We start from the raw sequence: 56,137 nt of genomic DNA, 5'->3' as shown, positions 1-56,137 counted from the left end.
CCACGCTGCGGGGCAGGTCCTCCTCCGGCCACGCCGTGAGGCCCGAGCGCTCGAGGGACGCCGCGGGCTGCTCCGGGCGGGGCCGCCCGGCGGGGGCGGGCCGGCCGCTCCGGCCCGGCCGCCCCTCGGGCGCGGCGGGGGAGCCCGGTGCCGTGGGAGCCCCCGGGGCGGCCTCGGGCACCGCGCCGAGGGACTCGGCGAGCGCCGAGCGGATCTCCTCCCGCAGCTCGTTCCGGAGCAGCTCCAGGTCCTCGCCCTCGGCGAGCACCCGGTTGCGCCGGTCCCGCACCTGGAAGCGCATCCGAAGGTGCGCCGGGACCGCGTCCCAGTTCCAGGAGCCGGCCGGCACCACGTGCCCCTTGAGCCGGCGCAGCACGAGCTCGAGCGAGGGCTCGAGGGCGTCGACGGCCGGATCGAAATCGGCCTCGAGCGACCGGACCGCCTCGCGGGCGACGTCGGGGGCGGGCACGAAGTGGCGACGCACCGCCTTGGGCAGGGACTTGATGAGTGCGGTGACCAGCTCGGTGCGGAACCCGGGGATCTGCCACCGGAACTGCTCCGGGTCCAGCTGGTTGAGGAAGAGCACGGGCACGCGCACCGTGACGCCGTCGGCCCGGTCCGAGCCGGGGGCGAACTCGTAGGCGAGGTCGAGCACGAGCTCGCCGTCCCGGGTGCGCCGGACCCACTGGCGCGGGTAGCGGGACTCGTCGTAGTCGCGGGCCTCCTCGCTGATGAGGTCCTCGGGGTCGAGGTCGAGCAGGTGCTCGTCCTGCTGGCGGGCCTTCTTCCACCACGCGTCGAAGTGCCGTGCCGAGACCACGGAGTCCGGGACCCGGGCGTCGTAGAACGCGAACAGGGCCTCGTCGTCGACGCGCAGGTCCTTGCGGCGCAGCCTGTTCTCGAGCTCCTCCACCTCGGCCAGGCGCTTGCGGTTGCGGGCGAAGAACCGGTGGCGGGTCTGCCAGTCGCCCTCCACGAGGGCACGGCGGATGAACAGTTCCCGGGCCTCGGCGGGATCGACGCGCCAGAAGTTGATCCGGCGCTGCGCCACGAGCGGCACGCCGTAGAGGGTGACCTTCTCGTAGGCCATGACGGAGCCCTGGGCGCGGGACCAGTGCGGTTCGGAGACCTGCCGCTTGACCAGGTCCGGGGCCAGCTCCTCCGCCCACAGCGGGTCGATGGCCGCGTTGACGCGCGCCCACAGCCGGGAGGTCTCCACCAGCTCGGCGGACATGACCCAGTCGGGGGACTTCTTGAACAGGTTGGACCCGGGGAAGATCGCGAAGCGGGACCCGCGCGCCCCCTGGTACTCGCGCCGCCGCTCGTCCTTGAGGCCGATGTGGCTGAGCAGTCCCGCCAGGAGGGACTTGTGGATCTCCTGCTCCTTCCCGGAGGGGTCCACGTCCCGGCCCTTGCCCACACGGATGCCCACCTGCTGGCCCATCTGCCGCAGCTGCGCGTAGAGGTCCTGCCACTCGCGGATCCGCAGGAAGTTCAGGAACTCCTGCCGGCACTGCTTGCGGAACTGGGTGGAGGACAGCTCCTGCTGCTGCTCCTGGAGGTGGCGCCACAGCAGCAGCCAGCTCGTGAAGTCGGAGTTCTCGTCGAAGAACCGCTTGTGCTGCTCGTCCGCCTGGGGACGTTTCTCGAGGGGGCGCTCGCGCGGGTCCTGCACCGTGAGGGCGGCCGCGATGACCATGACCTCCCGGGCGCAGCCGCGCCGGTCGGCCTCCACGATCATCCGGCCCAGCCGGGGGTCCACCGGCAGCTGGGCCAGCTGCCGGCCCACCGGCGTCAGGGGCCCGCCGCCGTCGCGCCCCCGGCCCCCGTCCCGGCCGGCGCCGCGCGGGGGGGCCTCTCCGGGCTCGGCGAGGGCGCCCAGCTCACGCAGCAGGGCCACGCCGTCCTTCACCGCCCGTGACTCGGGGGGCTCCACGAACGGGAAGCGCTCGATGTCGCCCGGCTCCTTGACGACCCCCACCGAGGTCATCTGCAGGATCACGGCCGCCAGGGACGTGCGCAGGATCTCGGGATCGGTGAACTCCGGGCGGGAGAGGTAGTCCTCCTCGGAGTAGAGGCGGATGCAGATGCCGTCCGAGACGCGCCCGCAGCGGCCCGAGCGCTGGTTCGCGGAGGCCTGCGAGATCCGCTCGATGGGCAGGCGCTGGACCTTCGTGCGGGAGGAGTAGCGGGAGATCCGCGCCGTGCCCGGATCGACGACGTACTTGATCCCGGGCACGGTCAGGGAGGTCTCGGCGACGTTGGTGGCCAGCACGATCCGCCGCCGGCCCGACGGCGCGAACACCCGGTGCTGCTCCGCCATCGACAGCCGGCCGAAGAGCGGGAGGATCTCGGCGTCGGCCATGCGGGGGATCCGTTTGAGGGCGCCCTGGAGGGCCTCCTGGGCGTCCCGGATCTCGCGCTCACCGGCGAAGAACACCAGGATGTCCCCGGGCGGCTCCGCCGCGAGCTCCGCGACCGCCTCGCAGACCGCGTCGATCGGGTCGCGGTCCTCGTCCTCGAGCCCGTCGCCGGCGTCCTCGGCGTCCTGCCCGCCGTCCCCGGAGCGCGGCTGGGACAGGGGCCGCCACCGGACCTCGACCGGGTAGGTGCGGCCCGAGACCTCGATCACCGGGGCCGGCTCCGGCTCGCCGCCCGCCACCGGGGCGTGCGCGAAGTGCCGGGCGAAGCGCTCGGGGTCGATCGTGGCGGAGGTGATGACCACCTTGAGGTCGGGCCGCTGCGGCAGGATGTTCCGCAGATAGCCCAGGAGGAAGTCGATGTTCAGGGAGCGCTCGTGGGCCTCGTCGATGATGATGGCCGAGTACCGGCGCAGCAGCCGGTCGTGCTGGATCTCGGCGAGCAGGATGCCGTCGGTCATCAGCTTGACCCGGGAATCGGCGCCGACCTCGGAGGTGAAGCGCACCTGGTAGCCGACCGTGGCCCCGACCTTCTCGCCCAGCTCGGAGGCGATGCGCTCGGCCACGGAGCGTGCGGCGATCCGGCGGGGCTGGGTGTGGCCGATCAGCCCCCGCTCGCCGAGGCCCAGCTCGAGGCACATCTTCGGGATCTGTGTCGTCTTGCCCGAGCCCGTCTCGCCGGCGATCACCACCACCTGGTGTCCCGCGATCGCGCGCATGATGTCCTCGCGGCGCGCGGAGACCGGGAGGTGCTCGGGATAGGTGACGGTTCGGGGGCTGCTCGCGGATGCTGGCATGACTCCCCGATCCTACCGGGGGACGGGGCCGTCCCCGGAGCCCTCCCGGCGTGGACGATCGGCCTCCGGCGCCCCGCCGAGAGACCGTTCTGTCCTCGATGGTGATGCGCCTCTCATTTATCGACCGACCGGCAGGTAACATCCGGAGCACCACCCGTTCGAGAAAGGACCCACCACCATGAAGCGTCTTCTCCCCACGACGGCGGCCCTGGCCGCCTCCGCCCTCCTGCTCTCGGGCTGCGGCGGCTCCGGCACCGAGGGCGCCGAGGGCTCCGGGGGATCGGCGGGGACCGCGGAGGAGGCGACCGTCGGGATCAGCCAGTTCCTGGAGCACCCGTCGCTGGACGCCGCGCGCGAGGGCTTCCTCGCGGCGCTGGAGGAGGGCGGCTACACGGAGGGTGAGAACCTGACCGTCGACCTGCAGAACGCCTCGGGGGACCAGGCCACCTCCACCACCATCGCCTCCAACCTCGCCTCCTCCGACGCCGACCTGGTCCTGGCGATCGCCACGCCGTCGGCCCAGGGCGTGGTCCAGGCCGTCACCGACCGCCCGGTGCTGTTCACGGCCGTCACGGACCCGGTCGAGGCCGGTCTCGTGGACTCCCTGGAGAGCCCCGGCGGAAACGTCACGGGCACCACGGACATGAACCCGGTGGCCGAGCAGATCGCGCTGATCAAGCAGCTCGACCCGGAGGCCGGGTCCGTCGGGATCATCTACAGCTCCGGGGAGACCAACTCCCAGGTCCAGGTCGAGCTGGCCAAGGAGGCCGCCGCCGCGGAGGGCCTCGAGGTCGTCGAGAAGACCGTCACGAACACCTCGGAGGTCGCCCAGGCCGCGGAGTCCTTCGACACGGACGCGATCTACGTGCCCACGGACAACAAGGTCGTCGCCGGGCTCGAGGCCGTGATCTCCGCGGCCGAGACCAAGCAGATCCCGCTGATCGCCGGCGAGGGCGACTCCGTCGAGCGCGGCGCCCTCATCACCCAGGGCCTCGACTACGAGCAGCTCGGGCGCGAGACCGGTGAGATGGCCGTGCGCATCCTCGCGGAGGGCGCGGACCCCGCCTCCATGCCCGTGGAGTCGCAGAAGGACACGGAGCTGGTGATCAACCTGCAGGCCGCCGAGCGCATGGGCGTCGAGGTGCCGCAGGAGCTCCTGGACGCCGCGGACCGCGTCATCGAGTAGCCACGTCCGGACTCCGGCGGGGGCCGCAGAGGCCCCCGCCCCCGGAGGGGCCCGGCACCCGGTGACCCCGGGGACGAGCCCCTCCACCACCCGCCCGGACCGGGCCCGCCCGATCGGCGGCCCGTCCGGGACCCACCGACCAGAACGGATCCACCAGAAGTGATTGCAGGCATCGAACTCGGACTGCTCTACGCGGTCATGGCGCTGGGCGTCTACCTCACGTTCCGGGTGCTCGACTTCCCCGACCTGACGGTCGACCAGTCCTTCACCACGGGCGCCGCGACCACGGCCATGATCATCCTCGGCGGCGGCAGCCCGTGGCTCGCCACCGCCGCGGGCTTCGGAACCGGCGCGCTCGCGGGGCTCATCACGGGCCTGCTGCACACCAAGGCCCACATCAACGGCCTGCTCGCGGGCATCCTCACGATGACCGCCCTGTACTCCGTCAACCTGCGCGTGATGGACGGGCGGGCGAACCTGTCCCTGCTGCGGGAGGACACGATCTTCACCCCGCTGGCCGAGGCCGGCCTCCAGGGGACCTGGTTCGGGATCGCCCTCCTGCTGGCGGGGGTCGCGGTGGTCAAGGTCCTCCTCGACTGGTTCCTGTACACCGACGCCGGCCTCGCGATGCAGGCGACCGGCGACAACCCGGAGATGATCCGGTCCTTCGGCGTGAACACGGACCACCAGAAGATGCTGGGCCTGTGCCTGTCCAACGGGCTCGTCGGGCTGGCCGGCTCCCTCGTGGCGCAGTACCAGGGCTTCGCGGACATCGGCATGGGCATCGGCCTGATCGTCGTCGGGCTCGCGTCCGTCATCCTCGGCCAGGGCCTGTTCGGCTCGCGCACCGTCGTGCTCGCGACGCTCGCGGTGGTCCTCGGCTCCGTCGTCTACCGTCTCGTCATCACCGTGGCCCTGCAGGCCGGGCTCAACCCCTCGGACATGAAGCTGATCTCCGCGGTGCTCGTGGTCCTCGCGCTCGTGGTGCCCCAGCTGCAGTTCTTCCGGCGCCGGAGGGAACGGCACGCGGCGAGCGAGGCCGCGCGCCTCGTGGACGAGCTGACCGACACGCCCACGACCACGAAGGCAGGTGCCTGAGCCGTGCTGACCATCGACAACGTCCACAAGACCTTCTTCGCCGGGACCGTCAACGAGCGGCGCGCCCTCGCCGGGGTGTCGCTGACGCTGGCGGAGGGCGACTTCCTGACCGTCATCGGCTCCAACGGGGCCGGCAAGTCGACGATCCTCAACGCGATCTCCGGGTCCCTGATCCCCGACACCGGCACGGTGCGGGTCGACGACGCCGACGTCACCCGGCTGCCGGAGCACAAGCGGGCCCGCTACCTCTCCCGCGTGTTCCAGGACCCCATGAAGGGCTCCGCGCCGACCCTGACGGTCGAGCAGAACATGGCGATCGCCCTGCGGCGGGGCCGGGCCCGGGGGCTGGCGCAGGGGCTCACCGGCGCGCGCCGCCAGCTGTTCCGCGACAAGCTCGCCAGCCTCGAGCTGGGCCTGGAGAACCGGCTGGGCGCGAAGGTCGGGTTGCTCTCCGGCGGCCAGCGCCAGGCCCTGTCCCTGCTCATGGCGACCTTCTCGGAGCCCCGGATCCTGCTGCTCGACGAGCACACGGCGGCCCTCGACCCGCAGCGCGCCGACCTGGTCTCCCGTCTGACGGCGGACATCGTGGCCGAGCAGAGGCTCACCACGGTCATGGTCACGCACAACATGGAGCAGGCGCTGCGCCTGGGCAACCGGCTGATCATGATGCACGAGGGGCGGGTGCTCTTCGAGCTCGACGCCGATCGGAAGCGGTCGATGACCGTCACGGGGCTGCTCGACCAGTTCCGGCGGCTGCAGCCGGGGGCCGACAGGGACGCGTTCGACGACGCTACGCTGTTCGAGAGCGTCAAGACCGAGGAACGCCGCTGACCGCAGGCGCGGGACCGGGTGGGACGACGGGGCGGGACGGGCACGGCCCGCCCCGCCGTCCCGTCCCGGCGGCCGGTGACACGCCACCGGCGGGCACACCGACCGTGGCGGGCGAGGAGAGCAGAACCGTGAACGGGATCCCCGACCAGGCCCGCGAGCACCGCCGGCGCCGCGGCGCCCTGATGATGGCGGTGGGGATCGCGGCGCTGTTCGTCTCCACGTTCACGGTGCCGGAGGCCGTCATCCTCCTGGCCCGGTCCTCCGTGGACGGCGCCGCGCTGGGCACCCGGGGCGTGGTCGTCACCGCGGTGGGGACGGTGACGCTGATCACCGGCGGGGCCCTGGCGATCGCCGGGTTCAACTGGCGGCGCGCGGCGGGGGAGGGCCCGAACCCGGAAGACCTCCTGCTGGACGAGCAGTTCGGCGACGGCCCCGTGCGGCCCTACGGTCCGGAGCGCCGGCCGGGAGCACCGTTCGAGGACGAGGACGAGGACGAGGACGAGGACGAGGACGAGGACCGGGAGCGAGGCACGGACTGACGGTTCCGCCGGCGCGGAACGCCTCCGGGCGGGCCCGCCCGGGTACGACGAAGCCCCCGGATCCTGTGGATCCGGGGGCTTCGGGCGGTGCCCGCGGTAGGATTCGAACCTACGGCCTTCTGCTCCGGAGGCAGACGCTCTATCCCCTGAGCTACGCGGGCCTCTCACCGCCTCAGCGATGAACCTCGACGATACTAGCAGGTTTTCCGGGTGTGCTCGTCGACCCCCGGCACGGGGCCCGGGGAGCGCGCGGTTACACTGGTCCGGTGACTCCAGAACAACTTTCTCTCGCCGTATCCGCATGCCTGCAGGACGCCGTGGCCCGTGGCGAGCTCGCCCTCGCCGACGGTGCCCGGCTGCCGGAGGTGCGGATCGAGCGACCGAAGAACCGGGAGCACGGGGACTGGGCGACGAACATCGCCATGCAGCTGGCCAAGAAGGTCGGGCGTCCCCCGCGCGACGTCGCGGCGGTGGTCAAGGACCGGCTCGAGGACACCGCGGGCGTGGCGACCGTCGACGTGGCCGGGCCCGGGTTCCTCAACATCACCCTCGACGCCGCCGCCGCCGGCGGGATCGCGCGCACCGTCGTCGAGCAGGGGGCCGCCTTCGGCCGCACCACCGCGCTCGAGGGGACCCGCATCAACCTCGAGTTCGTCTCCGCGAACCCGACCGGCCCCGTCCACCTGGGCGGCACCCGCTGGGCCGCCGTCGGCGACTCCCTGGCCCGCGTGCTGGAGGCCCAGGGCGCCGAGGTGGTGCGCGAGTACTACTTCAACGACGCCGGGGCCCAGATCGACCGCTTCGCCCGCTCCCTGCTGGCCCGGGCCAAGGGCGAGCCCGCGCCCGAGGACGGCTACGGCGGGGACTACATCACCGAGATCGCGGACCGGATCGTCGCCGAGGACCCGGACGTGCTGGACTCCGGTGACCCCCAGGAGGCCTTCCGGGCGGCCGGCGTCGAGCTCATGTTCGCGGAGATCAAGTCCTCGCTGCACGAGTTCGGCGTGGACTTCGACGTCTACTTCCACGAGCAGTCGCTGTTCGACAACGGCGCGGTCGAGCAGCTGCTCGACCAGCTCAAGACCTCCGGTGCGCTCTACTTCGCCGAGGGGGCGTGGTGGCTGCGCTCGAGCGCCTACGGCGACGACAAGGACCGCGTGGTCGTCAAGTCGGACGGCCAGGCCGCCTACATCGCGGGCGACATCGCCTACTTCAAGGACAAGCGGGACCGCGGCGCGGAGCTGTGCATCTACATGCTCGGTGCCGACCACCACGGCTACGTGGCCCGCCTCAAGGCCGCCGCGGCCGCGCTGGGGGACGCCCCGGAGCGCGTCGAGGTGCTCATCGGCCAGATGGTCAACCTGGTGAAGGACGGCGTGCCCGTGCGGATGTCCAAGCGCGCCGGCAACGTCGTGACCATGGAGGACCTCGTCGAGGCCGTCGGGGTCGACGCCGCCCGGTACGCGCTGACCCGCTTCTCCGTCGACTCCAACATCGACGTCGACCTCGACCTGCTGACCCGCCGCTCCAACGAGAACCCCGTCTTCTACGTCCAGTACGCCCACGCCCGCACGTGCGCCGTCGGACGCAACGCCGAGGCCGCGGGGGTCACCCGCACGGACGCGCAGGGCGGGGCCGTGTTCGACGCCGGCCTGCTCGACCACCCCATGGAGGGGGAGCTGCTCGCCGCCCTCGGCCAGTACCCCTCGGTCCTCGCCCAGGCCGCCGAGTTCCGCGAGCCGCACCGCGTGGCCCGCCACCTCGAGGTGATCGCCGGGACCTACCACCGCTGGTACGACGTCTGCCGGGTGGCGCCGGTGGGCGACGACGAGGTCACCGACCTGCACCGGACCCGGCTGTGGCTCAACGACGCCGCGCGCCAGGTCCTGGCCAACGGCCTGGGCGTGCTGGGGGTCGGCGCCCCGGAGAGGATGTGACCGCATGAGCCGCACCGCACCCGCCTCGCCCCTGGCGCCGGAGTGGCTGGGGGTGCCCGAGGACCTCGACGCCCTCGACCCCCGGATCTGGCCCCCCGCGTTCCGCCGCGACGACCACGGCGTGCTCACCGTCGGCGGGATCCCCGTCCCGGAGCTCGCCGAGCGCTACGGCACGCCGTCCTACATCTACTCCGAGGACACCTTCCGGGCCCGCGCCCGGGAGTTCCGCACGGCCTTCACCGAGGCCTTCGCGCGGATCGGCGCCGAGGTCTCCGTCTACTACGCCGGGAAGTCCTTCCTCACCACCGAGGTCGTGCGCTGGGTCCGCGAGGAGGGCCTGAACGTGGACACCGCCTCCGGCGGGGAGCTGGCCGTGGCACTGCGCGGCGGCATGGAGCCGGAACGGATCGCGCTGCACGGCAACAACAAGTCGGCCGCCGAGATCACCCGCGCCCTCGACCACGGACTGGGCCGGATCGTGGTGGACTCCCTCGCGGAGATCGAGCTCGTCGCCCACCTGGCCCGCACCCTCGGCGTCGTCGCCCCGGTCATGGTCCGGGTGACCCCGGGCGTGCACGCGTCCACGCACGAGTTCATCGCGACCGCCCACGAGGACCAGAAGTTCGGCCTGTCCCTGGCCGTCCCCCAGGACGGCGGGGACAGCCCCGCGATGCAGGCCGTCGCCGCGTGCACGGTGGACCCGGATCTCGAGCTGCGCGGGATCCACTGCCACATCGGGTCCCAGATCTTCGACGCCGACGGCTTCGGGGTGGCGGCCGAGCGGGTGCTCGCGTTCATGGCCGGGGCCGGCGCCCGCCTCGGCACGGCCCTGCCGGAACTGGACCTCGGCGGCGGCTACGGCATCGCCTACACCGAGGCCGACACACCCCGGCCCGCCCGGGAGATCGCCGAAGCCCTGGCCGAACGGGTCGCCTCCGCCGCCGGGCGGCTGGGCATCGCCGTCCCGCACCTGTCCATCGAGCCCGGGCGCGCGATCTCGGGGCCCGCCGCGTGCACCCTGTACACGGTGGGCACCCTGAAGACCGTCGAGGTGGAGCCGGGGCTGCGGCGCCGGTACGTGTCCGTGGACGGCGGGATGAGCGACAACGCCCGTCCCGTGCTCTACGGCGCCGACTACACCGCGGTCCTCGCCGACCGCCGCGCCGGGGGCGGGCCCGTCCTCTCCCGCGTGGTCGGCAAGCACTGCGAGTCCGGTGACATCGTGGTCCGGGACGTGTACCTGCCCGAGGACCTCGCCCCCGGCGACGTCCTGGCGGTGCCCGCCACGGGCGCCTACTGCTGGGCCCTGTCCAGCAACTACAACTGGATCCCCCGACCCCCGGTCGTCGCCGTGCGCGCCGCCGGGGCACGCCCCGCCGCTCGCCTGATCGTGCGCGGGGAGACCGAAGAAGACCTGTTCGCCCGCGACCTGGGAGCCTGATGACCGACCCGACCCCTGAGACCACCCGCCCCGCCGCCGTGAAGGTGGCCCTGCTCGGCGCCGGCAACGTCGGCGCCGAGGTCGCCCGGATCCTGCTCGAGCACGGGGAGGACCTCGCCGCGCGCGTGGGGGCCCCGATCGAGCTCGCCGGCATCGCCGTGCGCGACCTCACGGCCCGGCGCACCGTCGACCTGCCCGAGCGCCTGCTCACGACGGACGCCGAGGCCCTCGTGGACGCGGCGGACGTGGTGATCGAGCTCACCGGCGGCATCGAGCCCGCCCGCAGCAGGATCCTGCGGGCCCTGCGCGCGGGCAAGCCCGTCATCTCCGGGAACAAGGCGCTCATCGCCCGCCACGGCCGCCAGCTGCAGGACGCCGCGGACGCCGCGGGGGTCACGCTGTCCTACGAGGCCGCCGTCGCCGGGGCCATCCCCATCGTGCGGCCCATGCACGACTCCCTGGCGGGGGACCGGGTCGACCGGGTGCTCGGCATCATGAACGGCACCACCAACTACATCCTCGACCAGATGGACACCACGGGCGCCGCGTTCGGCGACGCGCTCGCGGAGGCCCAGCACCTGGGCTACGCCGAGGCCGACCCCACGGCCGACGTCGAGGGCCACGACGCGGCGGCCAAGGCCGCCATCCTCGCGTCCCTGGCCTTCCACTCGACCTTCACCATCGACGACGTGTACTGCCGCGGCATCACCGGGGTCACCGCCGAGGACGTCACCGCCGCCCGCGACGCCGGCTACGTCATCAAGCTCCTGGCGATCTGCGAGCGGACCGCCGGCGGGGTGAACCTGCGGGTGGTCCCCACGATGATCCCCCGGGACCACCCGCTGGCCGGGGTCCACGGCGCCTACAACGCCGTCTTCGTCGAGGCGGCGAACGCAGGGTCCCTCATGTTCTACGGCGCCGGCGCCGGCGGGGCCCCCACGGCCTCGGCCGTGCTGGGCGACTTCGTCTCCGCGGCCCGCCGGCTCGTGCTCGGCGGCCCCGCCCAGGGGGCGGAGCCCCACGCCCAGCTGCCGGCCGTGCCGATGGACGACGTGCGCACGAGCTTCTCCATCACCCTGCTCGTCCAGGACCGGCTCGGCGTCCTGGCCCGGATCGCGCAGGTCTTCGCCGACCACGGCGTGTCCATCTACACGATGCAGCAGAAGGACCACCCCAGCGGCGCGCCGGACCTGGCCGAGATCCGGCTCGTGACCCACCGCGGTGCCAACAAGGACCTCGTGGCCACCGTCGACGAGCTGCGCGAGCTGCCCTTCGTCGAGGAGGTCACGGGCGTGATCCGCGTGGAGCACTCGGACTGACGTCACCGCGGCGGCCCCGCCGCACGACCATCCCCCCGCAGCACCCCGAGCAGGAAGAGAGCACATGGCACACGTCTGGCAGGGCGTCATCAACGAGTACCGCGACCGGCTGCCGGTCACGGAGTCCACCGAGGTCATCACGATGGGGGAGGGCGGCACCCCGCTCATCCGCGCCCGCGCCCTCTCGGAGCTGACCGGGAGCACCGTGTGGCTGAAGTTCGAGGGCATGAACCCGACCGGGTCGTTCAAGGACCGGGGCATGACCATGGCCATCACCAAGGCCAAGGAGGAGGGCGCCGAGGCCGTCGTGTGCGCCTCGACCGGCAACACCTCCGCGTCCGCCGCGGCCTACGCGAAGCAGGCCGGGCTGACCTGCGCGGTGCTCGTGCCCGAGGGGCGGATCGCGATGGGCAAGCTCTCCCAGGCCGTGGCGCACGGCGCGGACATCATCCAGGTGGACGGCAACTTCGACAACTGCCTCGAGGTGGCCCGGAAGCTCTCCGAGTCCTATCCCGTGTTCCTGGTCAACTCGGTGAACCCCTACCGCATCGAGGGACAGAAGACCGGGGCGTTCGAGGTCGTCGACACCCTCGGCGACGCCCCCGACTACCACGTGCTGCCCGTGGGCAACGCGGGCAACATCACCGCGTACTGGAAGGGCTACCAGGAGTACGCCCGCCCCTACACCTCGGAGACCGCCGGGGAGCTGCCCGCCGTCTCCACGAAGCTCCCGGTCATGTGGGGCTTCCAGGCCGAGGGCGCGGCCCCGCTCGTGCTCGGCCACCCCGTCACGGAGCCGGAGACCATCGCGACCGCCATCCGGATCGGCAACCCCGCCTCGTGGGACACCGCGATCGCCGCCCGCGACGAGTCCGGGGGGCTGATCGGGTCCGTCTCCGACGACGAGATCCTGGCCGCCCACCGGTGGCTCTCCGCCAAGGAGGGCGTGTTCGTGGAGCCCGGCTCGGCCGCCGGGGTGGCCGGGCTGCTCCGGAAGCACGCGGCGGGCGAGGCCCCCACCGGGGCCACGATCGTGGTCACCGTGACGGGGCACGGGCTCAAGGACCCGCAGTGGGCCGTGAAGGCCGCCGAGAAGGAGGACCCCTCGCTCGTGGAGCCCAAGCGCGTGCCGTTCGACGTGGTGGCCGTGGCCGCCGCGCTGGGTCTGGAGTAGGACCGCGTGATCGAGATCGGGCAACGGGTCGCCGTGAGCGTCCCCGGCTCCACGGGCAACGTGGGGCCGGGCTACGACAGCCTCGGCCTGGCACTGGGGCACTACGACGACCTCGCCGTGACCGTGACCGACGGGGGTCTGGAGTTCGAGCTCCACGGCGAGGGCTCCGGCACGGTGCCCCGCACCGCGGAGCACCTCGTGGTGCGCGCCATGCGCGCCACGCTGCGGGCGGCGGGGGTGGACCGGCTGCCCGGTCTGCGGCTCGAGGCGACCAACCGGATCCCGCACGGGCGGGGGATGGGCTCGAGCGCCTCCGCCGTGGTGGCCGGGGTGCTCGCCGCGAACGCGCTGCTCCCCGCGGACCGGGCCCTGGACGCCCGGCAGCTGCTGCAGGTGGCCGCCGCGATGGAGGGACACCCGGACAACGTGGCGCCGTCCCTCTACGGCGGGCTCGTGATCTCCTGGTCCGAGGACTCCGGCTACCGCAGCGCACCCGTGGCCGTCCACGAGGAGATCGTCCCGGTCGTCGCGATCCCCGACTACGAGGTCCCCACGCGACTGGCCCGGTCCCTGCTGCCGGCGAGCGTTCCGCACCACGACGCGTCGGTCAACGCCGGGCGCACGGCGCTGCTCGTGGAGGCCATGACCCGCAGCCCCGAGCTGCTGCTCCCCGCCACCGAGGACCGACTGCACCAGCCGTACCGCGCCTCGGCCATGGGCCCGAGCGCCCGGCTGATGGACGCCCTGCGGCGCCGAGGGCTGCCCGCGATGATCTCCGGCGCCGGGCCCACGGTGCTCGTGCTGGCCCACGGCGCGGACCGGGCCGCCGAGGCCGAGGCCTCCGTCGCGGAGCTCGTGGTGGACGACGACGGGGCCGCTCCGGTCTCGTGGCGTGTCCTCCGTCTGCGCGTCGACGGGCAGGGTGCTAAGCTGAAGAGGCACCCGCAGCAGATCCAGGGGTAGGAGACCGCGCCCGGCGCGGTGGGGACAGCGGGCATCATGAGGGGCCACGCCCCGGGCGGATGCCCCGGCACCCCGCCTCCGCCCCGATCTTCCGGTGATCCCCCGCCGGCACCGGTACCTTCGATGCCGACGGCGCACCGGCCCGCACTTCCACGGACCGGGGCGCACCACGATCTCCGGGTGACACCTTGTTCGCCCAGGCTGCCGCGCTTCGAAGCGCCCCTGCCGCCGGCGGCCCCTGCTCGAGGCCCGCCGGGAACCATCCACGGTCCTGGACTCTGAGATCCATGGACCCCCCACCGAGGGAGAAGGACACTTCGTGACCGAGACCACCGACCTTTCCACAGGTACGGAAGAGACCACCAGCGATCCCCGCAGCGCCGGCCTGTCGGCGCTCAAGCTCGCCCAGCTCCAGGCGCTCGCCTCGCAGCTCGGCATCACCGGCGCCCGCCGGATGCGCAAGAGCCTGCTGGTCGACGCGATCGCCGCCCACCAGCGAGGCGGTGCCGTGGCCGACCGGGACCGGGCGGTGGAGCAGAAGATCGCCGAGACCGTCGAGAAGACGGCGGACAGGACGGGCGAGAAGACCGCGGACCGCTCGGCGGAGCAGCCGGCCCCGGCCGCCGAGGAGAGCGACTCCGGGCAGCAGCCCGCCGAGGGCGGACGGCCGGCCCGGTCCACGGAGGACGGCCAGGCGCAGCGCCGCGGCCGCTCCCGCCGGGCCGAGGCGCCCGCGGAGCAGCAGGGCGCCGCCGAGTCCGCGCCCGCCGCGCGGACCACCTCCGCCGAGGAGCCCTCCGGCCAGGAGGGCGAGGGCGACCGCGGTCGCGGCCGTGGCCGACGCAATCGGGGTCGCGACGACGCCGCGCAGACCCAGCCGGCCGAGGACGAGCGCCCCTCGGCGGAGGAGCGCGATGACCGCGGCCGCAACCAGAACCGCGGGCAGGACAACAAGGGCCAGGGCGGCCGTGGCCAGGAGTCCAAGGGCCAGGGTGACCGCGGCCAGGACAACAAGGGCCAGGGTGATCGCGGCCAGGAGTCCAAGGGCCAGGGCGACCGCGGCCAGGAGTCCAAGGGCCAGGGTGACCGTGGCCAGGACAACAAGGGCCAGGGTGACCGCGGCCAGGACAACAAGGGCCAGGGCGACGGCCGCGGCAAGCGGGACAACCGCCCCGAGGGCGGCAAGGACCCCCGGAACCAGGACGGGGAGGGCGGCAGCCGCCGCAGCCGGCGCAACCGCAACCGCAACGACCGCGACCGGGACCGCACCGAGCGCAACGAACGGCGCAACCGCCGGGGGCGCACCAGCGGCCCCGAGGTGGACGACACGGAGTTCACCGAGGACGACGTCCTGCTGCCCGTCGCGGGCATCCTCGACGTGCTCGACAACTACGCGTTCGTGCGCACGTCCGGCTACCTGCCCGGACCGAACGACGTGTACGTCAGCCTCGCGCAGGTCAAGAAGCACAACCTGCGCAAGGGCGACGCCGTCGTCGGCGCCATCCGCGCCCCCCGCGACGGCGAGCAGCAGAACAGCTCCCGGCAGAAGTTCAACGCCCTGGTGCAGCTGACCACGGTCAACGGCCGGAAGACCGAGGAGAACCGGGACCGCGTCGACTTCGGCAAGCTGGTCCCGCTGTACCCGCAGGAGCGGCTGCGCCTGGAGACCGAGTCCAAGAAGATCGGGCCCCGCGTGGTCGACCTCGTGGCCCCCATCGGCAAGGGGCAGCGCGGGCTCATCGTCTCCCCGCCCAAGGCGGGCAAGACGCTGATGCTCCAGGCGATCGCCAACGCGATCACCACGAACAACCCCGAGGTCCACCTCATGATGGTGCTCGTCGACGAGCGCCCCGAGGAGGTCACGGACATGCAGCGCACCGTCAAGGGCGAGGTCATCGCCTCGACCTTCGACCGTCCGGCCGACGATCACACCACGGTCGCCGAGCTGGCCATCGAGCGGGCCAAGCGGCTCGTGGAGATGGGCATGGACGTGGTCGTGCTGCTGGACTCCATGACCCGTCTGGGCCGGGCGTACAACCTCTCCGCCCCGGCCTCCGGCCGGATCCTCTCGGGCGGCGTGGACTCGGCGGCGCTGTACCCCCCGAAGAAGTTCTTCGGCGCGGCCCGCAACATCGAGAACGGGGGCTCGCTCACGATCCTCGCGACCGCCCTGGTGGAGACCGGCTCCAAGATGGACGAGGTGATCTTCGAGGAGTTCAAGGGCACCGGCAACATGGAGCTGCGCCTGTCCCGGTCCCTGGCCGACAAGCGCATCTACCCGGCCGTGGACGTCAACTCCTCGGGCACCCGCCGCGAGGAGAACCTCCTGTCCCCGGACGAGATCAAGATCATGTGGAAGCTGCGCCGCGTCCTCTCCGGGCTCGACCAGCAGCAGGCGCTGGAGCTGCTCACGAACAAGCTGCGGGACACCCAGTCCAACACCGAGTTCCTGCTCCAGGTGCAGAAGACCACGCTGTCGGCCCGCGCCGAGAGCGACCGCTAGCACCCCGACGCCGCCGCGGCCCGCACCGGACCCCCGGTCCGGGCCGCGGCGGCGTCGTCGTGCCGGGCGCCGCCCGGCCCGGACCGCCGACCCCGCCCGACGAAGGAGCGTCCCATGCCGGACCCGATCCAGTCCCTGCTCGACGAGCACGCCGAGCTGCAGGAACAGCTGGCCGACCCCGCCGTGCACGCGGAGCAGGGCAGGGCCCGCAGGCTGGGACGCCGCTACGCCGAGCTCAACGGCATCGTCGAGGCCCACCGGCGCGTCCAGGGCCTCGAGGGCGACCTGGGCGCGGCGCGCGAGCTCGCCGTCGAGGAGCCCGAGTTCGCCGAGGAGCTCCCGGCGCTCGAGGAGCAGCTGGACGAGGCCCGTGAACGGCTGCGCCGGCTGCTGATCCCGCGCGACCCCGACGACGGGCGCAACGTGATCCTGGAGGTCAAGGCCGGCGAGGGCGGAGACGAGTCCGCGCTGTTCGCCGGGGACCTGCTGCGCATGTACCTCAAGTACGCCGAGTCCCGCGGCTGGAAGACCGAGTTCATCTCGGCGACCGAGTCCGACCTCGGCGGCTACAAGGACGTGCAGGTCGCGGTCAAGTCCTCCGCGACCGATCCGGCAGAGGGCGTCTGGGCGCGCCTGAAGTACGAGGGCGGGGTGCACCGCGTGCAACGGGTGCCGGTCACGGAGTCGCAGGGGCGCATCCACACCTCGGCCGCCGCGGTGCTCGTCTTCCCGGAGGTCGACGAGCCGGAGGAGGTCGAGATCAGCCAGAACGACCTGAAGATCGACGTCTACCGATCCTCGGGCCCCGGCGGGCAGTCCGTGAACACGACCGACTCCGCCGTGCGCATCACGCACCTGCCCACGGGGATCGTCGTGGCCATGCAGAACGAGAAGTCGCAGCTGCAGAACCGGGAGGCGGCCATGCGCGTGCTGCGCGCCCGCATCCTCGCGCACCAGCAGGAGCAGATCGACGCCGAGAACGCGGCGGCCCGCCGCTCCCAGGTCCGGACCATGGACCGCTCGGAGCGGATCCGCACCTACAACTTCCCCGAGAACCGGATCAACGACCACCGGACGGGGTACAAGGCCTACAACCTCGACCACGTGATGGCGGGCGAGCTCGAACCGGTGGTGCAGTCGGCCGTGGAGATGGACGAGCAGGCCCAGCTCGAGGCCCTGGGCCGGCAGGACGGCTGAGCGGGACCGTGGGGAACAGGTCGCTGGGCCAGGCGGTGCGCTGGGCGGAGCAGGTGCTCGCCGACGCGGGGATCGAGTCGGCGCGCACCGACGCGCTGCTGCTGGCGGGCCACCTCACGGGGCTGTCCCGGGGTGAGGTCGAGGCCCGGGCCATCATCGGGGGGGACGAGCCGGAGGGCTACGCCGAGCTCGTGGCCGAGCGTGCCCGCCGTGTGCCGCTGCAGCACCTCACCGGCGTGGCCCACTTCCGCTACCTCACCCTGGCGGTGGGCCCCGGCGTGTTCGTGCCCCGTCCCGAGACGGAGACGGTGGTGCAGACCGTGGTCGACGAGCTGCGCGAACAGCTGGCCGCGGGGGTGCACCGGCCACGTGTCGTCGACCTGGGCACCGGATCGGGGGCCATCGCGGCGTCGGTGGCCCACGAGGTGCCCCAGGCGCGCGTGCACGCGGTCGAGCTCTCGGAGTCCGCCCACGCCTGGGCCGCGGAGAACCTGCGCGGCACGCGCACCGAACTGGTGCGGGGCGACCTGCGCACCGCGTTCCCCGAGCTGGAGGGTCGCTGCGACGTGGTGGTCTCGAACCCTCCCTACGTCCCCGCGGACGCGGTGCCCCGGGACCCCGAGGCCCGCGAGCACGACCCGGGCGTTGCCCTGTACGGGGGCGGGGAGGACGGGCTCGAACTGCCCCGGGCCGCCCTCGCCTCGGCGGTGCGACTGCTGCGTCCCGGTGGGTTCTTCGTCATGGAGCACGCCGAGGTCCAGGCGCCGGCCGTCGCCCGCGCGTTCCGGGCCGCGGGCCTCGTCGCGGTCGTGGGCCACCGGGACCTCACCGGCCGGGACCGCGCGACGGCGGGGCGGCTGCCCGGCGGCGCGCCCGGCGCCGTGGACGGGACGCACCGAGGAGATGGGAGAATGACGCCGTGAGCCACACCGTCTACGACTGCAGCAGCATCGCCCAGCGGACCGCGGGGCTCAAGCACGCCGGCCGCGCCCTCGCGGCCGACGGGTGCGTGGTGCTGCCCACCGACACCGTCTACGGCATCGGCGCCAACGCGTTCTCCGGCCGTGGCGTCGCGACGCTCCTGGCGGCGAAGGGCCGCTCACGGGCGATGCCGCCGCCCGTGCTGATCGCCCACAGCGGGGTCCTCGACGGCCTGGCCGACGAGGTCTCCGACGACGCCCGCGCGCTCGCCCGCGCGTTCTGGCCGGGTGGGCTGACGCTGATCCTCCACGCCCACCCCTCGCTGGGCTGGGACCTCGGCGAGACCCACGGGACCGTGGCCCTGCGCGTGCCCGACGACGAGCTCGCCCAGGCCCTGCTCATCGAGACCGGGCCGCTGGCCGTGTCCTCGGCCAACCGCACGGGCCGGCCCGCCGCGGCGAGCGTGGCCGAGGCCGTGGAGATGCTGGGGGACGCCGTGGAGGTGTACCTCGACGACGGGCCCCGCCCCGCGGGGAGCACCGGCCGGGGGCCCGCGGCCTCCACGATCGTCGACTGCACCGGGGAGACCCCCGTGCTGGTCCGGCACGGGGCCGTGGCCCTGTCCCGGCTCCGGGAGGTCGTCGCCTCCGTGGTGCCGGCCGACGGGGACGAGGAGACGGACGCGGCGGCCGGGCCCGTGCCCTCGGGCTCGCACGCCGTGAGCGAGATTGACCCGGAGGCGGCCCCGCACGGGGCGGGGACCGGCGACCCGGGGGCCGCGCCGGCGGCCGCCGGACCGCCCGCCGCGCCGGGCCCCGCACGGGCCGCCGAGGCCCAGGGCGTCGCGGCCGCACTCGTGGCCCGCGCCGGGACCGCCCGGCCCGCCGTGGACCAGGACCGCACGCGCGTGCCGCACCGGGGCGCGCCCGGAGAGCAGCGGCCCCTGTCCGTGGACGAGGCCGCCCGTCTCGTGGCCCGCGGGCGCGGCGGCGCCTGACGCGCCGGGGCGCGGCCCGGTTGTGGACCGGCCGGTCAACCGCCCGCGGGAGACCGGCCGGAGCACCGTGTCTCCTCGGGCTCCGTGAGCGCCCCGAGGGGCTCAGCCGCGCCCGGCCGCCAGGTGGGCCTGACGCAGCACCTCGCTGATCCGCGGCTCGGGCACCGCGTCGTGCTCCTCGGCCCAGCCGCGGACCTGGCGCTGGCCGAACCACGTGACCTCGAGCCGGCGGAACAGCCCGTGCCAGCGGTGGCCGGCCAGTGCGGAGAGGGCGAAGCCGGTGTCCACCACGAGCCGGCACAGCGGCCCCGGCAGGTGGTGCGGCTCCCGCCGCCCCGCGTCCCGCAGGATCGAGGCGGTGGTGGCGCCCTCCCACGGCTGCAGCACGACCGGCGGCAACGGCTCGGGGTGCCGGCCGAGGCGGGAGACGAACTCGGCCAGGGCGTGCACGGACGTGACCGGGGTGTGGGCGGTGCCGTCCCCGGCCACGGAGCTCAGGGGGGAGGACGCGAAGCGGGCCAGGCGTGCGGTGGTCCGCCGGCCCGAGCCCTGGACGGAGGTGCCCCGCAGGACGGTCAGCGCCGGCACGCGCTGCTCGTCCGTCCAGTCGCGGCGCAGCTTCAGCAGGGCGCTCTCGCCGAGCGCCTTGGAGAAGGAGTAGGGGGAGAAGGGCCGGACCGTGGGCGTCTCGTCCAGGACGTCGACGTCCCCCTGGACGGCCGCGGAGCTGATGTGCACGACGCGCCGCACGCTCGTGCGCCGCGCGGCCAGGGCGACGAGCACCGGCAGCAGGGCGTTGGCCCCGATCAGCGACTCCTCGTGGGTCTGGTCCGGCGCCGCGAGCCCGGCGGCGTTGACGACCACGTGCGCGCCGGCGAAGGACTCGGCGAGGTAGTCGATCACGGACTCGAGCCGGCCGGCCTGCTGGAGCAGGTGGTGGACCGTGTGCGCCCCGGACGCCAGCCGCGGCGCGGAGACGGGAACCACCGTCTGCCCGTCCGCCTGGAGCCGGGCCACGGTCGCGGACCCCACGAATCCGGTCGCTCCCAGGACGGCCCACGTCGTCGATGTCACGGTGCTTCCTCTCTGCCGGGCTGTGCCGGTCGTCGTCCTCCGGACCGGGATCGTTGCGCTCATCGTACAGACCCGCCCCCGGCCGGGCCCGGGCGACGCGGCCCGGCCGGGGGCGGGCCCCTTGCTAGACTCGGCACGGCCCCGCGCCCGCCCCGGCGGCGCACCGGCCGCCCACCCCGACCGACCCGGAGGAGCCGCATGCCGTCCGACCCCACGCCCACGGTGGCGGTGGCCTGCGTGACCCAGGACCGGCACGAGGACGTCCTGACGCTGGTCTCCGCCCTGCGGGCGCAGACCGTGCCGGTGGCCTCGCTGTGCCTGGTCGACGCCGGCCGGGAGCCGCTGCCGCGGCAGCGGCTCGAGGAAGCGATCGGCGGCGCCTTCGCGCTCGAGTACGTCCGGTCGCTCGCGAACCTGGGCGGGGCGGGGGGCTTCTCCCTGGCCATCCTCACCGCCCTGGCGACCGGGGCGGGGCGCGTCTGGCTCATGGACGACGACGCGCACCCCGAGCACGCCGACTGCCTCGAGGTGCTCCTGGAGGAGGCGGCACGGCGGGAGCTCTCGGTGGTCTCTCCCCTCATCGTGGCCCCGCAGGACCACTCCGCGCTGGCCTTCTCGTACCGCCTCGACGGGCGGATCACGCACTCCCGGGCCGCACTGGAGCCCCTCGGCTTCCTGCCCGGACACGCCGCGTTCTTCAACGGCGCCCTCGTGGCCGAGGACGTGTTCTTCCGCGTCGGGCTGCCCGACCTCAAGCTGTTCCTGCGCGGGGACGAGGTGGACTTCCTCGTCCGGCTGCGCCGCTCCGGGCTGCCCTTCGGCACGACCACGCGGGCGGCCGTGGCGCACCCGCCGGGCTGGGGCGAGGAGCACGAGGTGATCCCCGGCCGGCTCAAGGTCGTGGTGCCCGAGACAGAGTTCAAGCGCGCGCACTTCTTCCGCAACCGGGGCTGGACCACGTGGCACTACAAGCGGGTCGTCCAGCTCGGGGCCGACCTCGTGGGCTACCCCCTCTACTACCTGCGCCGGCGGGACCCCCGGGGGCTCGCGCAGTGGGCGGGCCGCTACGTGGGCGGGATGCGCGGGCGCGGCTTCGGCGGCCCGCGGTGAGACCATGACGCCGTCCTCCTCCGGCCCCGGGACGCCCCTCCCGTTCTCCGTGCTCATGCCCGTCTACCGGGCCGACACGGTGGGGCGGGTGCGCCGCGCGGCCGAGTCCAGCACGGTCGACCAGCAGCGCCGCCCGGCCGAGCTCGTGATCGTGCGCGACGGACCCGTCCCCGAGGAGCTGGAGGAGGAGCTGGGCCGCTTGGCGCGGGAGCTTCCCGTGCCGGTCGTGCGCGTGGACCTCGAGCGCAACGCGGGGCTCACCGCCGCGCTCAACGCCGGCCTCGCCCGGTGCACGCACGACGTCGTGGCCCGCGCCGACGCCGACGACGTCTCCTACCCCCGGCGCTTCGCGGTGCAGCTGCCGGTCGTCGAGGCGGGCGCCGACCTGGTCGGCGCGTCGATGCACGAGATCGGCGACGACGAGCACCGCCCGCTGGCCCTGCGCCGGGCACCGGTGGGGGAGCGGGACATCCTGGCCGTCTCCCGGCGGCGCAACCCCGTGAGCCACCCCACCGTCGTGTTCCGGCGTCCGGCCGTGCTGGCCGTGGGCGGCTACGAGGACGTGCCCCTGGCGGAGGACTACTGGCTGTGGGTGCGGATGCTGCACGCGGGCGCCGACGTCCGCAACGTCGCCGAGCCCCTGGTGGGCTACCGGGTCTCCGCGGGCTCCTACGAACGCCGCGGCGGATGGCGGGTGTTCCGCGCCGAGCTCGCCCTGCAGGCCAGGCTGCGCGGGATCGGCCACGTGGGGTTCCTACAATGGGTGGGCAACGTGGTGGTGCGCGGAGGCTACCGCTTCGTCCCCACCCGGGTCCGGGAGCACGCGTACCGGGCCATGGTCGGCGCACCCCGGCGCTGACCGTCCGGCCCCCGCACCCGCCCCCCCCGGCACCGACCACGAGAGGAACGACCCGATGAGTGGTGAGCTCCAGCGCTCCACCGGCCGCACGGCGGTGCCCCGGGGCGCGGCCCCCCGCGGCGGCGGGCCGGAGAAGCCCGTGGCCTGGCTGTGGATCCAGATGCTGCTGGACTCCGCGGCCTGGGCGGTGGCCCTCCTGCTGGCGCTGGTGCTCCGCTACGAGATGGCCCTGCAGTTCATCAGCGTCCCCGGGCTGCTGCTCGTGTCCGCGGTGGCCGTGGCCGCCCAGCTCGTCGTCGGCTTCTCCTTCGCCCTCTACAAGGGGCGGTACTCCTTCGGCAGCTTCGACGAGGCCAAGCTGCTCGTGGTGGTGACGCTCATCGTCACGGCCGTGATCCAGGTGCTGCTCCTCGTGCTGGGCACCAGCATCGGCATCCCGCGCTCGACCGCCCTGATCGCCTTCCCCTTCGCGTGCCTGTTCATGGCGGCCTTCCGCTACCTCAAGCGGATGTACCAGGAGGCCTCCGCCCGGCCCGGCGCCTCCGCCCAGCACGTGGTGATCTACGGGGCCGGCTATCTCGGGACGTTCCTCGTCCACCGGATGATGCAGGACCCGAACTCGCAGTTCCTGCCCGTGGCGCTGATCGACGACGACCCCGCGAAGAAGCACCGACGGATCTCCTCCGTGCCCGTCCTCGGGACCCTCCACGACCTCCACGACGTCATGGCCCGCACGCGCGCGTCCGTGCTGATCGTCGCGGTCTCCGACCCCGAGCCCCGGCTGATGCACCGGGTCGCCGACGCCGTGGCGGGCACGGGGATCCGCGTCATGACCATGCCCCCGATCGGCGAGGTGCTCACCGCCAAGCACAAGTCCGTGGACTTCCGGGACATCAGCATGGAGGACCTCATCGGCCGGCGGCCGGTGGACATCGACGTCGACGAGATCGCGGGCTACGTGAAGGGCCGGCGCGTGCTGGTGACCGGTGCCGGCGGCTCGATCGGCTCGGAGCTGTGCCGCCAGCTCGTGTGCTTCGAACCGGCGGAGCTGATCATGGTGGACCGTGACGAGTCCGCGCTGCAGGCCACGCAGATCTCGATCACCGGGCGCGGGCTGCTGGACGGCCGCGACACCGTCCTGGCCGACATCCGGGACCCGGAGTCCGTCGGGGCGATCTTCCGGGACCGACGCCCCCAGGTGGTCTTCCACGCGGCCGCCCTCAAGCACGTGTCGCTGCTCGAGCAGTACCCGGACGAGGCGTGGAAGACGAACGTCCTGGGCACGCTCAACGTCCTGCAGGCCGCCCAGGCGGTCGACGTCGAGGTGTTCGTGAACATCTCCACGGACAAGGCCGCCAACCCCACCACCGCACTCGGTCACTCCAAGCGCGTCGCGGAGAAGCTTACCGCGTGGACGGCCGACCGGACGGGACGCCGCTACGTGTCCGTGCGCTTCGGCAACGTCTTCGGCTCCCGGGGGTCCATGCTCCCGCTGTTCACGGAGCAGATCCGCCAGGGCGGACCCATCACGGTGACCCACCCGGAGGCCACCCGGTACTTCATGACGATCCCCGAGGCCTGCCAGCTGGTCATCCAGGCCGGGGCCATCGCCCGCGGCGGAGAGGTCCTCATCCTGGACATGGGCGAGCCCGTGCGGATCATGGACATCGCCGAGCGGCTGCGGGTGATGAGCGGACGCGAGGACGTCGAGATCGAGATCACGGGCCTGCGGCCGGGGGAGAAGCTGCACGAGGACCTCATCGGCCTCGGCGAGACGGACGAACGTCCCTTCCACCCCAAGATCTCCCACGCGCGCGCCGAACGGCTCGACCCGCAGCAGCTGGACCGGCACACCTGGAAGGTGCGCGGCGGCATGGTCTACACGGGAAGGATCCCGGTCGTCCAGGCCTCCACGCAGCCCCCGCCCACCTCGGTGCAGCAGCCCCGCAGCTCCTCGGGGCGGGCGTCGTGAGCGCCGTGGTGCCCCGGCTGCCGGCCCCGGGTCCGGCCGGGCTGGAGCTCACGGACCCGGGCGCCGCCCCCGGTCCCGAGGAGCTGCGCCGGCTCGCAGAGCTCGCCCTGACCGTCGGGCTCCCCGCGCTCGTCCTGAGCCTGGTGCTGCCCCTGGTGGTCAAGCCCCTGCTGGCCCGCTGGGGGGTCGTGGACGTCCCCACGGAACGCTCCTCGCACCAGCGCACGGTCATCCGCGGCATGGGACTGGCCGTGGCCGCCGCCGTGCTCCTGGCCGACGGGCTGGCCCTGGCCACCGGGGCGATCGAGGTGGACCGTTCGGTGGCGCTCGTGGTCCTGGCCGTGGCCGGGCTGTGCGCGGGGCTGGGGTGGGCCGAGGACTACCGCGGCGTCTCCGTGCGGATCCGCCTGGCCGTCCAGCTGGCGATCGGGCTGGCGGCCACGTCGGTGCTCGTCACCGTCCTGGGCACCTCCGCGTGGTGGCTGCCCGTGGGCACCCTCGCCGTCGCGGCCTACGTCAACATGGCCAACTTCATGGACGGGATCAACGGGATCTCGGGCCTGCACGGACTCGCAGCCGGCCTGCTCTACGCCTGGGCGGGAGCCTCGAACGACCTCCCGTGGATGGTCGCCGCGGGCCTGGCCGTGGCGGGCGGCTTCGCGGGCTTCCTGCCCTGGAACCTCGGCCGCGGCACCGTCTTCCTCGGGGACGTCGGCTCCTACCTGCTGGGCGGGTCCCTCGCGGGCATCGCCGTCGCCGCGTTCCTCTCCGGCGTCTACGTGGAGTACCTGCTGCCGCCGCTGGCCGTCTACGTGGCCGACACCTCGGTGACCCTGCTGCGCCGGATCCGGGCGGGGGAGGCGTGGTACCGGCCGCACCGCCAGCACGTCTACCAGCGACTCACCGACGCGGGGCTGAGCCACCTCGGCTCGGCGCTCGTCGTCACCGCCGCGACCGTGCTGGTCAGCGTGGTCTCGGTCGCCGGGCTGCGCGCCGGTCCGGCCGCCACGGCCGCCGCCGGGGTCTTCGCGGTCGCGGTCCTGGCGCTCTACGTCGCCCTCCCGGCGCTGCTCGTCCGCCGTGCGGGCGTCCGCGGCCGGGAGGAGTCGCGCCGGTGAGCCCCGCGGCCGGCGCCCTGCTCAGCGCGGCGGTGGGAGCAGGGCTCGTGGGGGTGGTCCTGGGGATCAGCCTGCTCGTGGTCCGGGCCGTGACACCCGTCTCGCCCACGGCCGTGGCACCCGCCCTCGCCGTGACCTACCTGGTCAAGGCCTTTGTGCTGGGCTGGATCCTGCTCAACGTGCCGAGACCCCCGTGGCTCGAGCAGTGGTGGCTCGCCGGCGCGGTGCTGCTGAGCCTCGCCGGTTGGCTCACGGCCCAGGCCGTGTGGACGGCCCGGGCGAGCCGTGCCGCCGCGGCGGAGCCGGCCGGCCGGCAGGCCCGCGCAGCGCGTCACGAGACGGACGTGCCGGGCGACGCACCGGCGCCCGGCACCGGGCCGCACCAGGAGGACGGTCCGGGCGGCGGACCGGGGGAGGGGACACCACCATGAGCGCGCACGACGACGACAGGCCGCACGACGACAGGCCGCGCGACGACCGACCGGACGACGGCCGGCCGGCCCCCGGCGAGGACGGGCCGCGCGGGAACGGCGTGGCCGGGCGGGCCTCCAGAGGGCCGTCCCGGGGCTCCCGGCTGCGCACGGCGGGGGAGCTGGTCGAGGCCGGAGGATGGGCCGGAGGCCTCGCGACACTCCTCTACGTGGTGATCGGGATGGGGTTCTGGAGTTTGGTAGGGTGGGGTGCGGATCGCCTGCTGGGAACCCAGTGGATCGTGGTCCTGGGCGCGTGCATCGGCGCCGCCTCCGGGATCTACATCGTGTACCTCCACCTGCAGGACGGGCTCACCCGCGGCTCGTCCTCGGACGGACAGGACCCGGACGACACGCATCCGTCTGGACCGGACTCGGCGCCTCGACCGTGATTCTCGGCCAGGACACTGCAGAAAGGACCCGCATTGACCGCCGCCCTGAGGCTCCCTGCTGCCGGAGGCTTCCAAGCTCCGACCGTCGAGGACATGCATCTCCCCCCGCTCCTGGAGCTCGGTTCCTTCGCCCTCGGCAAGCAGATGCTTCTCGTGGCCCTCTCGGTGGTCCTGGTGGCCGGGTTCTTCATGTGGGCCGTGCGCCGGCAGGCCCTGGTCCCGTCCAAGGGGCAGTACCTGGGAGAGGTCGGCTACGGCTTCGTCCGCAACCACCTGGGCCGTGACATCATCGGCGAGCACGACTTCCGCCCCTACATCCCCCTGCTGTTCACCTTCTTCTTCTTCATCCTGGTGAACAACTTCTTCGGCTCCGTCCCGCTCCTGCAGCTGCCGAGCATCTCGCACCCCGGCGCCGCCTACGTGCTGGCCGGGATCGCCTACGTCACGTGGGTCGTGATGGGCATCAAGCGCCACGGCTTCGGCCACTTCATGGGCAAGATGACCATGCCGCCGGACGTGCCGAAGATCCTCTACGTCCTGCTCATCCCCATCGAGTTCCTCTCGAACCTCGTGATCCGCCCCGTCACGCACGCCCTGCGTGTGTTCGCGACCATGTTCGCCGGACACATCGCCATCATGGTGGCCGCGTCGATGACCGCGTTCCTGATCACCGAGATGGGCGGGCTGGGTGCCGCGACCTCCGTGCTCTCCGTGGTCCTGGGGCTGTTCATCTACTTCCTGGAGGTCCTGATCCAGGTCCTGCAGGCCTACATCTTCACCCTCCTCTTCGCCGTGTACGTCCAGGGCGCCCTCCAGGAGGGGCACTGACCCGGTGAGGACCCGGTCCGGCGCCGTCCGGACCCGACCGACCACCCCCAAGCTGTCCAGAGCCGATCACGGCTACGACGCCCGTCCCCCGGGCACCTAGAAAGGAAACATCCACAATGGAAGGTTCGCTCAGCGTTATCGGTTACGGTCTGGCCGCCATCGGCGGTGGCATCGGCGTGGGCCTGATCTTCGCCGCGTACATGCAGGCCGTGGCCCGCCAGCCCGAGGCCCAGCGCGTGATCCAGCCGATCCTGTTCATGGGCTTCGCCGTGGTCGAGGCGCTGGCCATCCTGGGCTTCGTGCTCGCACTGCTCTGACCGACCCGAGCGCCCGGAAAAATTCCTCACTAAAGAACAGGAATCGCACGTATGAACACCGTAATACTGGCAGCTGAAGAGGGGGCCAGCCCCCTCATCCCGGACGTCTGGGAGATGCTGATCACCGGTCTCGGGTTCCTGATCCTCCTCTTCATCGCCATCAAGTTCATCGTGCCGGCGTTCGAGCGGGTCTACAGCGAGCGCACCGAGGCCATCGAGGGGGGTCTGGCGAAGGCCCAGGCCGCCCAGGCCGAGGCGGACGCCGCCCGGGACGAGTACAACCAGCAGCTCGAGAGCGCCCGCCTGGAGGCTCAGAAGATCCGCGAGGAGGCCCGCGTCGAGGGCGAGAAGATCCTGGCGGACTTCAAGGACCGGGCGAACGCTGAGTCGGCACGCATCACCGAGAACGCCCACCGGGCGATCGAGGCGGAGCGCGCGGCGGCCGTGGTCTCCCTCCGGACCGAGGTCGGCACCCTGGCCACCACCCTCGCGGCGAAGATCGTGGGCGAGTCGCTCGACGACGACGCCCGCGCCAACCGGGTCGTCGACAGGTTCCTCGCGGACCTCGACGACGAGCAGCGGCGCAGCGCAGGTGCGGCTCGATAATGGCCGGCGCATCGCAGGAAACCCGTCATCAGGTCACCGGACTCGTCGAGCGGTGGGCCGGTTCCGCCGGCCCCTCGCTCGCGCGTGAGCTCTTCGGCGTGCTGGCCGTCCTCGACGAGAACGGCGCGCTGCGCCGGGCGCTCATCGACCCCTCCTACGACGGGTCGCACCGGGCGCAGGCCGTCCGCCGGATCTTCGCCGGCAAGGTGTCCGACAGCGCCGTGGAGATCGTCGCGGCCCTGGTGGAGCGCCGCTGGAGCGACGACCGGGAGTTCTCGGACGCCCTCGAGGCCGCCGGCGTGCTCGTCGCGGCCGCCTCCGCCGAGAACCGTGGCGGTCTGGCGGCCCTCGACGAGGTCGTCGACCGGCTGATCGCGTTCAAGGGCGTGCTGGACGGCTCCCACGAGCTGCAGCGAGCCATGGGCGACCCGCGGGCGGACGTCGACGCGAAGACCCGCCTGGCACGGCGGCTCGCTCCCGAGGCCTCGGAGGAGGCGCTGCTGCTCATCGAGCAGGCGGTCCTCTCGCCCCGGGGGGCCCTGGTGGGCCGCCTCGTCGAGCGTTTCGCGGAGGAGGTCGCCGCCCGCCGGCAGCAGTGGATCGCGCACGTCACCACCTCCCGGCCGCTGGGCGAGGACCAGGTCCGGCGTCTGCAGGACCAGCTGAACACGCTGTACGGCAAGGAACTGAAGCTTGCGGTGGAGGTCGATCCGGCGCTGCTGGGTGGGCTCAGGGTGCAGATCGGCGAGGAGGTCATCGACGGTTCCGTCGCGACCCGTCTCGACGAGCTCCGCCAGCGGATCAGCGCCTGACCCGACCCGGGGTCCGGCAGGACCCCCCGCGGCGCCGTCCCGGGCGCGCTCCGGCCGGACCGCACGGCCGGCGGCCACCGGGAGGGTCCGCCCCAGAATGGACGCACGGTCACCGCCGACGCAGTGATCACGAACTAGGAGAGCAGGGACAGACGATGTCCGAAGTCACCATCAATGCCGACGAGGTCCGCAGCGCGCTCAGCGAGTTCGCCGCGTCCTACGAGCCCGGCACCGCAGAACGAGTCGAGGTCGGTCGGGTCAGCAGCGCCGCCGACGGCATCGCCCGGGTCGAGGGACTGCCCTCGGTCATGGCCAACGAGCTGCTGCGCTTCGAGAACGGCGTCCTCGGCCTGGCGCAGAACCTGGACACCCGCGACATCGGCGTCGTCATCCTCGGCGAGTTCCGCGGCATCGAGGAGGGCCAGGAGGTGCACCGCACCGGGGAGGTCCTCTCCGTGCCCGTGGGCGACGCCTACCTCGGCCGTGTGGTCGACCCGCTGGGACAGCCCCTGGACGACCTCGGCCCCATCGAGGCGGAGGGCCGGCGCGCCCTCGAGCTGCAGGCGCCGGGCGTGACCATGCGCAAGTCCGTCCACGAGCCGCTGCAGACCGGCATCAAGGCCATCGACGCCATGATCCCGATCGGGCGCGGTCAGCGTCAGCTGATCATCGGCGACCGCCAGACCGGCAAGTCCGCGATCGCGCTGGACGCGATCCTCAACCAGCGGGCCAACTGGGAGTCCGGCGACGTCGACAAGCAGGTCCGCTGCGTCTACGTGGCGATCGGCCAGAAGGCCTCGACCATCGCCGGCGTGCGCCAGACCCTCGAGGACAACGGCGCGCTCGAGTACACCACCATCGTGGCGGCGCCCGCCTCCGACCCCGCGGGCATCAAGTACCTGGCCCCCTACGCGGGCTCGGCCATCGGCCAGCACTGGATGTACGGCGGCAAGCACGTCCTGATCGTCTTCGACGACCTGTCCAAGCAGGCCGAGGCGTACCGCGCCGTGTCCCTGCTGCTGCGCCGCCCGCCGGGGCGCGAGGCCTACCCGGGCGACGTGTTCTACCTGCACTCCCGCCTCCTGGAGCGCTGCGCCAAGCTCTCCGACGAGCTGGGCGCTGGCTCCATGACGGGCCTGCCGCTGGTCGAGACGAAGGCGAACGACGTGTCGGCGTTCATCCCGACCAACGTCATCTCGATCACCGACGGTCAGATCTTCCTGCAGTCGGACCTCTTCAACGCCAACCAGCGTCCGGCCGTCGACGTCGGCGTCTCCGTGTCCCGCGTGGGCGGTGCGGCGCAGATCAAGGCCATGAAGAAGGTCTCCGGCACGCTCAAGCTCGAGCTGGCCTCCTACCGGGCCATGGAGGCGTTCGCGATGTTCGCCTCCGACCTCGACGCCGCCTCCCGGCAGCAGCTGACCCGCGGCGCCCGCCTCATGGAGCTGCTGAAGCAGAAGCAGTACAACCCGTACGCGGTCGAGGACCAGGTCGTGTCCATCTGGGCCGGCACCAACGGTCACCTCGACGAGGTCGAGGTCGCCGACGTGCTGGACTTCGAGCAGGCCCTGCTCGACCAGGTGCGCCGCACGACCAACGTCCTGGACTCCATCGCCGGGACCGGCAAGCTCGAGGACGACGCGATCTCCGCCCTGGAGACGGCCGTGGCCGAGGTCAAGCGGGACTTCCGCGGCACCAAGCACGGCATCGAGCCGGGCCACGAGGAGCACGAGCCCCTCGACGCCTCCGCGGTCGACCAGGAACGGATCGTCAAGAAGTAGCCGGCGGGCCGGTGCGCGCCCAGCGCACCGGCCCCGGTGACGAAAGGAAGTCACATGGGAGCGCAGATCCGGGTCTACCGGAACAAGATCGCGTCGACCAAGTCCATGAAGAAGATCTTCAAGGCCATGGAGATGATCGCGACCTCGCGCATCAACCGGTCCCGGCAGCGCGTGAACGCGGCGCGGCCGTACGCCAACGCGCTGACCCGCGCCGTCTCGCAGGTCGCCAGCCAGCACAACGTCTCCCATGTCCTGACCACGCGGGCAGACGAGGTGCGCCGGTCCGCCGTCGTCATCATGACCTCGGACCGTGGCCTGGCGGGGTCCTACTCCTCCAACGTGCTCAAGGAGGCGGAGGGGCTCATGGAGCTGCTCCGGGCCGAGGGCAAGGACGTCAAGATCTACCTGATCGGCCGCAAGGCACAGGCGTACTTCGACTTCCGGCACCGCACCTACGAGCGGACCTGGACGGGCGACACCGACAGCGCCGACCCGGAGCGGGCGCGGGAGCTGCGGCAGGTGCTCGTCGAGGACCTCGAGACCGCCTACGAGGACGGCGGCGTGGACGAGATCCACATCGTCTACACGGTGTTCCGGTCCATGGTGACGCAGGAGCCGCGGGTGCTGCGCCTGCTGCCGCTCGAGGTCGTCGACGCCAACGCCCTCACGGACGAGGTGGCCGAGGAGTACGCCGAGATCGAGGAGACGAACCACCACTTCGACTTCGAGCCGAACCCGGAGGATTTCCTCGACGCCGTGCTCCCGCGCTACATCGACGCCCGGCTGTACGCGAGCCTGGCCAACGCCGCCACCAGCGAGCTCGCGGCGCGCCAGCGCGCCATGAAGGCCGCCGGGGACAACGCGGACGAGCTGATCAAGAAGTACACCCGCCTGATGAACAACGCCCGGCAGGCCGCGATCACCACCGAGCTCACCGAGATCGTGAGCGGCGCAGAGGCCCTGTGACGGGCCCCGCCGGCGATCCAGCAACCACCCACCTCGAAACAGTGAAGTGAGAGAAATGACTGTCACCACCAACGAACAGGCCGCGCAGCCGGTCTCGGGCGGGGCCATCGGCCGCGTCGCGCGCGTGATCGGCCCGGTCGCGGACATCGAGTTCCCGGAGCACGCGGTTCCCTCGGTCTACAACGCCCTGACCGCCGACTACGAGCTCAACGGCGAGAAGAAGAGGATCACCTTCGAGACCGCCCAGCACCTCGGCAGCAACATGGTCCGCGCGATCGCCCTGCAGCTGACCGACGGCCTGGTCCGCGGCGCGGAGGTCGTGGACACCGGCGCACCGATCTCGGTGCCCGTGGGCGACGTGGTCAAGGGCCACATCTTCAACGTCCTGGGCGAGGCGCTCGACGTGGAGACGTCCTCCCTCGACATCACCGACCGCTGGCCCATCCACCGCAAGGCCCCCTCCTTCGCGGAGCTCGAGGGCGCCACGGAGATGATGGAGACCGGCATCAAGTCGATCGACCTCCTCACCCCCTACATCAACGGCGGGAAGATCGGCCTGTTCGGCGGCGCGGGCGTGGGCAAGACGGTGCTCATCCAGGAGATGATCACCCGTGTGGCCCGCAACTTCGGCGGCACCTCCGTCTTCGCGGGCGTCGGCGAGCGCACCCGTGAGGGCAACGACCTCTGGGTCGAGATGGAGGAGGCCGGCGTCCTGAAGGACACGGCCCTCGTGTTCGGCCAGATGGACGAGCCGCCCGGAACCCGTCTGCGCGTGGCCCTGACGGGTCTGACCATGGCGGAGTACTTCCGCGACGTGCAGAACCAGGACGTGCTGCTGTTCATCGACAACATCTTCCGGTTCACCCAGGCCGGCTCCGAGGTCTCGACCCTGCTGGGCCGCATGCCCTCCGCCGTGGGCTACCAGCCCAACCTGGCCGACGAGATGGGGGTCCTGCAGGAGCGGATCACCTCGACGCGGGGCCACTCGATCACCTCGATGCAGGCGATCTACGTCCCCGCCGACGACTACACGGACCCGGCCCCGGCCACGACGTTCGCGCACCTGGACGCCACCACGGAGCTCTCCCGCGAGATCGCCTCGCGCGGCCTGTACCCGGCCATCGACCCGCTCTCCTCGACCTCGCGCATCCTCGACCCGCAGTACGTGGGCCAGGAGCACTACGACGTCGCGACCCGCGTGAAGTCGATCCTGCAGGAGAACAAGGAGCTGCAGGACATCATCGCGATCCTCGGCGTCGAGGAGCTCTCCGAGGAGCAGAAGGTCGTCGTCTCCCGGGCGCGCCGGATCGAGCAGTTCCTGTCCCAGAACACCTACACCGCCAAGCAGTTCACCGGCGTGGAGGGGTCCACGGTCGCGCTGGCCGAGACCATCGAGGCGTTCGGGAAGATCACCGAGGGCGAGTTCGACCACGTCCCGGAGCAGGCGTTCTACAACGTCGGCGGCCTGGACGACGTCATGCAGAAGTGGGACGAGATCAAGTCCCGGACCGGCGGCAAGTAGTCATGGCCGAGATGATCGTCGAAATCGTCTCCCTCGACCGCCCGGTGTGGACCGGCACGGCCCGCATGGTCCGTGTCCGGACCACGGAGGGCGACATCGGGATCCTACCCGGGCACGAGGCCGTGGCCGGACTGCTCAAGGCCGGCGGCTTCGCCGTCGACCCCGTGTCCGGGTCCCGGCTGGAGGGCACGATCGACGCCGGGTTCCTGTTCATGGACAACGACCGGGTCACGATCGTGGCGGACAACGTGGAGCTCCCGGCCTCCGCCTGATCCCACCCCCACCGCGCGGGCCCGGCCCGCGCACCGGACGGCACCGCGGCCTCCGCACCCTGTGCGGAGGCCGCGGCCGTTGCGGGGTCCCCCGGCCGGCACAGACGCAGGAGAGTCCATGGAAGAGAAGATCGTCGTGCACGGCCCCACCGCGGTCAACGGGACGCTGCGGGTGTCCGGCGCCAAGAACAGCGTGCTCAAGCTCATGGCGGCGGCGCTGCTCGCCGAGGGCGAGTCGACCATCACCAACGTCCCCGAGATCCACGACGTGACCATCATGGCCGAGCTGCTCCGCCGGCTGGGCTGCACGGTGGTCTACGACCGCGCCGAGCGGACCGTGCGGATCGACGTCCCGGCCGTCCTGCACCACCAGGCCGACTACGACCTGGTGCGGGCCATGCGGGCCTCGATCTCCGTGCTCGGACCCCTGGTCGCCCGCTGCCACGTGGCCGAGGTGGCGCTGCCCGGCGGGGACGCCATCGGCGCCCGCGGCCTGGACATGCACCGCGCGGGCCTCGAGGCCATGGGCGCGCAGCTGCAGATCGAGCGCGGCTACCTCGTGGCGTCCGTGCCGCAGACCCTGCGCGGGACCCGTTTCCGGCTGGAGTACCCGTCCGTCGGGGCCACGGAGAACCTCATGATGGCCGGCACGCTCGCCGAGGGCACCACCGTGATCGACAACGCGGCACGGGAGCCGGAGATCGTGGACATCGGCACGATGCTCCGGTCCATGGGCGCCCGGATCGAGGGGCTGGGGACGAGCACCGTCACCGTCGTGGGCGTGGGGTCCCTGCGTCCGGTCGAGCACCGCACCGTCCCGGACCGGATCGTGGCCGGGACCTGGGCGTTCGCGGCGGCCGTGACCGGGGGCACCGTGCGGATCGAGGGGGCCGAGCCCGGCCACCTCGCGGTGGTGCTGGACAAGCTGCGGGCCGCCGGGTGCCGCGTGGACACGGAGGAGGGCTGCCTCGTGGTCTCCGGGCCGGAGCGGCCGCGGGCCATCAACGTCTCGACCCTGCCGTACCCCGGCTTCCCCACGGACCTGCAGCCGTTCGTCGTGGTGCTCAACGCCGTGGCCGAGGGCTCGGGAATGGTGACCGAGAACGTCTTCGAGGCCCGGTGGGGCTTCACGGCGGAGCTCGAGCGGCTGGGGGCGAGCATCCGGCTCGACGGCCACCACGCGCTGGTCGCCGGTTCCCCGGTGCTCTCCGGCGCGCCCGTGGAGGCCAAGGACATCCGGGCCGGAGCCGCCCTGGTGATCGCCGGGATGGCGGCCGTGGGCACGACCGACGTGAGCGGGGTGGAGCACGTGGACCGCGGCTACGAGCACTTCGTGGAGCAGCTCGGCGCCGCGGGCGCGGCCGTGGAGCGGCACATGGCCGGTTCCGCGTACTGACGGGGAGCGGCAGGTTCGGCCCCGTACGCGAGGAGGCCCCGCACCCGGGTCGGGTGCGGGGCCTCCTGCCGTGTTCAGCGCCGGGGGCGGATCAGAGCGGCGTGACGCCGGTGGCCTGGGGGCCCTTCTGGCCCTGACCGATCTCGAACTCGACGCGCTGGTTCTCCTCGAGCGTGCGGAAGCCGCCCGACTGGATCTCCGAGTAGTGGACGAAGACGTCCGAGTCGGAGTCGTCCGGGGTGATGAAGCCGAAGCCCTTCTCGGCGTTGAACCACTTGACGGTGCCCTGGGCCATGAAATCTCTCCTTGCGAGATGGTGCGAAACGTGTGCACGGGTCGTGCACGGGAGGGCGGTAGCACGAGATGAGCCGAGGGCCCGGGCGTCCTGCCCCGTGGGGCGGAGGACCAGGTCCGGGTCGAACGTCACGCTCGCTTACCCGTTCTGCGAGCATGCAAAACATGGAACGAAGAACATGCTCAGCTTCACACACTCCCCGGAGGCGGTCAACGACGTCGGGCCGGAGAGTCCGACGTGTTGCCCGCTGTTCACCTGCCGTCGGTCCGCCCGCGGCCGGGCGGGCTCAGAAGAGCCGGGACTCGCTGTCGTCCAGGCCGCGCATCTCGTCGTAGTCGAGGGTCAGGCAGGTGATGCCTCGGTCCTCCGCGAGCACCCGTGCCTGGGGCCTGATGAGCTGCGCGGCGTACACGCCGCGCACCGGCGCGAGCAGCGGGTCCCGGTTGAGCAGCTCGAGGTAGCGGGTGAGCTGCTCGACGCCGTCGATGTCCCCGCGGCGCTTGAGCTCCACGGCCACCGTGGCGCCCTCGGGGCCGCGCGCCAGGATGTCGACCGGACCGATCGCGGTGGGGTACTCCCGCCGGACGAGGGTGTGGCCCGAGCCCAGGCGGTGGATCTGCTCGGCGAGCAGGCGCTGCAGGTCGGCCTCCACCCCGTCCTTCACGAGGCCGGGGTCGGCGCCCAGCTCGTGGGAGACGTCCTCGTGGATCTCGAAGAGCTGGATGACCAGACGGTCGTCGCTCTTGGCGGCCTGCACCGTCCAGGTCTGCACGACGCCGTCCGCGGCGAGCTCGGGCTCGGGCTCGCCCACGTGCAGCCGGGCGGGCGGGCTCATCCAGTTCAGCGGCTTGTAGCTGCCGCCGTCCGAGTGCACGAGCACGGAGCCGTCGGCCTTCACGAGCAGCAGACGGCGGGCGGCGGGCAGGTGGGCGCGCAGACGCCCTTCGTAGTCGACGGAGCAATCGGCAATGACAAGACGCACGGGGACCAGCCTAACCGCCCGCGGGCGGGCTCCCGGGCAGCGGAGGCGCCTGTGAGACGATGAGCGCGTGCCACGCTCCAACCACTCCTCACGAGGCCGCCGGGACGGCGGCCCCGGCCCGCGCGCCAGCAAGTGGCAGCGGGGCGCGGCGCGCGAGCCGTGGTCCGTCGAGCGCGTCCTGGAACCGGCGCCCACCGTCGAACGGGCACCGGACGGGGACTGGATGGTCCGGCACGTCCGGCCGGCCAACGCCGTGAAGAACTACGTGTGCCCCGGCTGCGGACGCGGCATACCCCCTGGGACCACGCACCTCGTGGTCTGGCAGCAGGACTCGCTGCTGGGGGCGCGCAGCGCGTTCGAGGACCGGCGCCACTGGCACGAACGCTGCTGGCGCACGCGCCGCTGAGGGCCGGGGACGCCGAGCCGGACCGCTGGGCGCAGGCGGGCCGTGGGGCGCGGGCGGACCGCTGGGCGCAGCCCGGCCGCTGCGCGGGCCCGGCCGCTGCGCGGTCCCGAGCACGTCCTGCCGCCGGAGGGGACCGCCCGGCGCCGCTCAGCGGCGGTCCTGGCGGGGCACGAACACCTCCCGCACCAGCAGCAGCGCCGCCGCCGCCGTGGGGATCGCGATGAGGGCGCCCAGCACGCCCCACAGCGCCCCGCCGGCGGCCACGGCGATCACCGCGATCGCCCCCGGCACGGCGACCGCCCGCCGCATGATCCGCGGGGAGACGAAGTACGCCTCGACCTGCAGGTAGGCGAAGTAGCCGATCGCGTAGGGCACGGCCGTCTCCCACCCCGCGGTGGCGGCCACGACCGTGACGAGCACCCCGGCGGTCACCCCGCCCACGAGCGGGACGAACGCCAGCAGCGCGACCAGCACGGCCAGCAGCGCGGCGTACGGCACGCCCGTGGCCGTCATCAGGGTGAGGGCCACCGCCGCGTTGAGCAGCGCCACGCAGGTCTGCCCGACGACGTAGTTGCCGACCCCGCGGAGCATCTGGTCGCCCAGCTCCTGGACCCGGGCACGCCGGGACGCCGGCGCGAGCCGGTAGGCCCACCGGGTCATCACGGGCAGGGAGAACAGGAAGTACAGGCTCAGGGCCAGCACGATCAGCGTGCCGGCCACCGTGCGCAGCACCACCGAGCCCACGCCCACCACGCCGCCGAACACGCCCCCCAGGATCTCCTGGTCCTCGCCGATCCGGCCCGCCAGCCCCTCCAGCCACTGCTCGGTGGAGTCGTGGATCCGGAAGCGGGCGTCGAGCTCGGCGAAGGCCTCCGAGCGCAGCGCCGTCTCCACGAGCCGCGGCACGCTCTCGGCCAGCTGCGCGCCCTCGGCCAGGACGCGGGGCACCACGAGGGAGATGAGCACGGTCAGCGCGCCCGCGAGCCCCAGGACCACGAGCGTCACGGCACCCGTGCGCGGGACCGACCGGCTCTCCAGCCGGCGGACGAGCGGCTCCAGCCCGAGGGCGATGAACGTGGCGGTGACGACCCAGCCGACGACCGGCCCCACGTTGACCAGCAGCCACCAGCCCAGCAGCGCGAGGCCGACCCCCACCGTCAGCAGGAAGCCGGTCTGGACGGGCCCGGCGGGCGCCGGGGCCTCGGGGTGCTCCTCGCCGGGCGCCTCACCCGTCTCCGGCGGGACCTCGAAGCGGCGCCGCGGACGGGGGGCGGGGAACGGGCGCAGGAAACGGTCGACGACGTCGGTGTGGCGCCGGCGCGCCGGCCGCGGCGACTCCGGTGGGGGCCCGGGATCGGGTGGCGTCATGGCTGCTCCAGGTGCGTTCGGCGGCGGGCCGCGGGCCGGTCCCGCCGTCGTCGGGCCGGGACGCGGTCACGCCGGAAGCGTACACCGGGCCCTGCCGGTGGCCGCGGCGCGGCCCGCCGTCGATAATCGACGGGAGACCCGCGGCGCCCCCACTCGGGTGCCGCACCGCCGCAGACCCGGACCGCCCCGGTCCGTCGAGGAGACGCCACGTGAACGAGTTCCCGCACCAGCCCCGCCGCACCGCCGAGCCCGCCGCCCGGCCCGAGCCCCAGCTGCCGTCCTCCGTCCGGGGCGCGGTGGACCTGGGGGCCCCGGACGGGGCCCCCACACCGCCCGCGGAGGGGCGGGCCGGCGGGTACCGCCGTGAGGTGACCGCGGCGGACGTCCAGGAGGTCGCCCAGCTCTCCACCCGGGTGCCGGTGGTCTTCGCCCTGTGGGCGCGCCTGAGCCAGCAGTCGGTGGACTTCGCCGACACGCTCGAGCAGGTCGTGGACCGCTACGGCGGACGGATCCTCCTCGCGTCGGTCGACGCCGAGGCCGCCCCCGAGATCGCGCAGATGTTCCAGGCGCAGTCCGTGCCCACGGTCGTCGCGCTGCTGGGCGGTCGGCCCGTCCCCCTGTTCAACTCCACGGTCCCGCCCGAACAGGTGGCACAGTACCTGGACGAGCTCCTCGCCCTCGCCGAGCAGAACGGCATCACCGGCACGGTGGAGCCGGTGGGCGGCGGGGAGCCCGAGAAGCTCCCCCCGCTGCACCAGGAGGCGGTGGACGCGCTCGAGGCGGGTGACGTCGACGCGGCCGAGGCCGCCTACCGCCGGGCGATCGCCGAGAACCCCGGGGACCGGGAGGCCAAGCTGGCCCTCGCCCAGGTGCACCTGCTCCAGCGCGTCCTGCCGCTGGACGCCGCCTCGGCCCGGGCCGAAGCCGCAGCGGCTCCGGAGGACGTGGCGGCGCAGCTGCGCGTCGCCGACCTCGACGTCTCCGGCGGCCACGTCGAGGACGGGTTCCGGCGCCTCCTGGACCTCCTCCGGCGCACGGCGGGCGAGGAGCGGGACGCCGTGCGCCGGCGCCTGCTCGAGCTCTTCGACGTGGTGGGGGCCGAGGACCCCCGGGTGGTCACCGCCCGTGGTGCCCTGATGCGCGCCCTCTTCTGAGCCGCGGCCCCGTCCGCGCGGCCGCGACCCCGGGCCGGCCCGCCGCGCGGCGGGCCCGCCCGCCGGGCCTGCCCTGCCTACGCTGGGGGCATGAGCTCCGCACGCCACGCCCCGTCCCCGGTGCCCGCCCTGAGCGTCCGCGGGCTGGTCCGGGTCTTCGGCCGCCCCGGCTCCCCGGAGGCGAAGGTCGCCGTGGACCGGGTGGATCTGGACGTGCCCCGGGGATCCTTCTCCGGGCTCGTCGGCCGCAACGGGGCCGGCAAGACGACCCTGCTGTCCATGGCCACCGGGCTGCTGCGCCCGACCGCCGGCTCCGTGCGCGTGGCCGGCGTCGACGTGTGGGCCGAACCGCAGCGCGCCAAGCAGCTCATGGGCGTGCTCCCGGACGGCGTGCACCTCTTCGACCGGCTCACCGGCCGGCAGCTCGTGACCTACTCGGGGCTGCTGCGCGGGATGGACCGGGCGGTGGTCGCCGAGCGCACCGAGGACCTGCTCCGGGCCATGGACCTGCTCGACGACGCCGGGACCCAGGTCCAGGACTACTCGGCCGGCATGACCAAGAAGATCGCCCTGGCGGGCGCCCTCGTCCACGCCCCGAGCCTGCTCGTGCTCGACGAGCCGTTCGAGTCGGTGGACCCGGTCTCCGCCGCCAACATCCGCGAGATCCTGCACGGCTTCGTGGCCGCCGGGGGGACCGTCGTCGTCTCCAGCCACGTCATGGACCTCGTGCAGCGGATGTGCGACCACGTGGCGGTGCTCGACCGCGGTCGGGTGCTGGCCGCCGGGACGGTCGAGGAGGTCCGGGCCGGGGCATCGCTGGAGGACCGCTTCGTGGAGCTCGTCGGCGGTCGCACCGCGGCGGGGGAGGGGCTGTCGTGGCTGCGCCCGGCGTGAGGCCGTCCCCCGCGCGGGCGCGGCCCGGCACCGCGCTGCCGGCCGGGCGGCTCGTGGCGCTGAAGGCGCGGATCCTGCTCAACACCCTCAGCCGCAGCACGTGGGTGCTCGTGGGCACGGTCCTGGGCGCGGCCTACCTGGTCTTCGTGCTCGGCGCCGCCGTCGTCGGGCTGGTCCTGCTCGGCGGCCAGGAGCCGCCCGTCGTGCGGACCGTCCTCGTCCTCGCCGGCACCTCGGCGACGCTCGCGTGGTGGCTGCTGCCGGTGCTCGCATCGCGCGCGGACTCGACCCTGGACCCGGCCCGTCTGGCGCTGTTCCCCCTGACCGTCGGCCAGGTCCAGTGGGGCCAGGCCCTCGGGGCGCTCGTGGGCGTGCCGGGGGTGCTGACCGTCCTCGGCCTGCTCGCCTCCGTCGCCTCGTGGCGCCAGTCGGGGGCCGCCGTCCTGGCCGCCGCCCTGTGCCTGCCGCTCGCCCTGGCGCTGCTGGTCACGGGCTCGCGCTGCGTCACGGCCCTCGCCGTCGGCCTGGGCCGGCGCCGGCGGGTCACGGAGGCCCTCTCCCTGGCGGCACTGCTCGGCCTGGTGCTCCTGGGCCCGCTCGTCACGGGCGTCGTGGAGGGGCTCGAGCGCACCTGGGACCGGTTGCCGCAGTGGGCGGCCGTGCTCGCCCGGACGCCGGTCGGCGCGGTGTGGGCCGTGCCGGAGGACGTGGCGGCCGGCCGCTGGTCCGCCGCGGCCCTCCGCCTGGTCGCGACCGTGGCGACCGTGGCGGTGCTCGTCGCCGGCTGGCGCGCCGCGCAGTCGCGGGCCCTGACCTCCGCGGCGGGCGGGCGCGGCGCCGGGCACCGCGCCGGGGCCGGTGCCGGGCTGTTCGACCGGGGCCCCGAACGGCCGTGGGCCGCCGTCGCCGCCCGGTGCCTGATCTACTGGGGGCGGGACCCCCGCTACTCGGGCGCGCTCGTGGTGGTCCCCGCGATCGCCGGGCTCGTGTGGTTCTCGAGCGCCCAGAGCGGCATGGGCTTCCTCGTCTACGCCCTGGGCCCGATGTTCGCGGCGCTGCTGGCCTACCAGATCTCCGGGGACGTCTCGTTCGACAACACCGCGGTCTGCCTCCACGTGCTCACCGGGGTGCCCGGCGTGCACGACCGCGCCGGGCGGGTGCTCGCCCTCCTGGTCGTCGGCCTGCCCCTGTCCGGTGTGGGCCTCCTCCTGCCGTTCGCGGTGCAGGGACGCTGGGACCTGCTGCCCGGGCTGGCCGGGACCACGCTGCTGGCCCTGCTGGGCGGGGCGGGCCTGTCCTCGGTGATGTCCGCCCGCTACACCTATCCCGTGGCGGCTCCGGGGGAGTCCCTGTTCAAGACGCCCCACGGGTTCACGGTGCTCAACGTCCTCGTGCAGCTGGCGGCGATGGGGCTGATCGTGGTGCTCGTGCTGCCGGCGGCGGTGCTCGTGCTCGTCCAGGTGGCCACGGGCGACCCGGCCTGGGGCTGGGCGGCCCTGGGCGTGGGGACCGTGCTCGCCCCGCTGCTGTGCTGGGGCGGGGTCGTGCTGGGCGGTCGCTGGTACGACCGGCGTGCCCCGGAGCTGCTGCAGGAGGTGGGCCGGTTCCGCTGAGCCGGCCTCGGGTGGGGCGGACCGGGCGGCGGGACGGGGTAAACTGACCGGCATGCACCTTCTCCACGCGTCGACCCACGGCACTCCGACGAACGGGCCCGACGACGGCCCGTTCGGCAACGATCCGGCGCAGCCGGCGGGCGGGACCTCCACGATCGAGCGGGAGGAGACCCGGGAGCTGCACGAGCCCGGTGACCACGAGCGCTTCGCGCACTACGTCCGCAAGGACAGGATCATGGAGTCCGCCCTCTCCGGCGAACCGGTGATCGCACTGTGCGGCAAGGTCTGGGTTCCCGGCCGCGACCCGCAGCGCTTCCCGGTCTGCCCGACGTGCAAGGAGATCTACGACGGCCTCCGTCCCCCTCAGGACGGGGGCGACGACCAGGGCTGAGCGCGGCCCCCGCGTCGAAGCGCCCGCCGCCGGCGGGCGCTTTTGCGTGGCGCGCGCCTCCCGCGGCCTCCGCCGGGACCGCGCGTTCCCGTTCCCGGCCCGCGGCGCGCGATCCCGGCCGGCAGCACGCGATCCCGGCCGGACCACAGGACGCCCCCGGTCCCACGAGCCACAGCACGAGCGAAAGGACGTCGCCAGAGTGTCCCAGGACGACCAGCTGTCCTTGTTCGGCGCCGCCGCGGCAGCCGACCTGCCCCCGGCCTACCCCGACCGCGCCGCCTGGGGAACGGCGCCCAAGCTGCGCGCCTGGCAGGCCGAGGCGCTGCAGCGCTACTTCGACGCGCAGCCCCAGGACTTCATGGCCGTCGCGACCCCGGGCGCCGGCAAGACGACGTTCGCGCTGCGGGTGGCCAAGGAGCTCTTCGACCGCGGCACCGTCAACCGGATCACGGTCGTGACCCCCACGGACCACCTCAAGCGCCAGTGGGCGGACGCCGCCGCCCGGGTGGGGCTGGCCATCGACCCCAGCTTCAAGAACGCGGACGGCTCCCACGGCAGGGACTACGTGGGCGCGGCCGTGACGTACTCGCAGGTGGCGATGAAGCCCCTGCTGCACCGCGCGCGCACCGAGGCCGGCCGCACGCTCGTGATCATGGACGAGATCCACCACGCGGGGGACTCGCTTACGTGGGGGGACGGTCTGCAGGAGGCGTTCGACCCGGCCGTGCGCCGGCTCGCGCTGACGGGGACCCCGTTCCGCTCGGACACCGCGCCGATCCCGTTCGTCCGCTACCAGGAGGACGGGGACGGCGTCCGCCGCTCCACCTCCGACTACACCTACGGCTACGGTGACGCGCTCCAGGACCACGTCGTGCGCCCCGTCATCTTCCTGGCGTACTCGGGGCAGATGCGCTGGCGCACCAGCGCCGGCGAGGAGATGGCCGCGGAGCTCGGCGAGGGCTTCACCAAGGACATCACCGCCCAGGCGTGGCGGACGGCGCTGGATCCGAACGGGCAGTGGATCCCCGCCGTGCTCCAGGCCGCGGACCAGCGGCTCACGGAGGTCCGGCGCTCCGTGCCCGACGCCGGGGCGATGGTCATCGCGACCGACCACCAGGACGCCAAGGCCTACGCCGCGCAGCTGCGCCGGATCACCGGGGAGAACCCCACCGTCGTGCTCTCCGACGACAAGGGCGCCTCGGAGAAGATCGACGATTTCTCGGCGGGGGACAGCCGCTGGATGGTGGCCGTGCGCATGGTCTCCGAGGGCGTGGACGTGCCGCGCCTGGCCGTGGGCGTCTACGCGACGTCGACGTCCACACCGCTGTTCTTCGCGCAGGCGGTGGGCCGCTTCGTGCGCGCCCGCAAGCGCGGGGAGACGGCCTCCGTGTTCCTGCCGTCGGTGCCCGCGCTCATGCAGCTGGCCAACGAGATGGAGGCCGAGCGGGACCACGCCCTCGACAGGCCCGCCGCGGCGGAGACCGGTCTGCCCGCGGACCCCCTCGAGGAGGGCTGGGACGACGACCTGCTCGAGGCCGCCAACCGCGAGGAGAAGGCGTCCGCGTCCCTGGCGCAGGGCCGCTTCGAGGCCATCGGCTCGGACGCGTCCTTCCACGGCGTGCTCTTCGACGGCGGCGCCTTCGGCGGCGGGGTGGCGGTGGGCTCCGAGGAGGAGGCCGACTTCCTGGGCATCCCGGGGCTGCTGGAGGCCGACCAGGTCTCGGAGCTGCTGCGCGAGCGGCAGTCCCAGCACGCCCGGCGGCGGTCGGGTGCCGACCGGGCGGCGGAGCGGTCCGCGGTGCCGGACCACCGGAAGCTCAAGGAGCTGCGCTCGACCCTGTCGAAGAACGTCTCCGCGTGGGCGGCGCGCACGGGCACCCCGCACGGCATGATCCACAACGAGCTGCGCCGCGTGTGCGGGGGCCCGGCCGTGGCGCAGGCCAACGAGGCGCAGCTGCAGGCGCGGGTGAAGAAGCTGCAGGACTGGTTCATCGGCCGCAGGTGACCCCCGCCCCGCACGGGACGCCCCCTCCCGGGCGGCGGCCCGCGCGGCACGGGGCCCGGGGTCAGGACCGGGCGATCTCCACCCCGGCGGCGGCCATCTCCGCCAGTGCCCGTTCGGTGGTGTCCGCGGCCACGCCGGCCGTGAGGTCCACCAGCACACGGGTCTCGTAGCCGGCCTCCACGGCGTCGAGGGCGGTCGCCCGCACGCAGTGGTCCGTCGCGAGCCCCACGATGTCCACTGCCTCGATCTCGTGCTCGCGCAGCCAGTCGTCCAGGCTCACGTCCGGCTCGTCGTCGACGTCCTCGTCGTCGCCCATGGGCACGTCGGCGTCCGGGGCCAGCAGGCCCTCGAAGCCCGAGTAGGCGGCGTCGAGCTCACCCTTGCGGAACCACGCCTGGATCCAGTCGGTGTCCAGGTCCGGGTGGAAGTGGGCGCCGTGCGAGTCCGCCACGCAGTGCACGGGCCAGGACTCCACGTAGTCCGGTTCCTCGGAGAAGTGTGCGCCGGGATCGACGTGCCAGTCCTGGGTGGCTGCGACGGCCGCGTACTCCCCGTGGTGGTTCTCGAGGTGCTCGGACACGGCGGCCGCCACCGCCGCGCCCCCGGCGACGGCCAGCGCGCCGCCCTCGCAGAAGTCGTTCTGCACGTCGACGACGATCAGTGCGGTCCTCATGGTGTTCCTCCCTCGGTTTCTCGGGTCCTGTCCGGCGGGCGCCGTCCGCCCGGGCGCCGACTCACTCCGGGGCCTCCGGGCCCAGCACCGTCGGGATCACGGGGTCGCCCTCGCTGAGCCGCCGGGCCGAGCGCGGCAGCTCGGCCACGGAGGCCGCGTGCCGCGCCCGGGCCCGCCGGACCCCGGCGGGCCCGGTCCAGCCGTCCAGCAGCTCGCCGCCCCGGACGAAGTCCTCCATCAGCGGCCTGTCGTCGCCGTCGTCGTCGGGCGCCCGGCCGATCCCGACCATCTCGTGGGTCGCCGTGCCCTTCTCGTCCCGGCGGCGCAGCGCGTGCTTGCGCCCGCCCACGGACACCTTGCCCTTGGCGGCCTTCGCCACGGGCCGCAGCTCGCCCGAGGCGTCCTCGCGGGCCACGAGCTTGTAGACCATCGACGACGTCGGGGCGCCCGAGCCGGTGACCACGCGGGTGCCCACGCCGAACGCGTCCACGGGGGCCGCGTTGAGCGAGGCGATCGCGTACTCGTCGAGGTCGGAGGTGACGGTGATGCGGGTGTCCCGGTTCCCGAGGCCGTCGAGCAGCTCCCGCACCCAGGCGGCCTGGGTCACGAGGTCGCCGGAGTCGATGCGCACCCCGCCGAGCTCCGGGCCGGCGAGCTCGACCGCCTTCCGGACGGCGGTCTCGACGTCGTAGGTGTCCGCGAGCAGGGTCGTGCCCCGGCCCATCGACTGCAGCTGGGCGCGGAACGCGTCCTCCTCGGAGTCGTGCAGGAGCGTGAAGGAGTGGGCCGCGGTGCCCACGGTGCGCAGCCCGTACCGGTGACCGGCCTCGAGGTTCGACGTCGACTCGAAGCCGCCGATGACCGCCGCGCGCGCCGCCGCCACCGCGGCCTCCTCGTGGGCCCGCCGCGAGCCCATCTCGATGCAGGGGCGTCCGGCCGCGGCCCCGACCATGCGCGAGGCGGCCGAGGCCACGGCGCTGTCGTAGTTGAGCACGGACAGGACGTAGGTCTCCAGGATGCAGGCCTCGGCGAACGTCGCCTCCACGACGAGCAGCGGGGAGGACGGGAAGTAGGCCTCGCCCTCGGCGTAGCCGGAGATCGAGCCCGTGAACCGGAAGTCGGCCAGGTAGTCCAGGGTCGCGCGGTTGACCACTGCGGTGTCGGCGAGGAAGCGCAGCTGCTCGTCCCCGAAGCGGAAGCTGCCGAGACCCTCGAGCAGCCGCCCGGTGCCGGCGACGACCCCGTACCGGCGCCCCGCCGGCAGCCGGCGGGCGAACACCTCGAAGACGCTGCGCCGCTGGGCGGTGCCCGAGTGCAGGGCGGCCTGCAGCATCGTGAGCTCGTAGTGGTCGGTCATCAGGGAGGTGGGCGGCGGGGCCCACTCGTGGCTGCGCTGGTTCACGGTCACCACTCTAGCGACGCCCCCGGTGCGCCCGCCGTCCGGTTCTCGCTACGATGGGGGAACCATGGCCTGCACCCTCCCCGTCCTCGTCCGCGCCGCGGCCACCACCACACCCGAGACCGCCACCCGGCCGACGGGGGAGACGTCCGTGACCGCCCGGACCGAGAGCCCCTGGAACGTCGTGGTGTGGGACGACCCCGTCAACCTCATGAGCTACGTGACGTACGTGTTCCGGTCGTACTTCGGCTACCCGCAGGAGAAGGCCCGGGCGCTCATGCTGGAGGTCCACCACAACGGCCGCTCCGTCGTGGCCAGCGGCTCCCTCGAGGAGGCCGAGACCCACACCGCCGCGCTGCACGGCTTCGGCCTGTGGGCCACGTTCGAGCAGGCGGGGGGCCACTGATGGCGCAGGGTTTCCGGTCCACCCGCAAGGGCGTCACGGCCCGCTTCGAGGATGCCGAGAAGGAGCTGCTCCGGAAGCTGTTCGCGGACGTGGCCCAGGCGCTGGCCCCCGAGGAGCCGGCCGCCCAGGACCCTCTCGAGCGCATGCTCGGGATGTCGGGGGAGTCCTCCGCGCCGGAGGACTCGGCGCTGCGGCGGCTGGCCAGCAGCGACCCGGAGCGCGCCGCGGAGTTCCGCCGGTACACGGAGCGCGGGCTGCGGGAGTCGAAGATCGGCGTGCTCAAGCGTGCGGCCCTGGCCCTCGAGGCCGAGCCCGTGCGGCTGGACGCCGAGCAGGCCCAGGCCTTCGGGCGGGCGCTCAACGACGTCCGGCTGGTGCTGGCGGACCGGCTGGGGATCCAGGACGCCGCGGACGCCGAGCGCGTGGGCCAGTACGACGACTGGTCGGCGATCGAGGACGTCGAGACGTACATGTCGTTGCTGTACAACTTCGTCTCCTGGCTGCAGGAGACGCTCATGGAGGCCCTGCTGCGGGACCTCCCCCCGGAGTGACCTGCGGCGTCGTCCGCGGGAGGGCCCGCCGCCACCGCGGGACGCGAGCCCTCGGCCGCCGTGTGCCGCGCCCGGTTTGGGGCCTCGGTGCGCCCGGGACTACTCTCTTGACGATATGCAGGACGACCACGTACCAGGGTCCGGCCGCGGCGCGGCACGCGGACCCAACCCCGGCTCACCCATCGGCGTGTTCGACTCCGGGGTGGGCGGGCTCACGGTGGCCCGGGCGATCATCGACCAGCTGCCCCACGAGGAGATCGTCTACGTCGGGGACACCGCGCACGGCCCCTACGGTCCCCTGCCCCTCGCGGACGTGCGGGCGCACGCGCTGCGCATCATGGACGAGCTCGTGGACTCCGGGGTCAAGCTCCTGGTGATCGCCTGCAACACGGCCTCGTCCGCGGTGCTGCGCGACGCCCGCGAGCGCTACACCCGGGTCTACGGGATCCCGGTCGTCGAGGTCATCCAGCCCGCGGTGCGCCGCGCGGTGGCCTCGACCCGCAACGGGCGGATCGGGGTGATCGGCACCGAGGCCACGGTCGGTTCGCGGGCCTACGACGACACGTTCGCGGCGGCCCCGCACCTGCACATCGACTCGGTGGCGTGCCCGGCGTTCGTCGACTACGTCGAGGCCGGGATCACCACGGGACCCGAGCTGCTGGCCACGGCCCAGCGCTACCTGGACCCGCTCCGGGACGCGCGCGTGGACACCCTGGTCCTCGGGTGCACCCACTACCCGCTGCTCACCGGCGTCATCTCCTACGTCATGGGCGACGCCGTGACACTGGTCTCCAGCGCCGAGGAGACGGCCAAGGACGTCTACCGCGCGCTCGTCGGCCACGGCCTGGAGCGGGACCCGGGCCTGCCCGCCCGGCACGAGTTCCTGGCCACCGGTGACGCCGCGGCCTTCGAGGTCCTGGCCCGGCGGTTCCTGGGTCCCGAGGTGGCCCGCGTGCGCCACACGAGCTCCGTGGCCGAGCAGTTCCCCACGGGGTCGCTGGCGCGCATCACCCCCGAGATGATCGCGGACGCCCGGGGGCCCGCGTCGTGAGCGGTCCCGCGGCCGCCACCCCACCCCTGGAAGGTTCCCGCCCATGAAACTCACCATCGTCGGATGCACCGGCTCGTTCGCGGGCCCGAACTCCCCGGCCTCGTGCTATCTCGTCAGCGGCGACGACGCCGACGGCCGGACCTGGCGCGTGCTGCTCGACATGGGCAACGGCGCCCTGGGCGTGCTGCAGCGACACATCGACCTGCACGACATCGACGCGGTGCTGGTGAGCCACCTGCACCCCGACCACTGCATCGACCTGGCCGGCCTGCACGTGGCGATCAAGTGGGACCCCCGGGGCTGGGGCGCGCCGCGCATCCCGCTGTGGGGACCCTCGGGCATCAACGAGTACCTCTCCGGCACGCACGGGCTGCCCGCCGACCCCGGCCTGCACGGGGAGTTCGACTTCCACACGTGGGTCCCCGAGGAGCCCGTGCGGATCGGCCCCTTCACGGTCACCCCCTACCTGGTGGAGCACCCCACGCCCGAGCCCTACGCCCTGCGCATCGACTTCGACGGCGTGCTGGGGCCGAGCACCCTGACGTACTCGGGGGACACCGACGCGTGCGAGGGCCTGGTGCGCGCGGCCCGCGGCGCCGACGTGTTCCTCTGCGAGGCCGCCTACCAGGAGGGCCGCGACGACGACCTGCGCGGGATCCACCTCACCGGCCGGCGCGCGGGGGAGGCCGGCCGGGACGCGGGGGTGCGCAAGCTCCTGCTCACGCACCTGCCCGTGTGGAACTCCCCGACCCTGGCGGTCGAGGAGGCGGAGGCGGTCTTCGACGGACCCATCGGGGTGGCCGAGCCCGCCTACACGTACCGGATCGTCCGGCGCAGCAGCCGCCGCCCCGCGGCGGCCGTCGGACCGTGACGGGCCCCGGCGGCGGCACGGTCCCCGGTCCCCGACCGAGGGGTAAGGTGGGGCTCATGGATTCCCCCGTCGACACGACCGCACCGGCACCCTCGGCCCCGGGGACGACCCGGGCGGACGGCCGGGCGCCCGACGAGCTGCGGCCCATCACGATCACCCGCGGGTGGTCCCAGCAGGCGGAGGGCTCCGCGCTCATCGAGTTCGGCAGCACCCGGGTGCTGTGCACCGCGTCGGTCACCGAGGGGGTGCCGCGCTGGCTCAAGGGGGAGGGGCGCGGCTGGGTGACCGCCGAGTACGCGATGCTCCCGCGGGCCACGTCCACCCGCTCGGCCCGCGAGTCCGTGAAGGGCAGGATCGGCGGGCGCACCCACGAGATCTCCCGGCTCATCGGCCGGTCCCTGCGCTCGGTCATCGACCTCTCCGCCCTGGGCGAGAACACCGTGGTCCTGGACTGCGACGTCCTCCAGGCCGACGGCGGCACCCGCACGGCGGCGATCACCGGCGCCTACGTGGCGCTGGCCGAGGCCGTCTCCTGGGCCCGGGCCGAGGGCCTGATCGCGCGGCGCGCCCAGCCTCTCACCGGCACCGTGGCCGCCGTGTCCGTCGGCATCATCGACGGCGTGCCGATGCTCGACCTCCCGTACGTCGAGGACGTCCGGGCCGAGACCGACATGAACGTGGTCGTGACCGGTACCGGCGACTTCGTGGAGGTCCAGGGCACCGCGGAGGGCGCACCGTTCGACCGGGCGGAGCTCGACGCCCTGCTGGACCTCGCGCTCGCGGGCTGCGCCCAGCTGACCGAGATCCAGCTCCGGACGCTCCGGGAGGACGACGGTGCCTGAGCCCGAGGGCGCCCGCGTGGTGCTCGCGACCCGGAACCGGGGCAAGCTCGCCGAGCTGCGGGAGATGATCGCGGCCGCGCTGCCCGGCGCCGACGTGGAGCGCCTCGTCGTGGACGCCGCGACCGCCGGGGCGCCCGACGTCGTGGAGGACGGCACCACGTTCGAGTCCAATGCGCTGCTCAAGGCCCGCTCGGCCGCCGCCGCGACGGGGCTGATCGCGGTGGCCGACGACTCCGGGCTGGCGGTGGACGTCCTCGGCGGCGCCCCGGGGATCTTCTCCGCACGGTGGGCCGGGCGCCACGGCGACGACGCGGCGAACCTGCGCCTGCTGCTCGACCAGCTCTCCGACGTCCCGGACGCCCACCGCGGCGCCCGTTTCGTGTGCGCCGCGGCCCTGGCGACCCCGGACGGCCGGGAGCACGTCGAGACCGGGGAGCTGCGGGGCACGCTGCTGCGCGAACCGGTGGGGGAGGGCGGCTTCGGCTACGACCCCGTCCTGCGTCCCGAGGGCTCCCACCGTTCCGTGGCCCAGTACTCCCGCGAGGAGAAGAACGCCGTCAGCCACCGCGGCCGGGCGATGCGGGCGCTGCTGCCGCACCTCGTGGCCGCCCTGGACCCCGCCGTCCCCGTTCCCGACTGACCCGCGTCCGAACCGAGAAGAATCCCATGCCCTGGTCGTCGCTCCACCACCTGCCGTTCGCCCGAGCCGTGCAAGCGGTCCTGGCCGAAGCGGGGATCAGCGCCGACCCCGGGGAGTGGGAGGTGCACGCGGGCGGCTCCGCGCACGTCGTCGTCAACGTCGGGCACCGGATCTCGGTGCGCATCGCCAAGAACGCCACCGTGTGCTCCCACGTCGAGCGGCGCACCGAGGTGCTCCGGCGGCTGCCCCGGTTCTCCTTCCCCACCCCCCGCCCGCTCACCGGTGTCGTCGTCTCCCACGGCTACACGGGGGTGGGCCTGACGTGGGTGCCGGGTCGCCCGCACCCGCCCGGGCACGCCGACCCGGCGGTGCTGCACCGGGTGCTCACCGAGCTGGCCGAGGTCGACGTCTCCGGCTTCGCCCGCTTCCTGGACCGTCCCGGCCAGCACTGGGGCGGGCACCGCCGCCGGCACGTGCTGATCGACGAGGTCATCCCCCGGCTGCTGCCCCGCAACCGGGAGGCGGCCCTGGGGGCGGTGGCGGAGCTCGCCGCGCTGCCCACCGTGGCGCCCACCCTGGTGCACGGGGACCTCATGGGACACAACATGCTGTGGGACGGCGAGGAACTCACGGGCATCATCGACTGGGACCACGCCTGCCTCTACGACCCGGCGCACGACGCCGCGTCGCTGGGGCTGTGGTACGGCTGGGACACGCTGCGCGCGTCGGTCTCCGAGTCGGTCTACGAGCGGGCCCGGCTGCACGCGCGCACCTTCCCGCTGCAGGCGGTGGCCTACGCCCTGCACCACGACCTCGACACCGCCCAGGTCAACCAGGCGATCGCCCGCGCCGACGACTGGATCGAGACGAACCTGCGCGGCGCGAACGCCTGACCCCGCCGCACGTGCGGTCGCCGAGCAGTAGGCTGTCCCGGTGCCGTCCTCCGCCGATCCCGCTCCGCCGTCCGTGGACTTCACCGCCATCGACTTCGAGACCGCGAACCGCTTCCTCGGCTCACCGTGCGCCGTGGGCCTCGTCCGGGTCCGGGGCGGGGTGGTCGTCGAGGAGCGCTCCGCCTCCATGCGCCCGCCCCGCACCCGCCCGGACTTCGACCCCGGTCACGTGCGCATCCACGGCATCACCGCGGGCTCCGTGGCCGGCCGGCCCCTCTTCGACGAGCTGTGGCCGCGGATCGAGGCGTGGATCCTCGCGGAGGACCCGGACGAGCTCGTGGTGGCGCACAACGCGGCCTTCGACATGGGCGTGATCCGCTCCGCGTGCGCGGAGACCGGCACCCGGCACGCCCCGCTGTCCTACGCCTGCAGTCTCGCCCTCGCCCGGCGGGGCTACGACCTGCCGTCCTACGCACTGCCGCGCGCCGCCGAGGCCGCCGGGGTCCCGCTGCGCCGCCACCACGACGCCCTCGAGGACGCGCGGGCGTGCGCGGGCATCGTCGTGGACCTGGTCCGCCGCGCCGGGGTGGCCACGGTCGGGGAGCTGCTGTCGGGCGCGGGGCTGACGGTCAGGCGCCTGCTCCCACCTCCCTGAGCCACCGGTCCGCGGCCGCGGAGACGGCGTCGCGGGCGTCCAGCCGCTCCACCCACCGCGGGGGCAGCGCCGCGGTCCCGAGGGCGGCGCCGACGACGGCGCCGGCGACCGCGCCCGCCGCCTCCGGGTCGCCGCCGTGGGCGGCCGCGATCTCCACGGCCCGGCGGAACACCTCCGCAGGGTCCGCGCCGGCCGGGGACTCCGCCTCGGCACGCAGGGCGGCACGGAGTCCCCCGGCCAGCGTCTCCGGGGCCGTGCGGCCCTCGCCGAGCGGCCGGGTGGGCTCGTCAGCCACCCCCGCCGTCCGGGCGGCAACGGCCTCGTCGATCCGTGCGAGCGTCTCGGCGACCGGCCGCGTGAGGTGCTCCGCGGTCTGCCGGGCGGCCGCGACGGCCGCCGCGACCGGGTGGCGCACCCCCTGCAGGCGGGCCTGCACCGCCGCGTGCACCACGAAGCCGTGGACGGCCGCGGATGTCTGGGCCTCCGGGTGCCCGTGGGTGAGCGCCGCACCGTTGACGGCCACCGGCGCGATCGTGCGCCAGCCGACGTGGGGGAGCAGCCCGAAGGGGACCGACCGCGCCAACGTCCCGCTGTCCTGGGCCTCCGGCAGCAGCGGGCGCTCCACCTCGCCCATCCGGCCGGTCCGCAGCGCCCGCAGGACGGTGCTGCCGGGTGCGCGCACGGCGTGCAGCGACTCGTCGTCGTCGATGCGGCGCGGCAGGGGCCGCGGCGCCTCCGCCGGGTGCGGCTCGCCCTGCGTGCGCAGCCAGCGCAGGTAGGCCAGCCACAGGCACGCGGTCTCGTCCGCACCCTGCCCGTCGTTCGCCCACTCGACCACCTCCTGGAGCCCGTCCAGGGTGTAGAGGGCCAGCTGGGTGTCGGCCGAGATCCGCAGCACCGGAGCGTCGCCGGCCCACCGATCGGGGACCCGCGGACCGGCGGCGGAGGCGGCGAGGTGGCCCACCGCGTCCCCCAGGGCGCCGCCCAGCAGGGCGGCGCGCACGGAGTCCGCGTACTCGGGCCGGGTGGGGTCGAGGCCGGCGTCGGGCCGGAGCAGGGGTGCGGGCATGCGGCCAGTGTAGTGGCCGGGTCCCCGCACCCCGGCTTCTCAATCGGCTCTCAGCAAGGCGTGGTGGCATGGCGGCGGCGTCCGCGCCCCGCCGTCGCGCACCCCTGCGCGGCGGCCGTCCCCGACCCCCGAGGAGCACCCCATGACCGTGCACGTCCCCACCACCGACGGGTCCCCGGAAGGGCCCGACGGCACCGCCGCCGGGCCGGACGGGATCCCCGGCGGCGCCCGGCAGGTGCCGCCGGCCGACGGGCTCGTCGCGCCCGTCCCCGCCGTCCTCCGCCGGGACCCGCGGGCGGAGGACGGGCCGTGCTCCGCACCGGCCCGGTGGGCGGCGGAGTTCGCCGGCACCGCCCTGATCGTCTTCGCCGGCCTGGGAACGGGCATGTTCGCGACCGAGGCGGTGGACTCGGCCGTGGGCTTCGGGCTCGGCCTCGTCGCGGCGCTCGTGGCGTTCGGCCACGTCTCCGGTGGCCACTTCAACCCGGCCGTGACGCTGGCCGCGGTCGTCGCGGGCCGCACCGCCGCCGGTGCGGCCGCCGGGCTCGTGGTGGCCCAGGTCCTCGGCGCCGTGGCCGCGGCCGGTGTCCTGTGGGCGGTCCTCATGACGCTGCTGGACGCGCCGACGACGGCTCAGGTGATCGGCGCCGTGTCGAACGGATTCGGCGGGAACTCGACCTCCCAGGCCGGCTGGACCACGGTGCTGCTCGTGGAGGTCGTGGCGACCGCCCTCTTCGCCCTCGTGGTGCTGGGCTCCACGGCACCGCGGGCCAACGCGGTGCTCGCGCCCCTGGCCATGGGCGCCGCCTTCACGCTGCTGCTCACCGTCACCGCCCCCTTCGACGGCGGTGCGCTGAACCCGGCGCGCTCCACGGGCGCCGCCGTGGTGGCCGGGGCCTCCCACCTGGCTCAGCTGTGGCTGTTCTGGGCGGCGCCGCTGGCGGGGGGCCTCCTGGCCGGGCTCGCCCACCGTGCCACGGGCCGCACCCGTCGCCCGGCCCGCACGCGCGCCGCCGACCGGCCCGCGGAGCGCCACCGGGCCTGAACGGCCGTCCCGCCGCACCCCGCCCCGGAGCGCCGCCCGGCACACGGGCCGACGCTTTCCGTCACGGTCCGGGGCCGTGGCTAGGCTGGTGCCCGACCCGGCCCCCACCGGAAGGAACCGGAGGACCTCGTGAGCAGCACCCGCGCCCTGGACCCGCTCGGGCGGATCCTGACCGGCTCGCGCTCACCGCTGGCCGACCCGCGGGAGCTCGCGGCCGTGTCCGGCGCCCTGTACCCGGTGCTCACCCTGCTCGTGCGGCTGCCGCAGACCATGGTGCCGCTGGGCGTGCTCACCACGGTCGCCCTGGTCTCCGGGTCTCCGGCGCTGGGGGCGCTGTGCGCCGGGGCGGTGACGCTCGGATCGTCCGTGTGCGGTCTCGGGATGGGCGCGGCCGCCTCGTACCGCCGGCGCCAGGCCGGTCTCGTGCTCGTCGCCCTGGCCAACCCCGTGGTGATCTGGTGGCTCGTGGGACTGCTCCCGGAGCGTTCGGCGGCCGGCGACCCGGACGCGGTGGGGCTGGTGCTCCCGTGCCTGCTCACGGGCCTGGTCCTGCCCCAGATGGGGGTGGTGTGCCGGTTGCGCTGGTGGTCGCTGCTCGAACACCACCGGCGCGAGGACCTCGCGGACACGGCGCTGCGGTACGAGAGCATCATGGACTCGCTGGCCACGGTGCTCGCCGCGGCCGTGACGGGTCTCGTGGCCGTGACCCTGGGCCCCCTCGCGGTGCTGGCGCTCGGGGCGGCTCTCACGCTCGTGGGCAGCGGCGCGATCCTGCTGCACCGCTCGGCGCGGCTGCCTCCGGCGCTCATCCGTTTCCTGCCCGACTCCCCACGGCCGCCGACGCGGGCGGCCCGGCAGCGCCGGCGCCGGGCGCGGGTGGTGTGGTTGCTGCCGGTCGCGGGCATGGGCGCCCTGGGCTCGCTCCTGGGCTCGATCCTCGGCTCGGTCGTCGTCTTCGCGACGTCCGTGGACGCCGTGGTCTCCGTCAGCTGGATGTACGCCGTCACCGGGCTCACCTCCACGGCGGCGGCGGTCTTCGCCGCCGCGAGGGCACGGGACGTGCGGCGGTGGAACCGGTGGGTCGTGGCGTCGGCGGGGGCGGTGCTCGCCTCGATGCTCCTGTCCCTGCCGGACGACTCCGTGGGCATGGTCGTGGTCCTGGCGATCGCCGGCCTGACCACGGGGCCCAGCCTCGTCGCGGTCTACGAGATCGCCCGGCTCGTGGCCCCGAGCGCGCGGGTCACGGTGCTCACCACCGTGATGACCGCGGCCATGGGCCTCGGGCTGACGGTGGGCCTCGTCCTGTCCGGGTGGTGGGGGGAGTCCTGGGGCTACCGCTCGGCGGCGCTGCTGCCCGTCGGCTCCGCGGCGGTCCTGCTGGCCACGGCCTTGGCCTTCGTCCACCGCTGGCGGCGCAGGGGCCCGGCCGCCGGATGAGCGGGACGGGCGGCCCGGCCCGGCCCGGCCCGCCCGTCCCCTCCCGGCCTCAGTGGCCGCGGACGATCCACTCCTGCAGGTGGGGTTTCTCGGTGCCGATGGTGGTGGGGTCCCCGTGGCCGGTGAGCACCTCGGTGCCCTCGGGCAGGGTGAGCAGCCGCTCCCGGATCGACGCCACGATGGTGTCGAAGTCCGAGTACGAGCGCCCGGTGGCCCCCGGACCGCCGGCGAAGAGGGTGTCCCCGGAGAACAGCACCCCGTGCTCGCCCAGGTCGGGGGCGGAGAAGCACACCGAGCCGGGGGAGTGGCCGGGGGTGTGCACGACGGTGAGCGTGACCGGGCCCAGGGTGAACCGCTGCCCGTCGGCGATCTCGGCGTCGTAGGGGGTGTGCGGGTAGACCTGCTCCCACAGCATGGTGTCGGCCGGGTGCAGGTACACCGGGGCGCCGACCTGACCGGCGACCTCGCGCACGGCGCGGATGTGGTCGTCGTGGCCGTGGGTGAGCAGGATCGCGGTCACGGTGCGCCCGGCCACGGCCTCCACCACGGCGGCGGGGTCGTGGGCGGGGTCGATGACCAGGCACGCCTCGTCGGTCCCGACCAGCCACACGTTGTTCTCGACCTCCCAGGTCCCGCCGTCCAGGGAGAAGGTCCCGGCGGTCACCAGGTGCTCGACCCG

53 protein-coding genes and 1 tRNA gene (1 of these 54 cut by a window edge) are annotated in these 56,137 nt (G+C 73.8%); 44 read left to right on the top strand and 10 right to left on the bottom strand.

Going from position 1 to position 56,137, the window contains the following annotated elements:
* Positions 1 to 3,217, bottom strand: the 5' portion of a protein-coding gene (gene hrpA, locus ACH9EU_RS12680) for an ATP-dependent RNA helicase HrpA (protein WP_396414273.1). Its footprint begins 863 nt before the window's first position; only the first 3,217 of its 4,080 coding nucleotides appear in the window; the start codon lies at positions 3,215 to 3,217; its stop codon lies beyond the left edge, outside the window.
* A 178-nt stretch (positions 3,218 to 3,395) separates the two neighbouring features.
* Between hrpA and ACH9EU_RS12675 the strand changes: the two genes are divergently transcribed.
* From ACH9EU_RS12675 to ACH9EU_RS12660, 4 genes are all read left to right on the top strand, one after another.
* Positions 3,396 to 4,403: an ABC transporter substrate binding protein gene (locus ACH9EU_RS12675; RefSeq protein ID WP_396414272.1), complete on the top strand. Its 1,008-nt coding sequence runs from the start codon at positions 3,396 to 3,398 to the stop codon at positions 4,401 to 4,403.
* Positions 4,404 to 4,562: 159 nt separating this feature from the next.
* Complete coding sequence (locus ACH9EU_RS12670) at positions 4,563 to 5,501, top strand: ABC transporter permease subunit (protein WP_396414271.1); 939 nt, start codon at positions 4,563 to 4,565, stop codon at positions 5,499 to 5,501.
* A 3-nt stretch (positions 5,502 to 5,504) separates the two neighbouring features.
* Positions 5,505 to 6,332 (top strand): ATP-binding cassette domain-containing protein, encoded by an 828-nt coding sequence (locus ACH9EU_RS12665; protein WP_396414270.1) that lies wholly within the window; start codon positions 5,505 to 5,507, stop codon positions 6,330 to 6,332.
* 128 nt (positions 6,333 to 6,460) lie between these two features.
* Complete coding sequence (locus tag ACH9EU_RS12660; RefSeq protein WP_396414269.1) at positions 6,461 to 6,871, top strand: hypothetical protein; 411 nt, start codon at positions 6,461 to 6,463, stop codon at positions 6,869 to 6,871.
* A gap of 88 nt (positions 6,872 to 6,959) precedes the next feature.
* Here the strand turns inward: ACH9EU_RS12660 and ACH9EU_RS12655 are convergent.
* Positions 6,960 to 7,032 (bottom strand) — tRNA-Arg (locus ACH9EU_RS12655).
* A gap of 105 nt (positions 7,033 to 7,137) precedes the next feature.
* Between ACH9EU_RS12655 and argS the strand changes: the two genes are divergently transcribed.
* The 9 genes from argS to ACH9EU_RS12610 all read left to right on the top strand — a co-directional run bounded on the left by argS (position 7,138) and on the right by ACH9EU_RS12610 (position 19,323).
* Positions 7,138 to 8,808 carry an arginine--tRNA ligase gene (gene argS / locus ACH9EU_RS12650; RefSeq protein ID WP_396414268.1) on the top strand — a complete coding sequence of 557 codons (1,671 nt, stop codon included), beginning with the start codon at positions 7,138 to 7,140 and terminating at the stop codon, positions 8,806 to 8,808.
* A 4-nt stretch (positions 8,809 to 8,812) separates the two neighbouring features.
* Positions 8,813 to 10,249: a diaminopimelate decarboxylase gene (gene lysA / locus ACH9EU_RS12645; RefSeq protein WP_396414267.1), complete on the top strand. Its 1,437-nt coding sequence runs from the start codon at positions 8,813 to 8,815 to the stop codon at positions 10,247 to 10,249.
* Positions 10,249 to 11,568 carry a homoserine dehydrogenase gene (locus ACH9EU_RS12640; protein ID WP_396414266.1) on the top strand — a complete coding sequence of 440 codons (1,320 nt, stop codon included), beginning with the start codon at positions 10,249 to 10,251 and terminating at the stop codon, positions 11,566 to 11,568. The genes lysA and ACH9EU_RS12640 overlap by 1 nt, the downstream gene beginning before the upstream one ends.
* Positions 11,569 to 11,632: 64 nt before the next feature.
* Positions 11,633 to 12,742, top strand: coding sequence for a threonine synthase (thrC, locus tag ACH9EU_RS12635; RefSeq protein WP_396414265.1), 1,110 nt, complete (start codon positions 11,633 to 11,635; stop codon positions 12,740 to 12,742).
* Between the two features lie 6 nt (positions 12,743 to 12,748).
* Positions 12,749 to 13,705 (top strand): homoserine kinase, encoded by a 957-nt coding sequence (gene thrB / locus ACH9EU_RS12630; RefSeq protein WP_396414264.1) that lies wholly within the window; start codon positions 12,749 to 12,751, stop codon positions 13,703 to 13,705.
* Positions 13,706 to 14,024: 319 nt separating this feature from the next.
* The gene (gene rho / locus ACH9EU_RS12625; RefSeq protein ID WP_396414263.1) at positions 14,025 to 16,208 is read left to right on the top strand and encodes a transcription termination factor Rho; all 2,184 of its coding nucleotides are present in this window, start codon (positions 14,025 to 14,027) and stop codon (positions 16,206 to 16,208) included.
* Between the two features lie 114 nt (positions 16,209 to 16,322).
* On the top strand, positions 16,323 to 17,405 hold the full coding sequence (gene prfA, locus ACH9EU_RS12620; RefSeq protein WP_396414262.1) for a peptide chain release factor 1: 1,083 nt from the start codon (positions 16,323 to 16,325) through the stop codon (positions 17,403 to 17,405).
* A gap of 8 nt (positions 17,406 to 17,413) precedes the next feature.
* Entirely contained in the window at positions 17,414 to 18,328 is a 915-nt protein-coding gene (gene prmC / locus ACH9EU_RS12615) for a peptide chain release factor N(5)-glutamine methyltransferase (RefSeq protein WP_396414261.1), read from the top strand.
* Positions 18,325 to 19,323, top strand: a complete 999-nt coding sequence (locus tag ACH9EU_RS12610) for an L-threonylcarbamoyladenylate synthase (RefSeq protein WP_396414260.1) — start codon at positions 18,325 to 18,327, stop codon at positions 19,321 to 19,323. Before prmC ends, ACH9EU_RS12610 begins: the two co-directional genes overlap by 4 nt.
* Before the next feature lie 102 nt (positions 19,324 to 19,425).
* Here the strand turns inward: ACH9EU_RS12610 and ACH9EU_RS12605 are convergent, their stop codons facing one another.
* Entirely contained in the window at positions 19,426 to 20,397 is a 972-nt protein-coding gene (locus ACH9EU_RS12605; RefSeq protein WP_396414259.1) for an NAD-dependent epimerase/dehydratase family protein, read from the bottom strand.
* A 198-nt stretch (positions 20,398 to 20,595) separates the two neighbouring features.
* Between ACH9EU_RS12605 and ACH9EU_RS12600 the strand changes: the two genes are divergently transcribed.
* The 15 genes from ACH9EU_RS12600 to murA all read left to right on the top strand — a co-directional run bounded on the left by ACH9EU_RS12600 (position 20,596) and on the right by murA (position 34,818).
* The gene (locus ACH9EU_RS12600; protein ID WP_396414258.1) at positions 20,596 to 21,507 is read left to right on the top strand and encodes a glycosyl transferase; all 912 of its coding nucleotides are present in this window, start codon (positions 20,596 to 20,598) and stop codon (positions 21,505 to 21,507) included.
* Positions 21,508 to 21,511: 4 nt separating this feature from the next.
* Entirely contained in the window at positions 21,512 to 22,366 is an 855-nt protein-coding gene (locus tag ACH9EU_RS12595) for a glycosyltransferase (RefSeq protein ID WP_396414257.1), read from the top strand.
* Positions 22,367 to 22,421: 55 nt separating this feature from the next.
* Positions 22,422 to 24,338 (top strand): polysaccharide biosynthesis protein, encoded by a 1,917-nt coding sequence (locus tag ACH9EU_RS12590; protein WP_396414256.1) that lies wholly within the window; start codon positions 22,422 to 22,424, stop codon positions 24,336 to 24,338.
* Positions 24,335 to 25,456 carry an MraY family glycosyltransferase gene (locus tag ACH9EU_RS12585; protein ID WP_396414255.1) on the top strand — a complete coding sequence of 374 codons (1,122 nt, stop codon included), beginning with the start codon at positions 24,335 to 24,337 and terminating at the stop codon, positions 25,454 to 25,456. Before ACH9EU_RS12590 ends, ACH9EU_RS12585 begins: the two co-directional genes overlap by 4 nt.
* Positions 25,453 to 25,887, top strand: coding sequence for a hypothetical protein (locus ACH9EU_RS12580; RefSeq protein WP_396414254.1), 435 nt, complete (start codon positions 25,453 to 25,455; stop codon positions 25,885 to 25,887). Before ACH9EU_RS12585 ends, ACH9EU_RS12580 begins: the two co-directional genes overlap by 4 nt.
* Positions 25,884 to 26,318 carry a hypothetical protein gene (locus ACH9EU_RS12575; protein ID WP_396414253.1) on the top strand — a complete coding sequence of 145 codons (435 nt, stop codon included), beginning with the start codon at positions 25,884 to 25,886 and terminating at the stop codon, positions 26,316 to 26,318. Before ACH9EU_RS12580 ends, ACH9EU_RS12575 begins: the two co-directional genes overlap by 4 nt.
* Before the next feature lie 93 nt (positions 26,319 to 26,411).
* Entirely contained in the window at positions 26,412 to 27,146 is a 735-nt protein-coding gene (atpB, locus tag ACH9EU_RS12570; RefSeq protein ID WP_396414252.1) for a F0F1 ATP synthase subunit A, read from the top strand.
* A gap of 116 nt (positions 27,147 to 27,262) precedes the next feature.
* Entirely contained in the window at positions 27,263 to 27,463 is a 201-nt protein-coding gene (locus tag ACH9EU_RS12565; RefSeq protein WP_396414251.1) for a F0F1 ATP synthase subunit C, read from the top strand.
* A 51-nt stretch (positions 27,464 to 27,514) separates the two neighbouring features.
* Positions 27,515 to 28,069 (top strand): F0F1 ATP synthase subunit B, encoded by a 555-nt coding sequence (locus ACH9EU_RS12560; RefSeq protein WP_396414250.1) that lies wholly within the window; start codon positions 27,515 to 27,517, stop codon positions 28,067 to 28,069.
* A complete protein-coding gene (locus ACH9EU_RS12555) occupies positions 28,069 to 28,881 on the top strand; it encodes a F0F1 ATP synthase subunit delta (protein ID WP_396414249.1) in 813 nt (270 codons plus the stop codon). Before ACH9EU_RS12560 ends, ACH9EU_RS12555 begins: the two co-directional genes overlap by 1 nt.
* 155 nt (positions 28,882 to 29,036) lie before the next feature.
* Positions 29,037 to 30,662: a F0F1 ATP synthase subunit alpha gene (gene atpA, locus ACH9EU_RS12550; protein ID WP_396414248.1), complete on the top strand. Its 1,626-nt coding sequence runs from the start codon at positions 29,037 to 29,039 to the stop codon at positions 30,660 to 30,662.
* Between the two features lie 54 nt (positions 30,663 to 30,716).
* Positions 30,717 to 31,628, top strand: coding sequence for a F0F1 ATP synthase subunit gamma (locus ACH9EU_RS12545; RefSeq protein ID WP_396414247.1), 912 nt, complete (start codon positions 30,717 to 30,719; stop codon positions 31,626 to 31,628).
* A 55-nt stretch (positions 31,629 to 31,683) separates the two neighbouring features.
* The gene (atpD, locus tag ACH9EU_RS12540; RefSeq protein WP_396414246.1) at positions 31,684 to 33,150 is read left to right on the top strand and encodes a F0F1 ATP synthase subunit beta; all 1,467 of its coding nucleotides are present in this window, start codon (positions 31,684 to 31,686) and stop codon (positions 33,148 to 33,150) included.
* A gap of 2 nt (positions 33,151 to 33,152) precedes the next feature.
* On the top strand, positions 33,153 to 33,422 hold the full coding sequence (locus ACH9EU_RS12535; RefSeq protein WP_396414245.1) for a F0F1 ATP synthase subunit epsilon: 270 nt from the start codon (positions 33,153 to 33,155) through the stop codon (positions 33,420 to 33,422).
* Between the two features lie 118 nt (positions 33,423 to 33,540).
* A complete protein-coding gene (gene murA / locus ACH9EU_RS12530) occupies positions 33,541 to 34,818 on the top strand; it encodes a UDP-N-acetylglucosamine 1-carboxyvinyltransferase (RefSeq protein WP_396414244.1) in 1,278 nt (425 codons plus the stop codon).
* A 91-nt stretch (positions 34,819 to 34,909) separates the two neighbouring features.
* Here the strand turns inward: murA and ACH9EU_RS12525 are convergent, their stop codons facing one another.
* Positions 34,910 to 35,113, bottom strand: a complete 204-nt coding sequence (locus tag ACH9EU_RS12525; RefSeq protein WP_396414243.1) for a cold shock domain-containing protein — start codon at positions 35,111 to 35,113, stop codon at positions 34,910 to 34,912.
* Positions 35,114 to 35,399: 286 nt separating this feature from the next.
* On the bottom strand, positions 35,400 to 36,095 hold the full coding sequence (nucS, locus tag ACH9EU_RS12520; RefSeq protein WP_396414242.1) for an endonuclease NucS: 696 nt from the start codon (positions 36,093 to 36,095) through the stop codon (positions 35,400 to 35,402).
* Between the two features lie 67 nt (positions 36,096 to 36,162).
* Here nucS and ACH9EU_RS12515 point away from each other — a divergent pair, with 67 nt between their 5' ends.
* Positions 36,163 to 36,501 (top strand): ATP/GTP-binding protein, encoded by a 339-nt coding sequence (locus ACH9EU_RS12515; protein ID WP_396414241.1) that lies wholly within the window; start codon positions 36,163 to 36,165, stop codon positions 36,499 to 36,501.
* Positions 36,502 to 36,648: 147 nt separating this feature from the next.
* Here ACH9EU_RS12515 and ACH9EU_RS12510 read toward each other — a convergent pair whose 3' ends face one another.
* A complete protein-coding gene (locus tag ACH9EU_RS12510) occupies positions 36,649 to 37,869 on the bottom strand; it encodes an AI-2E family transporter (protein ID WP_396414240.1) in 1,221 nt (406 codons plus the stop codon).
* 209 nt (positions 37,870 to 38,078) lie between these two features.
* Here ACH9EU_RS12510 and ACH9EU_RS12505 point away from each other — a divergent pair, with 209 nt between their 5' ends.
* From ACH9EU_RS12505 to ACH9EU_RS12485, 5 genes are all read left to right on the top strand, one after another.
* Positions 38,079 to 39,023 carry a tetratricopeptide repeat protein gene (locus ACH9EU_RS12505; RefSeq protein WP_396414239.1) on the top strand — a complete coding sequence of 315 codons (945 nt, stop codon included), beginning with the start codon at positions 38,079 to 38,081 and terminating at the stop codon, positions 39,021 to 39,023.
* 90 nt (positions 39,024 to 39,113) lie between these two features.
* Positions 39,114 to 39,917, top strand: a complete 804-nt coding sequence (locus ACH9EU_RS12500) for an ATP-binding cassette domain-containing protein (protein WP_396414238.1) — start codon at positions 39,114 to 39,116, stop codon at positions 39,915 to 39,917.
* Positions 39,899 to 41,530 carry a hypothetical protein gene (locus tag ACH9EU_RS12495; protein ID WP_396414237.1) on the top strand — a complete coding sequence of 544 codons (1,632 nt, stop codon included), beginning with the start codon at positions 39,899 to 39,901 and terminating at the stop codon, positions 41,528 to 41,530. The genes ACH9EU_RS12500 and ACH9EU_RS12495 overlap by 19 nt, the downstream gene beginning before the upstream one ends.
* A 52-nt stretch (positions 41,531 to 41,582) precedes the next feature.
* Positions 41,583 to 41,921, top strand: coding sequence for a DUF3039 domain-containing protein (locus tag ACH9EU_RS12490; protein WP_396414236.1), 339 nt, complete (start codon positions 41,583 to 41,585; stop codon positions 41,919 to 41,921).
* Positions 41,922 to 42,120: 199 nt separating this feature from the next.
* Complete coding sequence (locus tag ACH9EU_RS12485; protein WP_396414235.1) at positions 42,121 to 43,926, top strand: DEAD/DEAH box helicase family protein; 1,806 nt, start codon at positions 42,121 to 42,123, stop codon at positions 43,924 to 43,926.
* Between the two features lie 61 nt (positions 43,927 to 43,987).
* Here ACH9EU_RS12485 and ACH9EU_RS12480 read toward each other — a convergent pair whose 3' ends face one another.
* Both ACH9EU_RS12480 and ACH9EU_RS12475 read right to left on the bottom strand, forming a co-directional pair.
* Positions 43,988 to 44,599: an isochorismatase family protein gene (locus ACH9EU_RS12480; RefSeq protein ID WP_396414234.1), complete on the bottom strand. Its 612-nt coding sequence runs from the start codon at positions 44,597 to 44,599 to the stop codon at positions 43,988 to 43,990.
* A gap of 61 nt (positions 44,600 to 44,660) precedes the next feature.
* Positions 44,661 to 46,010, bottom strand: a complete 1,350-nt coding sequence (locus ACH9EU_RS12475) for a nicotinate phosphoribosyltransferase (RefSeq protein ID WP_396414233.1) — start codon at positions 46,008 to 46,010, stop codon at positions 44,661 to 44,663.
* 55 nt (positions 46,011 to 46,065) lie between these two features.
* Between ACH9EU_RS12475 and clpS the strand changes: the two genes are divergently transcribed.
* The 8 genes from clpS (at position 46,066) to ACH9EU_RS12435 (ending at position 51,907) form a co-directional block, all read left to right on the top strand.
* Positions 46,066 to 46,404 carry an ATP-dependent Clp protease adapter ClpS gene (clpS, locus tag ACH9EU_RS12470; RefSeq protein ID WP_396414232.1) on the top strand — a complete coding sequence of 113 codons (339 nt, stop codon included), beginning with the start codon at positions 46,066 to 46,068 and terminating at the stop codon, positions 46,402 to 46,404.
* On the top strand, positions 46,404 to 46,955 hold the full coding sequence (locus ACH9EU_RS12465) for a DUF2017 domain-containing protein (RefSeq protein ID WP_396414231.1): 552 nt from the start codon (positions 46,404 to 46,406) through the stop codon (positions 46,953 to 46,955). Before clpS ends, ACH9EU_RS12465 begins: the two co-directional genes overlap by 1 nt.
* A gap of 115 nt (positions 46,956 to 47,070) precedes the next feature.
* Entirely contained in the window at positions 47,071 to 48,006 is a 936-nt protein-coding gene (gene murI, locus ACH9EU_RS12460) for a glutamate racemase (protein ID WP_396414230.1), read from the top strand.
* A 43-nt stretch (positions 48,007 to 48,049) separates the two neighbouring features.
* Positions 48,050 to 48,877, top strand: a complete 828-nt coding sequence (locus tag ACH9EU_RS12455) for an MBL fold metallo-hydrolase (RefSeq protein WP_396414229.1) — start codon at positions 48,050 to 48,052, stop codon at positions 48,875 to 48,877.
* Between the two features lie 56 nt (positions 48,878 to 48,933).
* A complete protein-coding gene (rph, locus tag ACH9EU_RS12450; protein ID WP_396414228.1) occupies positions 48,934 to 49,719 on the top strand; it encodes a ribonuclease PH in 786 nt (261 codons plus the stop codon).
* Entirely contained in the window at positions 49,712 to 50,359 is a 648-nt protein-coding gene (rdgB, locus tag ACH9EU_RS12445) for an RdgB/HAM1 family non-canonical purine NTP pyrophosphatase (RefSeq protein ID WP_396414227.1), read from the top strand. Before rph ends, rdgB begins: the two co-directional genes overlap by 8 nt.
* Before the next feature lie 26 nt (positions 50,360 to 50,385).
* The gene (locus tag ACH9EU_RS12440) at positions 50,386 to 51,252 is read left to right on the top strand and encodes a phosphotransferase (protein WP_396414226.1); all 867 of its coding nucleotides are present in this window, start codon (positions 50,386 to 50,388) and stop codon (positions 51,250 to 51,252) included.
* Between the two features lie 40 nt (positions 51,253 to 51,292).
* Entirely contained in the window at positions 51,293 to 51,907 is a 615-nt protein-coding gene (locus ACH9EU_RS12435) for an exonuclease domain-containing protein (protein ID WP_396414225.1), read from the top strand.
* Here ACH9EU_RS12435 and ACH9EU_RS12430 read toward each other — a convergent pair.
* On the bottom strand, positions 51,882 to 52,976 hold the full coding sequence (locus ACH9EU_RS12430; RefSeq protein WP_396414224.1) for an ADP-ribosylglycohydrolase family protein: 1,095 nt from the start codon (positions 52,974 to 52,976) through the stop codon (positions 51,882 to 51,884). The two genes, ACH9EU_RS12435 and ACH9EU_RS12430, sit on opposite strands and share 26 nt — an antisense overlap.
* Positions 52,977 to 53,118: 142 nt before the next feature.
* Here ACH9EU_RS12430 and ACH9EU_RS12425 point away from each other — a divergent pair, with 142 nt between their 5' ends.
* A complete protein-coding gene (locus ACH9EU_RS12425) occupies positions 53,119 to 54,021 on the top strand; it encodes an aquaporin (protein ID WP_396414223.1) in 903 nt (300 codons plus the stop codon).
* A 129-nt stretch (positions 54,022 to 54,150) separates the two neighbouring features.
* Positions 54,151 to 55,458 carry a hypothetical protein gene (locus ACH9EU_RS12420; protein WP_396414222.1) on the top strand — a complete coding sequence of 436 codons (1,308 nt, stop codon included), beginning with the start codon at positions 54,151 to 54,153 and terminating at the stop codon, positions 55,456 to 55,458.
* 49 nt (positions 55,459 to 55,507) lie between these two features.
* On the opposite strand, the gene ACH9EU_RS12415 is transcribed toward ACH9EU_RS12420, so the two are convergent.
* Positions 55,508 to 56,137: MBL fold metallo-hydrolase (locus ACH9EU_RS12415; protein WP_396414221.1), on the bottom strand; the 630-nt coding region annotated here is incomplete at its 5' end.

It is taken from the genome of Kocuria rhizosphaerae (assembly GCF_044462265.1).
GTDB lineage: Bacteria > Actinomycetota > Actinomycetes > Actinomycetales > Micrococcaceae > Kocuria > Kocuria rhizosphaerae.
The sequence above is the reverse complement of the archived record's forward strand: the minus strand, read 5'-3'. Positions and strand labels throughout refer to the sequence as shown.

What these genes read in the sequence shown, in the direction of transcription:
- ACH9EU_RS12675 (WP_396414272.1), top strand. Translation starts at nt 3,396, where the DNA reads ATGAAGCGTCTTCTCCCCACGACGGCGGCCCTGGCCGCCTCCGCCCTC.
- lysA (WP_396414267.1), top strand. Translation starts at nt 8,813, where the DNA reads ATGAGCCGCACCGCACCCGCCTCGCCCCTGGCGCCGGAGTGGCTGGGG.
- ACH9EU_RS12640 (WP_396414266.1), top strand. Translation starts at nt 10,249, where the DNA reads ATGACCGACCCGACCCCTGAGACCACCCGCCCCGCCGCCGTGAAGGTG.
- thrC (WP_396414265.1), top strand. Translation starts at nt 11,633, where the DNA reads ATGGCACACGTCTGGCAGGGCGTCATCAACGAGTACCGCGACCGGCTG.
- prfA (WP_396414262.1), top strand. Translation starts at nt 16,323, where the DNA reads ATGCCGGACCCGATCCAGTCCCTGCTCGACGAGCACGCCGAGCTGCAG.
- ACH9EU_RS12600 (WP_396414258.1), top strand. Translation starts at nt 20,596, where the DNA reads ATGCCGTCCGACCCCACGCCCACGGTGGCGGTGGCCTGCGTGACCCAG.
- ACH9EU_RS12595 (WP_396414257.1), top strand. Translation starts at nt 21,512, where the DNA reads ATGACGCCGTCCTCCTCCGGCCCCGGGACGCCCCTCCCGTTCTCCGTG.
- ACH9EU_RS12590 (WP_396414256.1), top strand. Translation starts at nt 22,422, where the DNA reads ATGAGTGGTGAGCTCCAGCGCTCCACCGGCCGCACGGCGGTGCCCCGG.
- ACH9EU_RS12575 (WP_396414253.1), top strand. Translation starts at nt 25,884, where the DNA reads ATGAGCGCGCACGACGACGACAGGCCGCACGACGACAGGCCGCGCGAC.
- atpB (WP_396414252.1), top strand. Translation starts at nt 26,412, where the DNA reads ATGCATCTCCCCCCGCTCCTGGAGCTCGGTTCCTTCGCCCTCGGCAAG.
- ACH9EU_RS12565 (WP_396414251.1), top strand. Translation starts at nt 27,263, where the DNA reads ATGGAAGGTTCGCTCAGCGTTATCGGTTACGGTCTGGCCGCCATCGGC.
- ACH9EU_RS12560 (WP_396414250.1), top strand. Translation starts at nt 27,515, where the DNA reads ATGAACACCGTAATACTGGCAGCTGAAGAGGGGGCCAGCCCCCTCATC.
- ACH9EU_RS12555 (WP_396414249.1), top strand. Translation starts at nt 28,069, where the DNA reads ATGGCCGGCGCATCGCAGGAAACCCGTCATCAGGTCACCGGACTCGTC.
- atpA (WP_396414248.1), top strand. Translation starts at nt 29,037, where the DNA reads ATGTCCGAAGTCACCATCAATGCCGACGAGGTCCGCAGCGCGCTCAGC.
- ACH9EU_RS12545 (WP_396414247.1), top strand. Translation starts at nt 30,717, where the DNA reads ATGGGAGCGCAGATCCGGGTCTACCGGAACAAGATCGCGTCGACCAAG.
- atpD (WP_396414246.1), top strand. Translation starts at nt 31,684, where the DNA reads ATGACTGTCACCACCAACGAACAGGCCGCGCAGCCGGTCTCGGGCGGG.
- ACH9EU_RS12535 (WP_396414245.1), top strand. Translation starts at nt 33,153, where the DNA reads ATGGCCGAGATGATCGTCGAAATCGTCTCCCTCGACCGCCCGGTGTGG.
- murA (WP_396414244.1), top strand. Translation starts at nt 33,541, where the DNA reads ATGGAAGAGAAGATCGTCGTGCACGGCCCCACCGCGGTCAACGGGACG.
- ACH9EU_RS12525 (WP_396414243.1), bottom strand. Translation starts at nt 35,113, where the DNA reads ATGGCCCAGGGCACCGTCAAGTGGTTCAACGCCGAGAAGGGCTTCGGC.
- ACH9EU_RS12510 (WP_396414240.1), bottom strand. Translation starts at nt 37,869, where the DNA reads ATGACGCCACCCGATCCCGGGCCCCCACCGGAGTCGCCGCGGCCGGCG.
- ACH9EU_RS12500 (WP_396414238.1), top strand. Translation starts at nt 39,114, where the DNA reads ATGAGCTCCGCACGCCACGCCCCGTCCCCGGTGCCCGCCCTGAGCGTC.
- ACH9EU_RS12490 (WP_396414236.1), top strand. Translation starts at nt 41,583, where the DNA reads ATGCACCTTCTCCACGCGTCGACCCACGGCACTCCGACGAACGGGCCC.
- ACH9EU_RS12480 (WP_396414234.1), bottom strand. Translation starts at nt 44,599, where the DNA reads ATGAGGACCGCACTGATCGTCGTCGACGTGCAGAACGACTTCTGCGAG.
- clpS (WP_396414232.1), top strand. Translation starts at nt 46,066, where the DNA reads ATGGCCTGCACCCTCCCCGTCCTCGTCCGCGCCGCGGCCACCACCACA.
- ACH9EU_RS12465 (WP_396414231.1), top strand. Translation starts at nt 46,404, where the DNA reads ATGGCGCAGGGTTTCCGGTCCACCCGCAAGGGCGTCACGGCCCGCTTC.
- murI (WP_396414230.1), top strand. Translation starts at nt 47,071, where the DNA reads ATGCAGGACGACCACGTACCAGGGTCCGGCCGCGGCGCGGCACGCGGA.
- ACH9EU_RS12455 (WP_396414229.1), top strand. Translation starts at nt 48,050, where the DNA reads ATGAAACTCACCATCGTCGGATGCACCGGCTCGTTCGCGGGCCCGAAC.
- rph (WP_396414228.1), top strand. Translation starts at nt 48,934, where the DNA reads ATGGATTCCCCCGTCGACACGACCGCACCGGCACCCTCGGCCCCGGGG.
- ACH9EU_RS12440 (WP_396414226.1), top strand. Translation starts at nt 50,386, where the DNA reads ATGCCCTGGTCGTCGCTCCACCACCTGCCGTTCGCCCGAGCCGTGCAA.
- ACH9EU_RS12430 (WP_396414224.1), bottom strand. Translation starts at nt 52,976, where the DNA reads ATGCCCGCACCCCTGCTCCGGCCCGACGCCGGCCTCGACCCCACCCGG.
- ACH9EU_RS12425 (WP_396414223.1), top strand. Translation starts at nt 53,119, where the DNA reads ATGACCGTGCACGTCCCCACCACCGACGGGTCCCCGGAAGGGCCCGAC.